This is a genomic window from Flavobacterium panici, assembly GCF_903819335.1.
GTDB classification, from domain to species: domain Bacteria; phylum Bacteroidota; class Bacteroidia; order Flavobacteriales; family Flavobacteriaceae; genus Flavobacterium; species Flavobacterium panici.
Genome location: NZ_CAIJDE010000028.1, coordinates 1 through 57671 on the forward strand (window position 1 = coordinate 1; position 57671 = coordinate 57671).

Sequence of the window (57671 nt, forward strand, 5' to 3'; positions counted from 1 at the left end):
ACTTCTTCTACACAACGAAGTTTAAATTCACAATTGTACTTGACTTTTCTTTCCATAAAAATGCCCCCAAATAGTGTCTAACTTTTTGGGGGCAGTTCAAATCGGCTAGTCTCTTTTTATTATCATATTGAATACATGAATTTAATTTTCTCTGGCAGACAGAGCACAATCTAATCGTACTTCTATCAGTTTCAGATAAACTGTTGGTTCCGTTCATTACACAATCAGCATTAATACAATGGTGTATTCCAAACATATGTCCAATTTCATGAGAACTCGTTTTGAGTAATCTTACTAAACACAAATCAAAATTTTCAGCAGTAAGTTTACCATCCTGAAATCTGTAAATAGAACTTACACCTACTTTATCTCTATAAGAAGCAAGTCCAAAAACATAATTCCATTCCGGTTTAGGATATAAATCCAATTCTGAAAGTCCCATTAATGCAATTCTATTCTCCGGTTTTTCTTCTTTTAATACATCATTTAAAAGATATCCTGCTAATAATTGTTCATGACCTTCCGTAGACATTCTTCTTGCTGAATTTGGAACTATATCATTAGAAATTGGTTCTAATGTTTTTGTTTTTAATTGAAAAAAGAGTTCTAAATATTCATTAACAAGTTGAATCTGTTTCTTTTGTAGAGAATTAAAATTTCCAATCGGTTTTATGTAAATAATATTCTCCTCTTTAGTTGGAACAATGTGCTTAGATCTAAAATATTGTTCAAAAGTCTGTCCATCTTCAGGATGAGAAAACAGCCAATCTCCATAAGTTGGTTTTGGTAATTTAACGTCATTAGTTTTGATATCCTTAAAATAGGACGCTTCTTCTGGAATTTGTTTTGGAGCTTCTTTTGTGGTTTCTTTAGCTTTTTCTTTGTTACAAGCGCATAATAATATAAGAATGAAGAAGGCTATTTTTTTCATTTACGTTTTGGATATAATTAAAAACCAATTTTAAATTAATTCCTTAAAAATAAACTTTTCATCATAATCAACTTCAAATTTTTCGAGAAAATTGATGTATTCTTCTTTAAAGGTTTTCTTTTTATGATGCTCTTCTTGATTTTCTATATAGTCAGCGACTGCACTTAATTGAGATTTACTATATGAAAATGCTCCATATCCTTCCTGCCATTCAAAATGAATTCTAGTGAATTTATTTTCGTTTATCCATTTTGATGAATTTTGCTTTATGCTTTTCATCAATTCAGATATTGATTGTGCGGGTCTTATTCCGATCAAAATATGAACATGGTCAGAAACACCATTGATGGCTAAAACCTTATGATTATTATTTTTAATAATTCCGGAAATGTATTTATATAAATCATTTTTCCAGTTTGTGTGTATAGCCGCTTGTCTATATTTTACAGCAAAAACAAAATGAATGTGGATTTGTGTGTATGTATTTGCCATGATTGTGTGTAGTCCCTACGGGACATTTTGTCTTAAATTTTATTTTTTCTACCGATATTTAATTCCTAGCGGAATATTTTTTGATTGTCTTCAAATATATAAAAAAGAAAGAATATTCTTTCTTTTTATTTCAATAGAAATGTATAGTCCCTAACGGGACATTTGAACGTATATCTAACATTATTTCTACCGATATTTTATCCCTAACGGGATATCTTTTGAACTTTAATATTTTTTTTCCACCAATATTTTCTCGCTAGAGGTAAATCTTATTGATTTTAATTGGAATTTATTAAAATGGAATTACAACAAATTGTTCCGTTAGGAACAAAATATCGGTAGAAAAATTTTGCATCGACATAATTTTTTGTCCCGTAGGGACTATACATTTTACATCTTCATTTTTAACTTCGTATCTTTGCAACAAATTATGAAGAAAAAATGAGAATTGACATTGTTACACTTTTACCTGAATTATTAAGAAGCCCTTTTGAGGCATCGATTATGAAACGTGCCATTGATAAAGGCTTGGTCGAAGTACATTTTCATAATCTTCGTGACTACAGCACTAATAAACAAAAAAGTGTAGACGATTATCCTTTTGGCGGCGGCGCCGGAATGGTTATGACAATTCAGCCTATTGATGATTGTATTACGCATCTTAAAAGTCAGCGTGAATATGACGAAGTAATTTATATGTCTCCTGACGGTGAAACTTTAAATCAAAAAATGGCCAACAAAATGTCGATGTACGAAAACATTATCATTTTATGCGGACATTATAAAGGTGTTGACCAGCGCGTGAGAGATCATTTTATTACTAAGGAAATTTCGATTGGTGATTACGTTTTATCTGGCGGAGAATTGGGCGCATTAGTTTTGTCAGATGCTTTAATTCGTTTAATTCCGGGTGTTTTAAGCGATGAAACCTCAGCATTGACCGATAGTTTTCAGGACAATTTACTTTCTGGACCAATATACACAAGACCTGCGGATTATAAAGGATGGAAAGTTCCGGAAGTTTTAACCAGCGGACATTTTGCCAAAATTGACAAATGGCGCGAAGATAAAGCCTACGAACATACAAAAAACAGACGTCCGGATTTACTTGAATAAATTCCAAATTTTTAAAATTTCAAATTCCAATTAATCAACTAGTTAAGAAATTGGAATTTGGAATTTATTTTATTTGGAATTTTATTTTTTTTAACTACATTTGCACCCGAATTAGACTAACCTCTGGCGAGATCCGTGAATGTTACTCTATTAAACTATAATAATAAAATTATCATGGCAGATTTATTAAAATTCGTTCAAACCGAATTCGTTGCTAAAAAAGATTTCCCTGAATTTGGAGCTGGAGATACTATCACAGTTTTCTACGAAATTAAAGAGGGTGAAAAAACAAGAACTCAGTTTTTTAAAGGAGTTGTTATTCAAAGAAGAGGTTCTGGTAACACAGAAACTTTCACGATTCGTAAAATGTCTGGAGCTATTGGAGTTGAGCGTATCTTCCCAGTAAACTTACCAGCTTTACAAAAAATCGAAATCAACAAAAAAGGTGCAGTTCGTAGAGCTAGAATTTTCTACTTCAGAGAACTTACTGGTAAAAAAGCTAAGATTAAAGATAAAAGAAGATAATCATTTATCAATCTGTTATAAAAAACTCGTTTCATGTTATTTGAAACGAGTTTTTTTTATGCCTTTATTTTAAGCAGTATCAAAACCGTAATTTTTTAATATCAAAATCATCGATTTAGCAATTTTACGAAATCGTATTAGCAATCTGATAATTTCAGCAATTATCAGGAAAACTAAACCGTTTTCGGACTGTTTTTATTATATTTGCTCCGCTCATTTTGAGCCAGCTCATACCTTTTACATCGCCATTCTTTGACGACACGATTATAAAAAAAAAAAAAATGACACAGAATTCAAAAATTTTTTACACCTTAACTGATGAGGCGCCTTTATTAGCGACTTATTCTTTATTACCTATTGTTCAGGCTTTTACTTCAACAGCTGGTATTGCTATTGAAACTAGAGACATCTCTTTGGCAGGAAGAATTTTATCTAATTTTCCTGAGTCTTTAACAGATGCTCAAAAAACAGTTGATGCTCTTGCTGAACTTGGGCAATTAGCAACAAAGCCAGAAGCTAACATCATCAAATTACCAAACATTTCAGCATCTGTGCCACAATTAAAAGCGGCTATTGCTGAATTACAATCTCACGGTTACAACGTTCCAAATTTCCCGGAAGATCCGCAAAACGATGCGGAAAAGGAAATTAAAGCAAAATATGCAAAAGTATTAGGCTCTGCTGTAAACCCTGTTTTACGTGAAGGAAACTCTGATCGTAGAGCGCCAAGAGCCGTTAAAAACTTTGCAAAAGCAAATCCACACTCAATGGGTGCATGGTCTGCTGATTCAAAAACTAAAGTGGCTTCAATGCCAAACGGTGATTTTTATGGAAGTGAGCAGTCACTTACTGTAGCTGAAGCTAACGATGTAAAAATCGAATTTGTTGCAAAAGACGGAACTACAACTGTTTTAAAGGCAAGTACACCGCTTAAAGCTGGAGAAATCATTGACAGCTCTGTTTTAAGTGTAAAAAAATTAAAAGCTTTTGCTGCTGATGCTATTGCAGAAGCTAAAAAAGAAGGTGTTTTACTTTCTGTGCATTTAAAGGCTACAATGATGAAAGTTTCAGATCCAATTATCTTTGGCGCTATCGTTGAAGTATATTTTGCTGATCTTTTCAAAAAATACGAAACTTTATTTGCAGAATTAAATATTGATACAAGAAATGGTTTAGGTGATATCTACGCAAAAATTGCCGGAAGACCTGAACAAGCTGAAGTTGAAGCTGACATTACGAAAGCTATCGAAAACGGACCAGCTTTAGCAATGGTTAATTCTGATAAAGGAATTACAAACTTACACGTTCCATCTGATGTTATTGTTGATGCTTCTATGCCGGCAATGATCCGTACTTCTGGACAAATGTGGAACAAAGATGGTAAGGCACAAGATACAATTGCAGTTATTCCAGACCGTTCTTATTCTGGTATTTATACAGCAACTATTGATTTCTGTAAAAAACACGGTGCTTTTGATCCTAAAACAATGGGAAGTGTTCCTAACGTTGGATTAATGGCTCAAAAAGCAGAAGAATACGGATCTCACGATAAAACTTTCCAAATACAAGGTGATGGTGTTGTTCGTGTTGTTGATGCAAATGGAACTGTTTTAATGGAACAAAACGTTGAAACAAACGATATCTTCAGAATGTGTCAGGCAAAAGATGCTCCTATTCAGGACTGGGTTAAACTTGCTGTAAACAGAGCTCGTTTATCTCACACTCCGGCTGTTTTCTGGTTAGATGAAAACAGAGCGCATGACAGAGAGTTGATCGTAAAAATTCAAAAATACCTTAAAGATTACGATACTACAAACTTAGATATCCGTATTTTAGACCCGGTTGCTGCGACTGAATTTACTTTAGACAGAATCATCAAAGGTTTAGATACTATTTCTGTAACAGGAAACGTTTTACGTGATTACCTAACAGATTTATTCCCAATTTTAGAACTTGGAACTTCTGCAAAAATGTTATCTATCGTTCCTTTAATGAACGGTGGTGGATTGTTTGAAACTGGTGCTGGAGGATCTGCTCCAAAACACGTTGAACAATTTACAGAAGAAGGATATTTACGTTGGGATTCATTAGGAGAATTTTTAGCTCTTGGTGCTTCATTAGAGCATTTAGGACAAACTTTAGACAATTCTAAATCTATTGTTTTAGCTGAAACTCTTGACGAAGCAAACGATAAATTCTTGGCAAACGATAAATCTCCAGCTCGTAAAGTAGGACAAATTGATAACCGTGGTTCTCACTTTTACCTTGCATTCTATTGGGCTCAGGCTTTAGCTGCTCAAAATAAAGATGCAGAATTAAAAGCGATCTTTACTCCAATTGCTGCAGAATTTGAAGCAAACGAAGCTAAAATTGATGCAGAATTAATTGGTGCTCAAGGAAAAGCTCAAAACATTGGCGGATACTATCAGCCAACTCCTGAGTTAGTAAGCAAAGCAATGCGTCCTAGTGAAACATTCAATGCAATTATTGCAAAAATAAAATAAGAAATGCACGTTGTGTATTTTTAAAATATAGACAAAAAGGGCAGCTTTTACAGGCTGCCTTTTTTATTCTTAACTAATGTTTAACAATAGTTGGACTCTAATATTTAGTAAGAATTGCTAACTATGTAACTCAAAACCAAAACGATGATTACAAAAAAGATTAGTTTCCTTCTTATCATTATTTTTACCACACTTCATTCTTTCTCTCAGGATAAATTTACGCTAAGCGGTACTATTAAAGATTCAAAAAATAACGAAACCTTAATTGGCGTCAATATTTATATTCCGGCTTTAAAAATAGGAACGACAACAAACGAATACGGATTTTATTCCATTACAGTTCCTCGAGGCGAACATGAAATCGAAATTAGTTATGTGGGTTATCAAACCATTCAGCAAACCATCACTTTAAATCAAAATACCAAAAACAATTTTTCCATAAGCGAAAGCGGCGAAGAACTTCAGGAAGTTGTAATTACAGATAACAAGAAGAAAATAAATATAAAATCTCCTGAAATGAGCGTTAACAAACTCTCCATTTCAACCATAAAAAAAATGCCTGTAGTTTTAGGTGAAGTCGATGTCTTAAAATCAATTTTATTACTTCCCGGAGTTACAAATGCAGGCGAAGGCGCTTCTGGATTTAATGTTCGCGGCGGCGGTGCAGATCAAAATTTAATTTTGCTGGATGAAGCAACAATTTTCAATTCCTCTCACGTTTTTGGTTTTTTCTCAGTTTTTAATCCCGATGCTATTAAAGATTTAAAATTGTATAAAGGCGGAATTCCGGCACGTTTTGGCGGAAGAGCTTCTTCTGTTTTAGATATTTATCAAAAAGACGGAAGCAGTAAAGATTTTCATATGAATGGTGGAATTGGTTTAGTTTCAAGCCGATTACTTTTAGAAGGTCCAATTGTAAAAGACAAAGGCTCTTTTTTAATTGGCGGAAGAGGATCTTACGCTCATTTATTTTTAAAACTTTCAGAAGACAATAAAGATAATTCTGCTTATTTCTACGACCTAAATGCGAAACTGAGTTATAAATTAAACGACAATAACAATTTATATTTATCGGGATATTTTGGCCGGGATGTTTTCAGCTTAAACAAAAGCTTTACTAATATTTACGGAAATTCAACTTTAAACCTGCGCTGGAATCATCTATATTCTGATAAATTATTCTCTAATTTATCTCTTATTTACAGCGATTATTATTACGGACTTGACTTGGATTATGTTGGCTTTAAATGGGATTCGGGAATTCAAAACTATAATATTAAATATGATTTCAAACATTATATTTCAGATAAATTCAAACTGAATTATGGTGTAAACGGCATTTACTACGAATTCAATCCGGGAACTATTATACCAAGTAATACTACTTCTGGAATTAATCCTGATCAATTAGATAAAAAATATGCATTTGAACCTTCGATTTATTTAGATGCCGAAAATCAGCTTTCAAAAAGAATAACACTGGCGTATGGATTACGTTACAGTTTATTTTATCGTTTAGGTTCTTCAACCATAAATTATTACGACAATAATAGTCCGGTAGTTTTCAATTCAGATACAGAAGTTTATGAAAAAGGAATTCCAACCTCAACAAAATATTTCGGCAAAAACAAAGTAATTCAGGATTATAATAATTTCGAACCAAGACTTTCAATATCGTATCAATTAAATGACGATCAGTCCATAAAAGCGAGTTACAATCGTATGGCGCAGTATCTTCAGTTAATTTCAAATACTTCATCTCCTACTCCGCTCGACGTCTGGATGCCAAGTGACAATTATATTAAACCGCAAATTGCAGATCAGGTTGCTTTAGGATATTTCCGAAATATTAAAGAAGGTGCTTATTCTCTGGAAGTTGAAACGTATTACAAAAAAATACAGAACAGATTAGATTATATTGACGGTGCCGATTTAATTGCCAATAATGTCATCGAACAAGTTATCCTGAACGGAAGAATGCGTGCCTACGGTTTAGAAATTATGGTTAAAAAAAACGAAGGCAAATTTAACGGCTGGGTTTCCTACACTTTATCAAAATCAGAACAGCAAACGCCCGGAAGAACTCCTGAAGAAATCGGGATCAACAACGGTCAATGGTACAGTTCTCCTTATGACAAAACACATAATTTGGCGATAACATCTGCTTATAATTTAAACGAAAAATGGTCTTTTGGCGCTAACTTCGCTTTGCAATCCGGGCAGCCGGTTACGTATCCAAATGCACAATATGAATATTTAGGAATTACAGTTCCAAGTTATGGCCTTCGAAATGAAAATCGTCTTCCGGCTTATCATCATTTAGATGTTTCGGCAACTTTAACGCCTCGAAGTAATAAAGGTAGAAACTGGAAAGGTGAATGGGTTTTCAGCATTTATAATTTATACAACCGAAGCAACGCAGCCTCAATCAACTTTAGACAAAATTCTGATACAGGTTTAAATGAAGCAGTACGATTATCTATCTTCGGAATTGTTCCGGCTGTTAGTTATAATTTCAAATTTTAAATTCATTTCTGCAAAGAAAATAAAAATATAGTATGAAAAAAGTAATCGCATTAATCGTCTTATTTACATCGGTTTTCTTCACAAGCTGTGAAGATGTTGTAGATGTTGAACTAGATACCGCGCCTCCAAAATTAGTAATCGAAGCGGCCATAAACTGGCAAAAAGGCACGATGGGAAAACAGCAGGTTGTAAAATTAACGACAACAACAGGTTATTTTGAATCGGTGATTCCTACGGTTTCCGGAGCAACTATTTATATTAGAAACAGTAAAAACGTGCAATTTAATTTTACTGAAGTTCCAAAAACGGGACGTTATGTATGTAATAATTTTGCACCTGAAATTAACGAAACTTACACACTAACCATTATTAGCGGAGGGAATACCTATACAGCATCTGAAACTTTAAAATCTGTTGCACCAATAACGCATATTGAACAAAATAATGAAGGTGGATTTACAGGAAAAGATATCGAAATAAGAGCCTATTTTAATGACCCTGCAGATGCAGACAATTTCTATTTATACAAATATGTATACTCTAATAAAGTCACTTCTAATTTTTATGTTGATGAAGATAAGTTTTTTCAGGGTAATGAATTCTTTAGTGTTTCTGATGATGATGAACTCAAAGCTGGAGATGAATTAGAAATAACACATTTCGGCATTTCAAAACAATACTATAATTACATGAATATTTTGGTAAGTATTGCCGGCAGTAATGTTGGCGGTCCTTTTCAATCGCCGCCCGCAACCGTAAAAGGAAACATCATCAATACAACCGACAAAGCAAATTATCCTTTAGGTTATTTTTCACTTAGCGAAAGTCAGACAAAAAAATTCAAAATAGAATAATAAACATGGAAGCCAGAATTGAAACTTTAACCGAGAAAAAACTGATCGGACAACATATTGAAATGTCATTTATCGAAAACAAAACATTTCAATTGTGGAGTAATTTTATGCCAAAACGAAAGCAAATCAAAAATACCATTAACGAGAATTTATATTCACTTGAAGTGTTTTCTCACGGTCATTTTGATAACTTTGATCCAGGCAAAACATTTCAAAAATGGGCTGCTGTAGAAGTCGGAAATTATGACGAAGTTCCATTAGAAATGGAAACTTTAATTATTCCTGATGGTTTATATGCCGTTTTTATACATTACGGCCCTGCTTCAGAAGGACATAAAACCTATCATACCATCTTTGCAGAATGGCTTCCGAATTCAAAATACACCGTTGACGACAGACCGCATTTTGCCGTTATGGACCATAAATACAAAAAAGAAGATCCAGAATCAGAAGAAGAAATCTGGATTCCCATAAAAAACAGAGATTAATCACTTGTCTATAAATTATTCTTTAAATTTTCAACTAAAAAAACATGTTAATCGAAACACTAAAAATACTTTTTAACAGGGATCTAAATAAACTCAAATTTGAAATTGAATCGTACGAATTCGAAAAACAAATTTGGGCAATTGATAAAAACATTTCTAATTCTGCCGGAAATCTAACACTTCATTTAATTGGAAACATCAATACTTATATTGGAGCCCAAATTGGAAAAACAGGATATATTCGAAATCGTCCTTTAGAGTTTTCCCTAAAAGATATTCCAAAATCAGAATTAATCGATAAAATCGAAAATACAATTATAGTTGTAAATGATGTGCTGGATATTTTAACCGAAGAAGATTTAAGTAAAATATATCCTGAAATCGTTTTTGAAAAAGAAATGACAACCGGATTTTTCTTAGTTCATCTTTCAACACATTTGGCCTATCATGTTGGGCAGATCAATTACCATCGACGATTACTTGATTTCTGATTTTAGATTGCAGATTTTAGATTATTTCAAAGCTGGAAAAAATCTAAAATCTAAAATCTGCAATCTAAAATTCTAACCGTATCTTTGTAGCACATTCAAAAAAACTCACATGTCATCACATCATATAGTTCGCGACGATCAGGAACCGGCCTTAATAATTGCAAACGGAGCGGCCTGCGATCCTGAATTATTAGGACAATTGCTAGAATGGTCTCCGCTCGTTATCGTTTTAGATTCGGCAATAGAAAGGGTTATTGAATTGGGTATTAAAGTTGATGTACTTTTAGGAGATTTTGACCGAGGTTTTGATCCCGAAATTTATAAAACTTCACAATATCCACTTGAAATTGTTCACACGCCAGATCAGGATAAAACCGATTTAGAAAAAGCTTTTGATTATTTAGTTAAAAGAAAAATTCCAGCCGTAAATGTAGTTTGGGCAACCGGAAGACGTGCAGATCACACAATTACCAACTTAACGAATATTGTTCGTTACAGAGATTTACTTAAAATTGTAATTCTCGACGATCATTCAAAAATCTTTTTGCTTCCAACAAAATTCGAAAAATGGTACACTGCTAAAACACCAATTTCCCTAATCCCAATTGGTGTTGTAAACGGCATTTATTCTACCAATTTAGAATATCCTCTGCAAAATGATACCTTAACAATGGGTTACAGAACCGGAAGCAGTAATTCTGTAGCAAAAGATGGTTTGGTAACCATTAACCACACAAACGGTGATTTGTTATTAATGGAGTGTTTTGATTAAAGAGTCGAAGGCTCGGTTTATATTGTAAGGCCGGATTTCAATCCGGTTTACACAAAGATGTACATTAAACAGATCATACCTATGGAATTTTTAATCCCAAAAAAGGAATGCGTACCTTTGCAGCGAAATAAATAAAAATGAAAGCAGAAAACAATTCCCAAAAAGACAATTTACATCCAAGAAATCTTCATCGTTCCCGATATGATTTTGAACTTCTTATTTCAAATTGTCCCGAATTAAAGGCTTTTATTTCCATTAATAAATACGGAATAGAAACTGTTGATTTCGCTAATCCAAATGCGGTAAAAACTTTAAACAAAGCTTTATTGCAAACTTATTACGATATTCAAAACTGGGATATTCCTAAAAATTATCTTTGCCCGCCAATTCCGGGCCGAGCCGATTATATTCATTATATAGCTGATTTATTAGCCGAAACAAACAACAATCAAATTCCTGAAGGAAATTCTGTTTTAGGACTAGATATCGGATCGGGTTCAAATTTAATCTATCCGATATTAGGAAATTCAATTTACAACTGGAGCTTTGTTGCGACTGATATTGATAAAAAAGCAATCGAAAACTGCAGCAAAATTATCGAAGCTAATCCAAAATTAATCGATGCAATCAGTTTACAACAACAGACTGAATCTCGATTTATCTTCAAAAATATTATAATTCCAGAAGACCGATTTACATTCACCATGTGTAATCCGCCTTTTCACGCATCGGCAGAAGAAGCCAATAAAAGTACTTCGAGAAAAGTTTCCAATCTAAATCCAAAAGAAAAAAGAAACACAAATCCAGTTTTAAATTTTGGAGGGCAAAATGCAGAATTGTGGTGCACCGGCGGTGAAATTGGTTTTGTAACACAAATGATTTACGAAAGCGCAAAATATGCTTCGCAATGTTTGTGGTTTACCACTTTGGTTTCTAAAAAAGAAAATCTTTCTTCGATTTATAAAACTTTGAAAAAAGTAAATGCTGTTGAAGTTAAAACAATTGAAATGTCGCAAGGGCAGAAAAATAGCCGTATTGTAGCGTGGAGTTTTTTAAATGATGCAGAGCAAAAGTCTTTTAAAATTTAAAATTAATCCTACAAAATAAAATTTATTAATTTTTTATTCTTATATTTGCATCGTTAAATAGGTAATTCCTGAGTCAACGTGGCGGTGAAACATCTACCATAAATGTATTCTAAATACATCGTTTTTAGGGTCTATTTTTAAAATACCAAAGGGCTTTTTAGCCCTTTTTTTTATGGCATGAAAATATACATTGATGAAAGTGGCGATTTAGGATGGAAGTTTGATAAACCGAATAGATATGGTGGGTCAAGTAAATTTATTACAATTACCGGTATAATTATACCTAGTGAGGAAGAAAAATACATTTCACGCTTTATTTCGGAAATTTATAAAAAATATAATTTAACTCCTAACATAGAGAAAAAAGGAGCTAATTTTCTTCCTGAACATTGTGCTTTTATTACTTCCCAAGTAACTAATAAGATAATTGCCAAGAGCAGTTCATTTAAAATTATTTCAATTACAGTAAATAAATCAAAAGTCTTTGAATCACTTCGAAAGGATAAAAATATCTTTTACAATTATGTACTTGGTTTGTTACTTAAACCTGAAATCATTAAATATGATAATGTAAAGATTGTTTTAGACAAAAGAACTATAAAAGTTAGTCACGGAGAGAGTTTTCCAGACTATATAAAGACAGAAATATGGGGAAATGGAATTAATATTGATATTTCGTGCGAATTCTTAGAAAGCACAAATAACAAAATGATCTGGTTTGCAGATTGGTATGCTAATTTTGTATGGAGAAGACATGAAGACAATGAATCAAGTGCTTATGATATTCTAACAAGTTTTTCAAAAGAAAGATTTTTAGAAAAGAAATTGTATTTCTAAAAAATATTAAGTGCAAAATTGAAACAAAAAACCTATCTATTTGATTTTCAATTAAATTATTAGTTTTGTATTATAGTTCAAATAATTAAATATCAGAATCATGGCAGAATATATTGGTTATCTCGCTTCCTTTTTTATTGTTGGAGGATTTTTGCTAAAAGATCTTAAAACAATCCGACTCATAAACTTATTTGGCTGTATTTGTTTTGTAATTTACGGCATCTTTTTAAAAGATCACAGAGATTTTAGTCAATGGCTTTTACCGATTATTATCCCAAATGCAATTTTATCATTTGTTCAAATCTATCATCTGACAGCTAAAAAAGTATAACAAGATTGTAATTATGATATTTTAAAACAAAATTCTGATACAATTCCTGTTTTCTATAATCGTAACTTTAAGTTCAAATTGAACTTATAACCATGTCAAAATTATACTCCAGATTAGCAATTCTCTTATTTTTAGTAACAAGTTGCGCTTCAACCAAAAAGGCAAAATTTGAGGATTATGTTTTTAAAACCAAAAGCGAAGAACAAAAATATGAAACCGCTTATAACAAGGCTTTAAAGCTTTGGGATATTGCGTATACCGAAGAAAATGTAAAAACAAGTTTTGGAAATGCGCATGTGATCATCGCCGGACCAAAAAACGGAAAAGATCTAGTTCTACTTCACGGAATGGATGCCAGTTCAACGATGTGGTATCCTAACATTAAATCTTTGGCTAAAAATCACCGCATTTATGCTATTGATTTTATAATGGAACCGAACAAATCCCACTTAACTGCAAAACCACTTTCATCAGAAGAAATTGTGGTTTGGTACAACGAAATTTTCGATCATTATAAATTAAAGAAATTTGATATTATTGGTGCTTCACGAGGCGGTTGGATTGCAACATTATTGGCAACGCAAAAATCAAATTCAATAGACAAAATTGTTTTATTGAGTCCGGCGCAGACTTTTAAATTTATTGACAAGCCCAGAAAAACATCATCGGCTTTAATGTTAAAACTTTTTCCTAGTGAAAAGAAATTCAGCAAAACATTAAAAGCATTTTCTACTCATCCCGAAAAAATTAGTCCTACATATAACAGACAATTTTACTTGGCTAATAAATACGCTAAATCAAATTCAAGTATGTTAAAAATGACGCCATTTTCAGATAAGGAATTAGAATCAATCAATAATCCTGTTTTGGTTTTAATTGGCGATAAAGATGTTATTAATTCTGAAGAAAGTTTAGAGCGTGCACAAAAACACTTAGCCAACAGTAAAACAAAAATCATAAAAGATGCCGGGCATTTTTTGACTATCGATCAACCAAAAATTATTAATGATGCTGTTATTAACTTTTTAGAATAAGATTATTTGCCACGAATTCCACAAATTTCCACTAATTTTTTAACTGGATTATGCAAAATCAATTCGTGGAAATTTGTGCAATTCGTGGCAAACTTAAAACAGTTTAATTTTATTCAAACTTTGTATCTTTACAAAACCAACTTTTCATCAGTAACAAATGAATTTCCAAGTATCTTCAGAATATAGTCCAAAAGGAGACCAGCCGCAAGCCATACAAAAACTCGCACAAGGTGTAGTTGATGGAGAAAAATACCAAACATTATTAGGAGTTACGGGATCTGGTAAAACATTTACAGTAGCCAATGTTATTCAGGAAGTACAGCGTCCTACCATCGTTTTGGCACACAACAAAACCTTGGCTGCACAGCTATATTCAGAATTCAAACAATTTTTCCCGAATAATGCGGTTGAATATTTCGTTTCTTACTACGACTATTATCAGCCGGAAGCTTTTATGCCCGTAACAGGAGTTTTTATTGAAAAAGATTTATCTATCAATGAAGAGCTTGAAAAAATGCGTTTAAGCACCACTTCTTCCCTGCTTTCAGGGCGACGTGATGTTTTGGTTGTAGCCTCAGTTTCGTGTTTATACGGTATTGGAAACCCTGTAGAATTTAAAAAGAACGTTATTGAGATCAGCAGAGATCAGGTTATTTCGAGAACTAAATTACTGCACAGTCTTGTACAAAGTTTATACGCCAGAACTGAAGCCGATTTTAATCCGGGAACTTTTAGGATTAAAGGCGATACGGTCGAAATTTATCCAAGTTATGCTGATGACGCTTACAGAGTTCATTTTTTTGGAGATGAAATTGAAGAAATAGAATCTTTTGATGCAAAGACTTCTCAGGTTATTGAAAAATTTAAAAGACTGACGATTTACCCTGCCAATATGTTTGTGACTTCGCCAGAAGTCCTTCAAGGCGCAATTTGGGAAATACAGCAGGATTTAGTCAAACAAGTAGATTATTTTAAAGAAATAGGCAAACATTTAGAAGCCAAACGATTAGAAGAAAGAACTAATTTCGATTTAGAAATGATTCGCGAATTGGGTTATTGCTCCGGAATTGAAAATTATTCCCGTTATCTTGACGGACGACAAGCGGGAACAAGACCTTTCTGTTTATTAGATTATTTCCCAAGTGATTTTTTAATGGTTGTTGACGAAAGCCACGTTACCGTTTCGCAGGTTCACGCTATGTACGGAGGCGACCGCAGCCGAAAAGAAAATCTGGTTGAATACGGTTTCCGTTTACCGGCTGCAATGGACAACAGACCTTTGAAATTTGAAGAGTTTGAAGCCTTGCAAAATCAGGTAATTTATGTTTCGGCAACTCCGGCCGATTATGAATTACAAAAATCGGATGGTATTTATGTGGAACAGATTATTCGTCCAACGGGATTATTAGATCCGGTTATTGAAGTGCGTCCAAGTTTAAATCAAATTGATGATTTAATTGAAGAAATTCAGGTGCGCTGTGAATTAGATGAAAGAGTTCTAGTGACAACTTTGACTAAAAGAATGGCCGAGGAATTAGCTAAATACTTAACTAAAGTCAGCATTCGATGCCGTTACATCCATTCTGAAGTGGATACTTTGGAGCGTATTGAAATCATGCAGGATTTACGAAAAGGTATTTTTGATGTTTTAATTGGTGTAAACTTACTTCGTGAAGGCTTAGATTTACCCGAAGTTTCGCTTGTAGCAATTTTGGATGCTGATAAAGAAGGTTTCTTAAGAAATCACCGTTCTTTAACTCAAACCATTGGACGTGCGGCAAGAAACTTAAACGGTAAAGCAATTATGTATGCCGATAAAATTACAGCGAGTATGCAACGAACAATTGACGAAACCAATTACAGAAGAACAAAACAAATCAATTTTAATGTCGAAAATAATATAACGCCACAGGCATTAAACAAAAAAATAGAAAGTGCTTTTACTAAAAATCCTTTGGTAGAATACGAATTAGGTCATACTTTATCAGTTGCTGCAGAACCAGAAACGGCTTATATGTCTAAAGCTGATCTTGAAAAAATGATTCGTGAGAAACGAAAATCTATGGAAAAAGCAGCAAAAGAATTAGATTTTATGCAGGCCGCCAAACTGCGTGATGATATTAAAAAACTACAGGAACAATTACCTTAATTGTGTTGTTCCTGAAAAACTCTTAATAAAACTTTAGGCTCTATCATTGCATTTGGAGCCTTTTTCATTAAATCTAAAATGCGTTTTACTGCACTTGGGTTTAATCCCATTTCAATTGCAATCTGCTGAATTCCTATTGCCTCTTTTTCATGTAAAATTCCATCGCAGTGCATGATTAAAGCCAATCTGTAAAACTGCTGAATGCGTTGAAATTCTGATTTTATAACTACAGGTTTTATTTCCTGATGAAATAAATCATGAAAAACATTCAAATCAATCTTTAATTCCTGAGCAACATGCCATATAAAATCATACTCTCTTTTATGCAATTGCCCGTCAACAGTAGAAAAGGCGATCAATTCTAAAAGTAAACTTTTCTTTTGTGCTTCGGTATTCATCAATTTGTTATTTTTAGCTAAATTATTGCTTTTAATTAAAAACACAAAATCTAATGATGAGGAGATTTTTCATATTTATGCTTCTTTGGATGATTTACGGGAATGCACAAAGTACGGCTTCAAAAAACGTATCAACATTTACGATTGAAGCACCTCAGCTAAAAACTACTAAAAAAATCTGGATTTATCTTCCTGAAAATTATTCGGCTTCAGCCAAAAAATACAGCGTCATTTATATGCACGACGCTCAGAACTTATTTGATGCTAAAACCTCTTACGTGGGGGAATGGAATGTCGACGAGAAATTAGACAGCTTAAAAGCACAGGTAATTGTTGTTGGAATCGAACACGGAAATGAAAAACGCATTGAAGAATTAACGCCTTTTAAAAACGAAAAATACGGTGGAGGAAATGCAGATAAGTATTTAGATTTTATCGTAAAAACATTAAAGCCGTATATTGATAAAAACTACAGAACCAAAACAAAAGCTAAGAATACAATCATTTTTGGAAGTTCACTGGGCGGTTTGGTTTCTTATTATGGAGCTTTAAAATATCCTGAAGTATTTGGCAAAGCCGGAGTTTTTTCACCTTCATTTTGGTACACAAACGACATTTTCACTTTTACTGAAAAGATACCCAAAATTAAAACCAAATTTTACTTTTTATGCGGCGATAAAGAAGATGAAAATATGGTGAAAGACATGACCAAAATGGAAAAATTATTGGATACAAAGCGTTGTTACTGTCTTCAGCTTACGAAATCTAAAGTGGTAAAAGGCGGTGAACATAATGAAAAATTATGGAGGGACGGTTTTGTAAAAGCGGTCCTTTGGCTTAATTATTGAGATAATATATAAAAAAAATAGCACAAAAATCATGAAACTAATTTTAAGAGAATATAACCTAAAACTAAAACATACTTTCACGATTTCAAGAGAATCTATTGATTTTCAGCCTTCGCTGATTGTTGAATTGCAGAGTGATGGTTTTTCTGGTTTTGGAGAAGCAACTTCAAATCCGTATTACAAAACAACAGTTCCAATGATGATGCAGGATTTAGAAAAAATCAGAAGCATTATTGAAAATACTGATAATGAAACTCCAGAAGCATTTTGGGCAAAAATTCATCCGTATTTAAAAGAGGATATGTTTGCACTTTGCGCTTTAGATTTGGCTTATAATGATTTGTACGCCCGTAAAAAAGGCAAAAAGTTATACGAATTATGGAATTATACAACCGAAAGAAATCCGCTTACGGATTATACAATCGGAATTGCTTCTATTGAAAAAATGGTTTCAAAAATACAGGAACTTCCCTGGCCTATTTATAAAATTAAATTAGGTACCAAAGAAGATATTGAAATCGTAAAAGAACTTAGAAAACATACCAATGCTATTTTTAGAATCGATGCCAATTGCGGCTGGGGCGTTGAGGAAACCATTAACAATGCCATTGAATTAAAAAAACTAGGTGTTGAATTTCTCGAACAACCTATGAAAGCAGATAATTGGGAAGCCCACAAAGAAGTTTTTAAACATTCTGTTCTTCCAATTATTGCCGATGAAAGCTGTATTATTGAAGAAGATGTTGCCAAATGCCACAATCATTTTCACGGAGTAAATGTAAAATTGGTAAAATGCGGTGGATTAACTCCCGGCAAAAGAATGATTGAAGAAGCTAAAAAATTAGGACTAAAAACAATGGTGGGCTGCATGACGGAATCAACAGTTGGAATTTCTGCGATTGCTCATTTATTACCTCAGCTTGATTATGTTGATATGGATGGCGCGTTACTTTTAGCACAAGATATTGCAACTGGAGTAACCATAAAAAATGGCGCTGTGAGTTATTCTGAACTTAACGGAACTGGAGTTACACTTCTATAAAAATGATAGTAGAAAAATTTCCCGACCGAATAATTGAAATTGACCAAGAACAGTATTTGTATTTTGGCGGAACCGCTTATTTAGGATTGCCAACAAACAAAAGTTTTCAGGATTTGGTAATTAAGAACATTCTTAATTGGGGAACTACTTACGGAAGTTCCAGAACAGCCAATATCAAATTAAAAGCGTACGATGAAGGAGAAAAGTTTCTGGCTTCTCATATAGGTTCAGATAGTACTGTTACGGTTTCTTCAGGAATGCTGGCGGGAAAATTGGTTATAGATTTAATGAAAAAGCAGACAGATTGTTTTTTTCGTTTTAATGATACGCACAATGCAATCAGCATTGAAAATAGTCTTCCTTTATTTGTTAATGACAAATTAAATGATCTTTTATTAGATTCAAAACGGGAGAAAATAACGATTCTTACTGACGGTGTTCCTACTTTTGAAACTAAGCCTGCTGATTTATCCTTTTTAAAACAAATTCCAAATCATAAAGAAGTTACTTTAATTTTAGATGAATCGCATTCTTTTGGGATTTTAGGCAAAAATGGTTCTGGAATATATTCCTCAATTCAATATCCAGTTAAAAGAAAAATCATGGTTTCGTCTTTAGGAAAAGCTTTCGGTTTAACTGGAGGGGTTATTGCCGGCGATTTTGGATTTATAAATGAAATAAAAGAAATGGAGACTTTTACAAGTGCAGCTGGGATGAACCCTGCTTTTGTACAAACTCTTTCTGATGCTGCAGAAATTTATACTTGGCAGCACATCAAACTGCTGGATAATTTAAAATATTTAGATTCAATTTTAATCAAAAACAACAATATTAAGTTTGATAAAAATTACCCTTTGATTTATCTTTTATCAAAAGAATTAGTTGAAAAATTAAAAAACGAAAAGATTATTATTGCGAGTTTTAAATATACCAAAGATGCTGAACCACTAAATCGAATTGTAATTACAGCAAATCATCTAAAAGAAGATTTAGATAAACTTGCTGCGGTTTTAAATTCTTAGCACTATTAAGGTTGCCACGAATTGCACTAATTTGCACGAATTAATTTTTATGTTTTTGCCACAGATTAAAAAGATTATCAGGATTTATAAAATTGCTTAAAAAATCATTAAAATCTTTTTAATCTGTGGCAAGAAAATTCGTGAATTCGTGGCAGAAAAAATAAATAGTCCGAATTGTTTTTAAACCGTACCTTTGCAAAAAATAAACGATGACAAATAACGATATACTTAAAAAACTTCGCGTGGCTTTGATGCTCCGTGATGACCAAATAGTTGAGATTTTAGAATTAGTAGATTTTAGAATTTCAAAATCAGAATTGGGTGCTTTTTTTAGAGCCGAAGATCATCCTAATTATATGGAATGCGGCGATCAGGTTTTAAGAAACTTCTTAAACGGATTGGTTATTCATTTAAGAGGAACGAAAGAAAATCCTAAAAACCCAACAGATGTTTTAGCAAAACATAAAGCAGAGATTCCGAAGAAAGAAACTTCTAAAGAAAGACCTGAGTTTAAAGCTGCTCCAAAAGATTCTGAAAAATACAGAGGTGATCAAAGTTCATCTAAGTCTGGTTCATCAGCTGGAAAACCTAAAAAGAAATCATTCCCAAAAGGAAATGGAAAATCATCTGTTGTAGAAAAAGTGGTTTACAAAAACGGTAAGAATAAGAAATAATCAATATTGAGATATCATTATTTCATAAAATCCCTTCAATATTCGAAGGGATTTTTTTATTACATATCATTTTATTGTAGAGACGCACCATAATGAAAAATACTTTGCGTAGACGCACTGCTGTGCGTCTCTACGATATACTTTGTCTTAAAAAATATTCTCAAAAGAAATGTTTTTGATATAATTACAAAAAAAAACTCCGAATATCTAAGGGATCTTTTATTACACATCATTGATCGTAGAGACGCACTGCTGTGCGTCTCTACGATATACTTTGTCTTAAAAAATATTCTCAAAAGGAATGTTTTTGATATAATTTCAAAAAAAAATCCCTCCGAATGTCGAAGGGATTTTCTATATAATTTGATTTCTTATTTAATTAAGAAAGAGCAGCTTTAACTTGATCAGCAGCTTCTTGGAATTGAACAGCTGATAAGATTGGCATACCAGAATTGTCAATTAATTCTTTTGCAATTTCAGCATTTGTTCCTTGTAAACGAACAATGATTGGCACTTTAATAGCATCACCCATGTTTTTGTAAGCATCAACAACACCTTGAGCAACACGGTCACAACGAACGATTCCTCCAAAGATATTAATTAAAATAGCTTTTACGTTTGGATCTTTCAAGATAATTCTGAAAGCAGTTTCAACACGTTTTGCATCAGCAGTTCCTCCTACGTCAAGGAAGTTAGCAGGCTCAAAACCAGCATATTTAATTAAATCCATAGTTGCCATTGCAAGACCAGCTCCGTTTACCATACATCCTACAGTACCGTCAAGATCTACATAGTTCAAACCTACTTCTTTAGCTTCAACTTCGATTGGATTCTCCTCACGGATATCTCTCATTTCAGCATATTTAGCTTGTCTATATAAAGCGTTATCGTCGATATTCACTTTAGCATCAACAGCTAAGATTTTGTTATCAGATGTTTTTAAAACTGGGTTGATTTCAAACATAGAAGCATCAGAACCAATGTAAGCGTTGTATAATGCATCGATGAATTTCACCATTTCTTTAAAAGCATTTCCAGAAAGACCTAAGTTAAAGGCAATTCTTCTTGCTTGAAAACCTTGTAATCCAACAGAAGGATCGATTTCTTCAGTAAAGATTAAGTGAGGAGTGTGCTCAGCAACTTCTTCGATATCCATTCCACCTTCAGTAGAATACATGATCATGTTGCGTCCTGTACCTCTATTCAATAAAACAGAAACATAAAACTCAGAAGTTTCACTTTCACCAGGATAGTAAACATCTTCAGCAACTAAAATTTTGTTTACTTTTTTACCTTCAGGCGGAGTCTGAGGTGTGATCAATTGCATTCCGATGATTTGTTCTGCTAACTCTTCAACTTGCTGTAAGTTTTTTGCCAGCTTAACTCCACCACCTTTTCCACGACCACCTGCGTGAATTTGTGCTTTTATTACGTGCCATCCTGTACCAGTTTCGGCAGTTAATTGTTTTGCAGCAGCTACAGCTTCAACCGCATTGTTAGCCACAATTCCGCGTTGAGTGCGTACTCCGTAACTTGCTAAAATTTCTTTTCCTTGATATTCGTGTATGTTCATAATATAGAATTTGTCTGGTTCTGAATTTAGTTCAGAATAAAAGTCGGACAAAAGTAACAAAATACAACTTAATAGTAAAATCTTTTTCTATTAAAAAATGACTCTTATAGGTATTAAACGTTTATTCTTTTTCAATGCAAAGAAATAGTTAACGAAACGATTTGTTAATATTAACTCAAAATCACTAAAACGTTTGATATTTAACAAAAACTTCACCGTATTTATTAGCCTTGAGACGATTTTTCTTAATATATTTTAATCTGGATTATCATTTTATCATTTCGCAATGGTTAATATAATATTATTATCAATTAAGAAGCCTTTTTCTAATATTACAACAAAAATGTAAGCGAAAGTATAATTTCACTACATTATGTTTAACGAAATCTTTATTTTTGTAGAAAAAATATCAAGAATGAAAGTTAAAGAACAAGGGCTTTATCTGCCTGAATTTGAACACGACAATTGTGGTGCAGGATTTATTTGTAATTTGAATGGTATTAAATCAAATGATATTATTCACAAAGCATTAGACATCTTAATTAAATTGGAACATCGTGGTGCCGTTAGTTCTGATGGAAGAACTGGAGACGGGGCGGGAATCTTATTTGATATTCCTCATGATTTTTTTAAGAAGGTTTGTGACTTTGAAATCCCGGAAACGCGTGAGTATGCAGTAGGAATGGTTTTTTTACCAAAAAGCAAAAACCAGGTATCTTTTTGTATCAATGCATTTGAAGCAACTATTAAAGATCAAAACTTAAAGATCTTAGGTTGGAGAGATGTACCTGTTGACGTTGAAAATTTAGGGCAGATCGCCGCAGAAAAAGAACCAACAATTAAACAAGTTTTCGTTTCTAAAAACGGACAGGATTTAACTGAACAAGAATTTAATGCAAAACTTTTTGCAGCTAGAAAAATTGCTGAACATGCCGTAAGAGGTTCAAAAACTTCTGAAAGTCACATGTTTTATTTTACTAGTTTATCGACAACTACTATAATATATAAAGGTCTATTGATGCCGGAAGACATCAGCCGTTATTATATAGATTTGAAAGATCCTGACTTAGTGACGCGTTTAGCGCTTGTACACCAGCGTTTCTCTACAAATACATTCCCATCTTGGGATTTAGCTCAACCGTTTAGATACATGTGTCATAATGGTGAGATCAACACACTTCGTGGAAACGTAAGCCGTATGCGTGCTCGTGAAGAGCTTATGCAGAGCAAAGTTTTTGGCGATGATATCAAAAAATTATTCCCAATTATCTTAGAAGGAAAATCAGATTCTGCTTCTATGGATATGGTTGTAGAACTTTTATTAATGACAGGTCGTTCATTGCCAGAAGCAATGATGATGGTTGTTCCTGAAGCTTGGGAAAAACACCAAACAATGTCTCCTGAAAAGAGAGCATTCTACGAGTTTAACGCTTGTATTATGGAGCCTTGGGATGGTCCAGCTTCTATTCCGTTTACAGATGGAAACGTAATTGGTGCTTTATTAGACAGAAACGGATTGCGTCCTTCTCGTTATACATTAACACATAGTGGTTTCGTAATCATGTCATCAGAAATTGGTGTACTAGATATCGATCCGGAAGATGTAATTCAGCACGGTCGTTTAGAGCCAGGAAAAATGTTCTTGGTTGATATGAACGAAGGCCGTATTATTGAAGACGAAGAAGTTAAAAAAGCAATCGTTACAAAACGTCCGTACCAGGAATGGCTGGATGCTAACTTATTGCCTTTAGCAAAAGTTCCTTATACGAATAACCCAACTCCGGTTGAGAAATTAGATTTCCAGACAAGACAGCGTTTATTTGGTTATACAATTGAAGATTTAAAAACAATCATCAACCCAATGGGAGGACAAGGAGCTGAAGCAATCAGTTCTATGGGTAACGATACGCCTTTAGCAGTATTGTCAGAGCAGCCTCAATTGTTGTACAACTATTTCAAACAATTATTTGCTCAGGTTACTAATCCGCCTTTGGATGGTATTCGTGAAGAAATCATTACTGATATTAGTTTAGCTGTTGGAGGAGATTTCAATATTTTTGAAATTGAATCTAAACAATGTAAAAAACTAAAAATCCAAAATCCAGTTATTTCTAATGAGGATTTAGATAAAATTAGAAACATTGATCACGTGGATTTCAAATCGGCTACAATTTCTACTTTATATAAAATAGAAAAAGGAGTTAACGGTTTAGAGCGTGCGCTTGAAAAATGTGTTCAGGCAACTTTCAAAGCTGTAAATGAAGGATGTAATGTTATTATTCTTTCTGATAGAGGCGTAAGTGAAGAATTAGCACCAATTCCTATGTTATTGGCTTGTTCTTACATTCATCACTCTTTGAACATTTTACAGGTTCGTTCTAAATTCGGAATCATCATCGAATCTGCAGAACCTCGTGAACCGCATCATTTTGCATTATTGTTTGGATACGGTGCAAGTGCCATCAATCCTTACATGGTAAACGAAATTATTCACGATCAGGTAGCTCAAGGTTTCATTACCGGAGTAAAAGCTGATTATGCTGTTGTAAACTACAACAAAGCGATTGCAAAAGGTATCGTTAAAATCATGAACAAAATTGGTATCTCTACATTACATTCATACAGAGCTGCTCAGATTTTCGAGATTTTAGGTTTAAACAAAACATTTACTTCTAAATACTTCCCTTACACGCCATCAAGAATCGAAGGAATTGGTTTAATGGAAGTGGAAAAAGAAGTTAAAAAACGTTTCCAAAAAGCTTTCCCTAATTCAAAAGTGGCAAGTTTGCTTTCTCTTGAAATTGGAGGTATTTACAGATGGAGACGCGGTGGTGAAAAACACATGTTTAACCCAACTACTATTTCTAAATTACAACAAGCGGTTCGTTTAAACAGCCCTGAAAGTTATAAAGAATACTCAAATGCCGTTAACGAGCAAAGCTCAAACTTAATGACTATTAGAGGTTTATTTGAATTCAACAATTTAGATCCAATTTCTATTGACGAAGTAGAACCTTGGACAGAAATTGTAAAAAAATTCAAAACGGGTGCAATGTCTTACGGTTCTATCAGCCAGGAAGCGCACGAGAATTTAGCGATTGCAATGAATAGAATTGGCGGAAAAAGTAATTCTGGAGAAGGTGGAGAAGATCCAAAACGTTTCCAGAAAGAAATTAATGGAGATTCCAGAAACAGTGCAATCAAACAAGTTGCTTCGGGACGTTTTGGTGTTTCGATCAACTATTTGACAAACGCTAAAGAAATCCAGATTAAAATGGCTCAAGGTGCGAAACCTGGTGAAGGTGGACAATTACCTGGAGAAAAAGTGGTGCCGTGGATTGCTGAAACTAGAAACTCTACACCTTATGTAGGTTTGATTTCACCTCCTCCTCACCACGATATTTATTCAATTGAGGATTTATCTCAGTTGATTTACGATTTGAAAAATGCAAACCGTGAAGCACGTGTAAACGTAAAATTAGTTTCTGAAGTTGGAGTTGGAACCATCGCTGCCGGTGTTGCCAAAGCTAAAGCTGACGTTATCTTAATTTCTGGTTACGACGGAGGAACGGGAGCTGCACCATTAACATCATTACAACACACAGGTATTCCGTGGGAACTTGGTTTAGCTGAAGCTCAGCAGACTTTGATCTTAAACGATTTAAGAAGCCGTGTAGTTTTAGAGTGTGACGGACAGTTAAAAACAGGTCGTGACGTTGCTATCGCAGCTTTATTAGGAGCTGAGGAATTTGGTTTTGCAACCGCTCCGCTTGTGGCTTCTGGATGTATCATGATGAGAGCTTGTCACTTAAATACTTGCCCTGTTGGTATTGCAACTCAGGATCCTGAATTGAGAAAAAATTTCAAAGGAACTCCAGAGCACGTAATCAACTTTATGTATTTTATTGCTGAGGAGTTAAGAGAAATCATGGCACAGTTAGGTTTCAGAACTTTAAAAGAAATGGTTGGTCAGTCACAAAAGTTAAATGTGAACAAAGCGATCAAACATTACAAAGCAAATGGTTTAGATTTATCACCAATTCTATACAAACCGGAAAAAGCGAAAACACAGCCAAATCACAATACAACACAACAAGATCACCAACTTGAAAACGTATTAGATTTTGACATTATCAAAGAAGCAATTCCGTCTATTTACAGAAAAGAGAAAACAAGAGTAACATTTAAAATTAAAAATACAGACCGTTCTGTAGGTGCGATTTTGAGTAACGAAATCTCAAAAATTTATGGCGCACAAGGATTACCTGATGACACTATTTTAGTTGATTTTGAAGGTTCTGCCGGACAAAGTTTTGGTGCTTTTGCAACAAACGGATTGTCGTTTAAAATTCACGGAAACTGTAATGATTACTTAGGAAAAGGTCTTTCTGGAGGAAAACTAATTGTAAAAGTACCTCCTACTGCAACTTTCAAACCTGAAGAAAATATCATTATCGGGAACGTTGCCCTTTACGGAGCTATTACCGGAGAGGCTTATATTAATGGAATGGCCGGAGAGCGTTTCTGTGTTAGAAATTCTGGAGCAACAGCAGTTGTTGAAGGAATTGGAGATCACGGTTGCGAGTACATGACCGGTGGTACAGTAGTAGTTTTAGGAAAAACAGGAAGAAACTTTGCAGCTGGAATGAGCGGTGGTGTAGCTTATGTTTACGATCCAAATAAGAAATTCGACTCAACAGTTTGTAACATGGAAATGGTTGCATTCGATCCTATGGAAGAAGAAGATCTTACTAAACTAAGACGATTGATCAAAAATCATTCATTGTACACAAGCAGTCCATTAGCAAAAAGAATTTTAGCAGACTGGGAAAATCAACAAAAGCACTTTGTAAAAGTAATGCCAACTGATTACAAAAAAGCATTACAAAGAATTGCAGAAGAGAAAAAAATAGAAGAATTAATAGCGGGATAAATGATTTTAGAATTCAGATTTTAGATTTTAGATTTATTTACAATGTCTTCCTGAGCGAAGTCGAAGGATGAAATTGGAATTTGGAATTTTAAGAATTGGAATTTTTAAACATTTACATTTAATTAAAATGTCATGGGTAAAATAGGCGGATTTAAAGAATATAACAGAGCCGACGAAAGTAATTTAGCAGTAGCAGAACGTGTTTCAAACTACAACGAATTTACTATTCCGTTAGCAAAAGATAAAGTAAAAGAACAAGGTTCAAGATGTATGGATTGTGGTATTCCTTTTTGCCACAGTGGTTGTCCGTTAGGAAATTTAATTCCCGACTTCAACGACATGGTACATCAGGAAGAATGGCAGAGCGCATTAGAGATTTTACAATCAACTAATAACTTTCCGGAATTCACAGGACGCTTATGCCCTGCTCCATGCGAAAAAGCATGTGTATTAGGAATCATTAAAGATCCTGTATCAATCGAAAACATCGAGAAAAACATTGTTGAAATTGGTTTTGCAGAAGGCTGGATTAAACCTCAGGCTCCAAAAACAAGAACTGGTAAAACAGTTGCTGTTATTGGTTCAGGACCTGCGGGACTTGCAGCAGCGCAGCAATTAAACAGAGCTGGTCACACAGTTACAGTTTTTGAAAGAGACAACGCAATTGGAGGTTTATTACGTTACGGAATTCCAAATTTCAAATTAGAAAAAGGAATTATCGACAGACGTGTAGCAATCCTTGAAGCTGAAGGAATCACTTTTAAAACTGATGTAAACGTTGGTGTAAACTTTAGCGTAGCAGAATTAAACACTTTCGATTCTATCGTTTTATGCGGAGGAGCAACAGAAAGAAGAAGTTTGCCAACTAAAGGAATCGAAAGCAAAGGTGTTGTTCAGGCAATGGATTTCCTTACACAACAAACAAAAGTTTTATACGGAGAATCAATTCCGGACCAAATTAAAGCAACTGGTAAAGATGTAATCGTTATTGGTGGTGGAGATACAGGTTCTGACTGTATTGGAACTTCAAACAGACACGGAGCAAAATCGGTAACTAACTTTGAGATTTTACCAAAACCTCCAGTTGGAAGAAGCGAATCAACTCCTTGGCCTTTCTGGCCGTTGCAGTTAAAAACTTCATCTTCTCACGAAGAAGGTTGTGACAGAAACTGGTTAATCAATACTAAAGAATTCATTTCTAATGATAAAGGTGAATTAACTGGATTAAAAACTGTTGAAGTACAATGGAAAATGACTCCGGGTCAACGTCCAGAATTAATCGAAAAAGAAGGTTCTGAGAAAATCTGGCCTTGCGATTTAGCTTTATTAGCTCTTGGATTTACTGGTCCTGAGAAAACATTAAGCGAGCAGTTAGGAATCGAAACTGATTTTAGAAGCAATTACAAAGCGCATAATTATCAAACAAACGTTCCTCACATTTTCACTGCGGGTGATATGAGAAGAGGACAATCATTAATCGTGTGGGCTATTTCAGAAGGTCGCGAAGCAGCAAGAGAGGTAGATTTGTTCTTAATGGGCTCTACCAACCTGCCTACTAAAGGAAGAGGAGATTTACCTAGTTTATAATTTTTTATAGACTCTAAGATGCTAAGGTTCTAAGATACTGAGTTTTTCTCTTAGAATTTTATTTACTTTTATTCCAATAAACAACATAACTACTAACAAACCCTTGAATTTATATTCAGGGGTTTTGTTTTTTAGCCACAGATTGCACAGATTAAAAGGATTTTTTGTTTGCCCATGAATTACACGAATTCTCACAAATTTTTAATTGTAGATTTTTCGCAAAATACTCGAAACATAGCCCGTGGTTTCAACCACGGGAACGCAATATCTGATTACGTCCAATCTTTAACGTTTCCCGTGGTTGAAACCACGGGCTATGTTTGAAATTGAAATCGGCAAGAAATTAAAAATTAGTGTAATTCGTGGCAAAAAACCTTTGTATCTTTGTATCTCTGCCCCTTTGAACCTCCTACAACGTTACAAAATTTGAAAACAAGCAACTTTTTGTTTAAAAACAAACAATTTGTTACAATTTGTTATTTTTCTACAAATAATTTGCAGTTAGTTAAAAGTGTAATAACTTTGCTCAAAATGATTTAAAAAATGCAAGCAAAAGATTTACTGCAGTTAGCAGACCAATTTGGAAGTCCATTATATGTTTATGATGCCGAAAAAATCCAATCTCAGTACAATAGGTTAACTAAAGCTTTCTCTAAGGTAGAAAACTTAAGAGTTAATTACGCCATGAAGGCATTGTCAAACGTTGCGATTCTTCAGTTATTAAAGAACATGGGGTCTGGCTTAGATACTGTATCAATTCAGGAAGTTCAGTTAGGACTTCATGCTGGCTATGAACCCGAAAGAATTTTCTTTACACCAAACGGAGTTTCTCTTGAAGAAATCGAAGAAGTTGCCGCAATGGGTGTACAAATCAATATCGACAATTTATCTATTTTAGAGCAATTCGGAACAAAACATCCTCATATTCCGGTATGTATTCGTATTAATCCACACGTAATGGCGGGCGGAAATGCTAATATTTCTGTTGGACATATCGATAGTAAATTCGGGATTTCTGTTCACCAAATTCCGCATATATTGCGAATTGTTGAAAATACAAAAATGAGCATTGTTGGAATTCACATGCACACAGGATCCGATATTTTAGATATTGAAGTATTCTTGTATGCAGCCGAAATTTTATTCGATACTGCAAAACACTTCAAAGATTTACAATTCTTAGATTTTGGAAGCGGATTCAAAGTGCCTTACAAAAAAGACGATATCGAAACCGACATCGAAGAATTAGGTAAAAAATTATCAAAAAGATTTAATTCTTTCTGTGCAGAATATGGCAGAGATTTAACCTTGATTTTCGAACCAGGAAAATTCCTGGTGAGCGAAGCAGGTTTCTTCTTAGCAAAAGTAAACGTAGTAAAACAAACAACTTCAACAGTTTTCGCCGGAATCGATAGTGGTTTCAACCACTTAATCCGTCCAATGTTTTATGGATCGCAGCATTATATCGAAAACATCTCAAATCCAAAAGGAAAAGAACGTTTTTACTCTGTTGTAGGATACATTTGCGAAACTGATACTTTTGCCAATAACCGCAGAATCTCTGAAATTACCGAAGGTGATATTCTTGCTTTCAGAAACGCCGGAGCATATTGTTTCTCAATGTCATCCAACTACAATTCAAGATACAAACCAGCCGAAGTTCTTTGGATGAACGGACAAGGAATCTTGATTCGTGCACACGAAACTTTCGAAGATTTACTTAAAAATCAAATTCCGTTACCGCAAGAAGTTGCTGCAACAGTTTAAAATAAAAAAAAAGAGAATATCACCGAAGTCCCGTTTCTTATTTGAGGCGGGATTTTTTTTATTACATATTTTTATTAATTATTCCATACTGTTTTTTAATATTCTCAAAAATGAGGTTTCAGAAAGGTAATCACATAAGAATCTAAAAATCTTCTATTTATAGAAAACATAATTTTAATTTTACAAGAAAAATATTATTTTTGAAACGACAATTTTGTAAAATAAAACTTAAATAAATTCTATGAAACAAATCTACTTATTCTATTTATTTCTTATTGCAAATGCAGTTTTGGCACAAAATACCTGGAAACCTAAATACACTTTTCAGGATAATTTTTCAACAAGCGAAGTGTTTTTCGTAACTTCAGAAAAAGGCTTTGTAGGCGGTTTTAGCAATGATGCAAAAGCTTCTCTTTATTACACTGCTAACGGAGGGACTACATGGACTGAAATCTTTAAAAAGAACAATGTAAAATTTCAATTAACAAGTCTTTTTTTTATTAACGAAAACCTCGGATGGGCAATTCAGGGTTCTGATCTCTACAAAACCGTAAACAATGGCGGTGTATGGTCAAAAATAACCATAAACTTCACCCAAAATGGTTCTTTAAAAAAGCTTTTCTTCAAAGACCAAAACAATGGTATATTAACAACTTCAAAAGGTATATTGGTTACTACAGATGGAGGAGCAACATGGTCATTAGAGCAATTTTTTGACAATAGCAATAATCTGTTAGTATTTGGCAATTATAGCATTGACCGTGCTACAGGTAAAGGATACGCTATTGTAAATGATAAATTCATTTATGAAACAGCAAATTACGGAATAAACTGGACTCAGGTATTTACAATGCCAGCGACGGCGATTACTCCAAAAGCATATAAGTTCACTAAAATTGATTACAGAGGTGTAGCTGTCGGAGACTATTTATATAATATTTTTGGTACAGATGAATATGACGGAACTACTTTTGTAAAAACAGATGACGTTTGGCAGAAAGTACCCAATAACTTCCTTCGCTTTAATCCGGCAGCATCCTTTTCAAATGATTTATTCTTTGGTTATACCGAAGGTAAAATATATAATGCTGTAACAAAAGAAGTTTCTTATACCCTCCCAAGCGATTTTATTGCAGATTTTAGTTTTATCGATAATATTGGCTACGCTATTGGTGTACAGTCAATTTATAAATACGATGCAAGTGTTTTATCAACAGAAAAATTCGACTACAATAAAAACTTAATTATCAGAAATACAGATAACAAAACAATAGTTTTTAATACTACTATTTCAGAACCGGTTTCTTATTCTATTTATGACATTTCGGGAAAACTAATCTCGAAAGAAAACAATATCCTTTTGGATAATAAAACTGTAAATTTTAAAAATACTGGAGTTTATCTTGTAAAAATAACTCACAGCCAAAATGTTATAAGTAGAAAGGTTCTTATAAACTAAGAAATCCAAATATGAAATTAAATCCCGCTCCTTAATTAAGGCGGGATTTTTTTATTGCAGGTTTTAGATTTGTAAACGCCTGTCAGGCTGAGCGAAGTCGAAGCCTACACAAAGTAACCGCCAAGTTTGTCATTTCGACGAAGGAGAAATCTCCGCAAGTAACTCTACAAAGCAGATAAAACATAAAGAAAGAAAATTCTTAAAATTATTTTTATCTTTAGCAAAAAAAAATGCATTTACAAGACGGTTATCATACTTATTACCTCTACATAATAACAAACAAATCAAAAACCGTTTTCTACACTGGAATTACAAATAATTTGAGAATTCGTTTAAGTCAACATACAGATAATAGTACAAAGGGAAACAAAACCTTTGCATCAAAATACAATGTTACATTCTTATTATATTACGAAAAATTCACTTGGATTCAAGAAGCAATTGCTCGTGAAAAAGAAGTAAAAGACTGGCGCAGGGAAAAGAAAATTGATTTGATAAAAACTATTAATCCAAATCTCGATTTTTTGAATTATTTATTTACATGATTTTATAAGTAAATCTCTGCATAGGATTTCCATGCTTTGTAGAGTTACTTGCGAAGATTTCTCCTTCGTCGAAATGACATAATACTTTGTGGTTAACCTTTAACAAATTTCTACGCAATCTTGTCAATAATTAATGCTTAAAATAGAAATTCAATAGTTTTTATTATCACCCAAAAACATAATTATGTTTGTTGATTATAAAAAGTAAAAGTATGTTCTTTGTATAATCTTGAAATGAATCAATTATGAAGAAAAAACTTTTTATTCTTATCTCTATTTTGGCAATAAGCTGTAACAATGATGAAACTAATACTCAAACTGACAAAACTTCTATAAATTTAATCACAGGAATTAATCTTAGAGAAACCTCTGACGATTCAGAGTTACAGTTACAATTCGGGAACCCGAATGTTTTAACAAATAACAAGTTTTTAATTTATCCTAATCCCGCAAGTGAATCAGTTTACATTTTAGCACAAGAAAATGTTACAGATGTATGGTTGGTATCAGCAAATCCGGAAAAAATTTATCAAGATGTAAACTTCAACAACATTTTGAATACAAATTTATATAGCGAACAATCAATTATCTCGCATTCAAATTTTTCTCTTAACAAACAATCTTCAAAGAATTTTAGCGTGAATATCAGTACTCTTGCAAAAGGATATTACAAAGTATTCATTAAAATTGGAGGAATAATTTATTGGGATAACTTATATAAATATGAAAATGGAGGTGATAATGAAGAACAATTTAATACAATAAAAAATTTTTGGAAATAAATTACTCTTGCTAACCAGAGGAAAAAAACAAGAGTATAATTTTAACTTTTAAATAATCATTTTGAATTATAAAAACTTATGGGAATATTTGACTTCTTAAAAACGAAAAAAGTAAACGACGAAACATTCAATTCATCACAATTCCAAAATGAAATTTTAGCTTTTGCTTTATGGAAATTTAATGAAACCAATGATTATTATAAAGTTGAAAAAGAATTATGGGGAATACAAGATTTTGATTTAAGTGAAAAACAGATTAAAATTATTATTGAAAAACTAAAAGTTTTCAATGAAAAAAAGAATTAAATCATCAAAATGTAAATTCAAATATCAGAAAAAACATATTTTCATTTCATTCAAATAAAGAAAAAATTAAATACCTTTGAATTATGAGCACAGCGACAAAACCAAAACACATTGGCAGAAACATTAGCCGAATCAGAGAACTTAAAGGTATGAAGCAGGAAGCACTTGCACAGGCAATTGGTTCAAACCAACAGGCAATATCCATTATTGAAAACAGTGAAACTGTAGATGAAGAAAGACTTGCAAATATTGCAAAAGCACTTGGCGTTACAGTAGAAGCGATTGAAAGTTTTTCGGAAGAAAATGTATTTAACTATTTTAATACTTTTAATGAATCAGTTTCAAATAGCAATTTTGGTCATAATAATATTTGTAATTTCAATCCTCTTGATAAAGTTGTTGAACTTTACGAACGTTTAGTTCAGGCTGAAAAAGACAAAAACGAATATTTAGAAAAATTACTAAAAGGAAAATAATTCCTCAACAATAAAATTCTACAAAAGCACAACTATCTTATGATTTTGTGCTTTTTTTGTAAACGAAAAACAAACTATCAAAAACAAACAAAATGAAACCACAAATACGAATCCTACTTTATTCAATTCTCTTCTTTTTATATCTTACAGCAACTTCCCCTTTGTTATTGCTGGGCGAAAAATTGAAAACAGATCCTTATTTAACTTTAGGTTGCGGGTTTGCCGTTCTTAATCTTATATATGCGTTTTTAGCTTTAAAATGGAAACCTTTATTAAATATACTTTTCGCTGTTGGGATTGCTGCTTTGGCTTTATTTCTGGCCTTGAAGTTTACAAATTTACATTTGCTTTTAAATTACGATCCGTATCAGGTTAAAACGGCAATATTTGCTAATGCTGTGTTTTCAATTATTTTTTGGGAAATTGTTTATCAAGTGAAAATTAGAAGAGGATAAAAAAATATGAAAAACCTACTTTTCTTAGTACTCTTTTTATTCTTTTTCCAAACATCTTACTGCGATGTTGTTCCCGAAAATACACATTATTATGGAAAATGCGTCAAAATAATAAACATAGATGAGTTTCCGGATTATTCTTTTATTGGCTATATAAAGCAAGTATCAGGAGACCACTCTACTGAATCGTATATTATAAATTCTAAAGATTGTATTCACAAAGGATATAAATTCAACATGTTTTATATCGTGGCTGCCAAGAAAAGTTATCTTTTAAATAAAAATTTAGATAATCTTAATTGGTTAGAGGATAAAAATGTTCTGAAAGCTAATATTTCTATCGGCAGCGAGGGCGGATACACTGATAATGACGACCCTATGTCTTTTCTCGAAGAACAGTATAAAATTGTAAAACTTACCAAGACAAGAATTATATTATATAAATGCAAAGAATTATTTGAATATAGTAATGGAGAACCGTTTTCGGTAAAAGAATATGCTTATGAAGAACAAAGCAAAAGTGATGTTTATCCTTTTAAAAATGATGACAGAGTAATTGAAATTTATGCAAACACTAAAATATTTCATTTTTTACTTGCATTGCTGGTTACCATTTTCATCGAAACTCTTATTTTATTTCTTCTATTTAAAACCAAATACAAGAAACTAAGCATAACAAATAAGCTGTTATTAATTACAGGATTCATAACTTCATTTTCAACTTTGCCTTATGTTTGGTTTGTTTTTCCGGCCTTTATAACATCAAGATTTCCTTATATCGTATTTAGCGAATGTTTTGCAATCATAATTGAATCAGTTATAATTTATAAATTACTAAAAGTAGATTATAAAAAAGCGATTTTAGTTTCTATAATTTGTAATGTAATTTCATTTTCAATTGGACTGCTTATTAATTGGAATAGTGTTTATGATATTATTCTGAACTTTATAAACTCCTAAATTAATATCAAATTAAAACTATAAAAACTTAACCTAAACCAAAAACCTATGAAAATTACGATTCCCCTATCGACATTATTCTTATTATTTACGGCAAACCTATTCAGCCAAACTCTCGCAGATTTAAAACTAAAAGCCAAAGAAATTCCAAAAGGCTACGCACCTAACGACGGTCAGATTTGTGTTACTCCGCAGGCTTGTAATTTTTATACAGATATCGAAACCTACAGCAACATTGTTGGAACTGTAAAAAGCAAACAAATACAAAGTTTTAAAAACAGAGCAGACAGCGGATCTATCATGTATTTTGAATTTGATCACGTTTTTAAAGGCGACCGATTTCTGCAGGGATTATTATGGGGAAAAGACGGTCAGCCAACAGATGAACATCCGGAAGAATATCTGGCAAAAGGAAAATTTCTAATCATTTGGAGTTTTCATCCCGACAGTCCAATCAAAGAAAAATCTGAAGCCAAAATAGAGGCGATTTTGAATAAGATATAAAACCTAACCTGAGTTATTCTAAATGGGCAATTTTAATTGCTTTAGAGCCCGAAAATAAAAATTTATGATGCCTTAAATTTCGATTATTTTTTATCGGGAATACTTTTACAAAAAATCATTAGATTTACTTTTAAGTATTTAAAAATCAAAATCATGAAACGACATCCATCAATCGACATTGTTCGCGGAATTGTAATGATTATTATGGCTCTTGATCATGTGCGTGATTTGATGCATATCAATTCGATCACGCAAAGTCCCACCGATTTAGCGACTACTTCAACTTTATTATTTTTTACCCGTTTTATTACACATTTATGCGCACCCACTTTTGTTTTCCTGGCAGGAACTTCGGTTTATCTTTCACTTCAAAACACAAATAATTTTACCGAAACCAGACAGCTTTTATTAAAAAGAGGTATTTGGCTCATTCTGCTTGAATTTACAATCGTCAATTTTGGATTGTTCTTCGATATTGGTTTTCACACACTTTTATTTGAAGTAATAGCTGCAATAGGTTTTGGGTTTATAGCTTTAAGTTTATTACTCAAAATCCGCTCTAAAACACTTGGAATAATAGGATTGCTGATTCTCGTTTTTCACAATGTTTTACCGCTTATTCCATTTGCAGAAAATTCAGTTATAAAAACTGTTTTAGCACCTTTTTTTAGTCCGGTTGTGTTTCCGTTTTCAGGAAGAGCTTTCATCATGGGATATCCGCCGATTCCTTGGCTTGGAATTATGCTTGTTGGTTTTGCAACAGGAAAATTCTTTGAATTGGCAGAAGAGAAAAGGAAAAAACTATTCACAAAAATTGGTTTAAGTACTTTAGTCCTATTTACAATAATTCGCTTTATAAATATTTATGGCGACCCCGCTTTATGGACAATACAAAAAAATGCTGTTTTTACATTTTTGTCTTTTATTAATGTGACCAAATATCCGCCTTCACTCCTATTCTGTTTGGTTACTTTGGGCATTACTTTTTTACTTCTTGCTTTTGCAGATCAATTTCACAGCAAAGTTAAAAAGGTAACTTTAGTTTACGGAAAAGTACCTTTATTTTATTTTGTCATTCATTTTTATGTTATTCATATTTTAACCTTAGGCATGCTTATTATACAAGGGTTTGATTGGTCACAATTTGAATTTGCTTCTGGAACTTTCGGAAGACCTAAAGGCGTAGAAAGCGGCTTACCACTTTGGGCTATTTATTTGATTTGGATTTTTGTTGTTGGATTGCTTTACAAACCTAGTCAATGGTTTGGAAAATATAAGGCCGAAAATATTTTTTGGTGGCTGAAATATATTTAAATAATTAATGAAAAAATAACATCTTAAAGGACTTAAGAACTCAAAAAAACAACGGTAAATACGAATGGGTTCAGCAGGAATAAATCAATTCTTATTATAGATTCTAAAATATTGAAATATGAAAAACACTGTAGAAATTGCCAATCGTTTTAGAGAAACTATTTTAAACGGAACCTGGATTGCCAATACCAATTACAAACACCAGCTCGAAAATTTAGACTGGAAAATTGCTGTAACTCCTGTAAAAAACCTCAATACCATTTCAATTTTGGCGCAGCACATTCATTATTACATCAACGGAATTAATAATGTTTTTAAAGGCGGGCCGCTGGATATAAAAGACAAATTTAGTTTTGACTTCCCTCCCATTACTTCGCAGGAAGATTGGCAGACCTTTTTAAATAAATTCTGGAATGCTGCCGAAGAATTTGCTTCTTTTACAGAACAAATGCCCGACGAAAAATTAGATCAGGTTTTTGTAGATGAAAAATACGGAACCTACAAAAGAAATATCGAAGCCATGATTGAACATAGTTATTACCATTTAGGACAGATTGTTTTGATCAGGAAATTATTGACAGAATAAAATTAAAAAACATAAAAATGAAAACAAAACTATTAGTCTTAATAACCATTCTTTGTTTGGTAAGCTGTAAAGAATCAAATAAAATTGAAAGAGAAAATGAACCTGCAATTTATGGCGTCGAAAGTGAAGATAAAGAAATGAATGCTGCAATTGAAAAAGCCAATCAAACCTTGAATGATTTTAATATTGGATTATCAAATCCTAAAGCACAAAGTCAGGCTTTAAAAGTTGCGTTTACAGATTCAAACGGAACCGAACATATGTGGGTTGGTAATGTTGAATTTAATAATGGTAAGTATTCAGGAATTTTAAACAACGACCCGGAGTTCGTTACAGAATACAAAGCCGGTGACAAAATAGATATTGATTCTTCGAAAATTAGTGATTGGATGTATCTCGAAAACGGAAAACTATTTGGTGGTTATACCATAAAAGTTTTACGAAATAGAATGACCGATGAAGAACGCAAACAATTTGATGCTGAAAGTGGTATGCAAATCGATTAAATTTAAGTAAGTATTGATTATCGATTAAAATACTTTACTTCATTTCTTATGAAAAACTATTGTTTTGGCTTAGCCCCGATAGAGCCGATATCCTCGCAATGAAATGGAGAGATAAAGGCGAAAGCGGGAGAAAAGGTTATGATGAAAAACGAAATTCCCTGCTCCTAAAAAATTTAAAAAAGGCATAGTTGTTGAAAGTTAAAAAAGATATATTTACACCTTCAAAATGAATATCATGCAAAAAATTACTTTTTTATTTTCTATATTATTTTTAGCCTTTTCTTCATGCGGCGTTAAAACAACCCAAGCTTTAATAAGCGATGGTAATTACGACGGCGCAATTGATCGCGCTGTAGAAGCCTTGAGAACCAATAAAGATTCTAAAGGAAAACAAGATTATGTGTATTTGCTTGAAGAAGCGTATGCAAAGGCAAAAGACAGAGATTTGCGTGATCTTGATATGATGTCAAAAGAAGCCAATCCGGCAAATGCAGAACGTATTTACAATACTTATTTACAGTTAAATAACCGTCAGGAAAAAATTCGTCCTTTATTACCTCTTCGTTTATTGAAACAAGGAAAAAATGCCAGTTTTCCGTTTGATAATTATTCAGATCAAATTGTGAGCAGCAGAAATGCGCTTTCAAAATATTTATACGAAAATGCTTCGGCACTTTTAAAATCAAAAAATAAACTGGATTTTAGAAAAGCATATGATGATTTTTTCTATTTGGAAAGCATAAATCCGAATTACAAAAACACCAAAAAACTGATGGACGACGCTCAGTTTAAAGGAACTGATTTTGTGGATGTTTATGCAAAAAACGAAACCAATATGGTGATTCCGAAACTGCTTCAGGATGATTTACTGGATTTTAAAACATACGGACTTAACGACAAATGGACGGTTTACCACAATGCGAGACAAAAAAATGTAAATTATGATTACAGTTTAATCATCAGTTTTAAGGAGATTTTTATTTCGCCAGAGCAGATTAAAGAGAAGGAATTCATTAAAGAAAGACAAATTAAGGACGGTGTAAAAACACTTCTTGACAGCCGCGGAAGACCTGTAAAAGACAGTTTAGGAAAAGAAATAAAAGTAGATAATTACAGAACGCTTCGGGCTAATATTTACGAATTCAGGCAATTTAAATCTTGTCAGGTAACGGCAAAAGTAGATTATGTTGATTTAAAAACGAATCAGTTACTGCAGACTTTCCCCGTAAGCAGTGAGTTTATTTTTGAGAATATTTATTCGACTTACAAAGGCGACCGAAATGCCTGCGACGACAACTACGTTTCCTATTTTAATAAACGTGCCGTTCCGTTCCCGAATAACGAACAAATGGTTTATGATACGGGCGAAGATCTAAAAGCAAGACTAAAAGATATTATTGTTCGAAATAAATTTAGAGGATAATTTACTACTACACAAAAGGCGCATTTTATGCGTCTTTTTTCTTTTATAAATCTTTCACATTAAAAAAATTGCAAAAAAATAATTGCGCAACCAAAAAGTTGCCTATATTTGCAACTGATTAGTTGCGTAAATTATATTTAAAATGAAACGAGATATATTTCAGGCCATTGCCGATCCTACACGAAGAGCAATTTTAGTTTTGGTTTCTGCCAATGCATTAACACCAAATGCTATTGCAGATCAATTTAATACGACAAGACAAGCGGTTTCGAAACACATTAAAATTTTAAATGAATGTGAATTACTCGACGAAAAAAAAGTGGGCAGAGAAATTTATTATCAGCTCAAAATTGAAAAAATGAAAGAAGTTGATCAATGGCTGGAACAATTCAAAAAGATTTGGGAAAGCCGATTTAGTCAATTAGATCAAGTATTAATTAATCTAAAATCTAAAAAAAATGAAATCTAATCTAGTAATGAATTTTGAAGTTGATAAAGAAAATAAAACCGTAAATATAAAACGTGAATTCGATGCATCGCTTTCAGATGTTTGGTCTGCCTGGACAGAAGCTGAAATTTTAGACCAATGGTGGGCACCGGCGCCGTATAAATCTAAAACAACAATTATGGATTTTAAAGAAGGTGGAAAAAGATTATACGCCATGGTTGGTCCGGAAGGTTATGAACGCTGGAGTATTTTTGAATATAGTTCGATTTCTCCAAAAACAAACTTTAAACATGCTACCACTTTTTGCGATGCCGAAGGAAATCCAAATTCAGCTTTTGGAAGTTCATATTGGGATTTAACATTTTCTGAGCAAGGCGATTTGACAGTTGTTGATATTGCAATTAACCGAGACAGCTTTGAAGAATTAGAAAAAATAATCGAAATGGGTTTCAAAGAAGGTATTACAGCTACTATGCAAAGTCTGGATAAAATCTTTGAAGCACGAAAATAAAATAGTTTCAATAAGTAAGAATGAATTTAAAATCTAGAGAATTATGAAATCAAATCTTTTAATGAATTTTACTGTAGACAAAGAAAATAGTACTGTAAATGTAAAACGTGAGTTTGACGCATCATTAGCAAACGTTTGGTCTGCATGGACAGAACCTGAAATTTTAGATCAATGGTGGGCACCGGCTCCGTGGAAATCTAAAACTAAAAGTATGGATTTTAAAGAAGGCGGACGCAGAATATATGCTATGGTTGGCCCGCAAGGCGAAGAACATTGGGCAATTGCCGATTTTACTTCGATTTCTCCGAAAACTAATTTTAAATATCTGGACGCTTTTAGCGACAGCGAAGGAAACTTAAATACTGATTTTCCGAGATCAAACTGGAATGTAAATTTTTCTGAAGAAGGAAATTCAACTATTGTTGATATTGCCATCAAACATGAAAATTTATCTGATTTGGAGAAAATCATCGAAATGGGTTTCAAAGAAGGATTTACCATTGCAATGGAAGGGTTAGACAAAATTTTTGCAGAGAAAGCAAAATAAATCTGTTCAAATGGTATGAAAGACGAAAGCTGCAAAAAATAAAAATTGTAACTTTCGTCTTTTAAATCATTTTTACTTCCATAATGAACAAGTTTTTTATCCTCACTTTTTTACTTCTTTCTTCAACTCTAATTTTCGGCCAAAACAGTAAATCTAAAACTACAGAAACGACTAAACCTTTTGTTTTAGGTGTTATAGATGAAATTCAATCTAAAGAATTAGGCGAAAATAGAATTCTAAACATTTATCTTCCTGAAGGTTATAATCCTAAAGATCAGGAAAAATATCCCGTGATTTATTTATTAGACGGTTCTGCCAATGAAGATTTTATTCATATTTCGGGTTTAGTGCAGTTTAATAGTTTTGAATGGATCAATCAGGTTCCAAAATCGATTGTCGTGGGTATTGCAACTGTCGACAGAAGAAGGGATTTTACTTTCCCAACAACTGTTGAAAAGGATAAAAGCCGATTTCCAACAACCGGACATTCAGATAAATTTATTGCTTTTATCGAAAAAGAATTACAGCCTTTTATTGATAAAAAATACAAAACAAACAATTCTAAAACAATTATCGGTCAATCTTTAGGCGGATTGCTGGAAACCGAAATCTTATTTAAAAAACCATCTCTTTTTAATAAATATGTAATAGTAAGCCCGAGTTTATGGTGGGATAATGGTTCTATTTTAAATCTGGATTCTGAAATTTTTCAGGAAAACTTCAATCAGCAAATAGAGATTTATATTGCTGTAGGTAAAGAAGGACTTGCGCCAACCCAAATGCCGAGAGTTATGGAAGTTGATGCTAATTTATTGGCCGAAAAAATAAAGGCATCAAAAAACAAAAACATCAAAAGTTATTTTGACTATTTCCCTGCAGAGAATCACGGTACGATTTTACATCCGGCAGTTTCGAATTCTTTTAAATTCTTTTACCCGCAAAGCAAAGAATAAAATGAACAATACAGAAGAAAATAAATTAGATAATCCCGTTTGGAATTCGTTGTCTGAAAGCCATGCTAAATTTGCTTTTGACTATAACGGAACCAAATTTTATAATCCGGATTATTGTCCGTTTGGAGGATTTTTAGACCTTGAGAGCACTTTAGAATCAGCAGAAAAATATGCTTCGTTATGTGAAAATTTCTTTATTGTTGGCGAAAAACCTAAAATAGCTGACACTTTAAAATTAAAATTGGTAAAAGAACTAGTTTGTCTTCAAATGATTATCCATCAAAAAATTCAAATAACTTTTGATAATGAAATTATTAAACTGACTGAAGAGCATTCAGCAGAATTATTTGATTTAGTAAATTTAGTTCAGCCTGGATATTTTAAAACCAAAACATCTTTATTAGGTAATTATTACGGAATTTTCAATGATGGAAAATTAGCTGCAATTGCTGGTGAACGCATGAAAATGAACAATTTTACAGAAGTCAGCGCCATTATTACGCATCCGGATCACACCGGAAAAGGTTACGCTAAACAGCTGACTTCGCATGTTGTAAACAATATTTTTGATGAAGGTAAAATTCCGTTTTTGCATGTTGTTGAAAGTAATATTGGAGCTGTAAAACTCTATGAAAAATTAGGTTTTGTTACCCGAAGAAAAATGAGTTTTTGGAATATTTCTAAAAAAATCTAAAATTTACTTTCATTTAAGAACAGATTAAAGTCTAAAAAATAATAAGAAATTTCACTTAAAAAGAAATAGCAGATTATTAAAAAGTTCTATATTTATCCAAAATTAAACATTACCAAAAACCACAATTTTGAAACAAATGAAACTACTTAAATTTTTATTTCTTGCATTGTTTATAATTTCTTGCTCTAATGATGATGAACCTGTAAATAATCCAGATAATGAATCTTTACTTAAAGAAATAAACCCAGATTTATTTTACTCTGACTTTGTACCTGTTAATCCGGGAGTAATGAAGTTTACTTTAGAATATGATTCAAACCAAAAACTTACGAAAAAAAATGGTGGCTTTTTTGCTGTTGCAGGTTCAACTGGTTACAACAGAGTGTACACAAAAGATGTTTATACTTCTTTCGTTTATTCAAACAATACGGTAACTATCGAAGATTTTTCGAGTTCTCCAGATTTTCAAGTAGGGAAAAACACCAAACTAATTACTTTAAGTTCTGCAAATCAAATTATTGCGAAAGAAATTCCAAATACATCCAGTCCTTATTTGGCTAAAAAACAGATTTTTACATATAGCGAAAATAAGCTTGTAAAAATAACTACAACTTATCCTAATGTCCCTTATGATGCTTCAGATCCAAATGATTATGTTAGATCTTATGAGGAGAATTTTTATTATGATGCAACTGGTAATTTGACAAAAACCGAATATCTTGAATTGCATAATGGAGTAAGTAAGGGAGAAAAAATCATCAGAACTTTTGAAGATTATGACAACTCAACAAATCCTTTCAGAAAATTACAATTATTAGAAGAATGTTTCTATCGTTCTCTTTCAAAAAATAATTACAGAAAATATACAGAAACCAAATACTATGATGCTGCTTTGAGCTATGAAAGCAGCAGAATCTGGGTTTTTACTTATGAATCAAACGGGCAAATAAAGATCAAATAATACGATTGAAAAATTATTAATTTAGTTTAAAATTTTAATCATGACACCAAATAAACAAACCGTAAACGAATACATGGCTGCTTTTATGGTAAGCGATCATGAAAGAATTCTTGCTTGCCTTACTGATGATGTAATTTGGGAAATGCCCGGAATTTATCAGCATGTGGGAAAAGAAGCATTTGATAAAGAAATTGAAAATGACAATTTTGTAGGCAGTCCAACGATTCAGATTATAAAATTAATTGAAGAAAATGATATCGTAATTGCCGAAGGCGCTGTTCAGGGAAACATGAAAAACGGAAATAAACTGGATGCCGTTTTTTGCGATGTTTTTGAAATGGAAAATGGAAAAATTAAAAAGCTTACCTCCTATTTAATGTCAAAAAATGCCAATTTAAAGTTTGAATAATCTGCTATTCAAATCTTAAAAAATATTTTTTATATCTTTGCAACACTAATAAACCGCACAAACTCTATGTGAATAAAAATTTCTTTCGGACAATTTTAAGGTAAGCTACAAAACGGCTTGCTCATTTGTTTATTCCTTAAAGAAAGAAATTATGGTTATTTTACAGAATATCTTATACCTACATTCAAACAAAGATTTGTTGTTTGATACAATTACTTTTACAGTTAACCGTCATGAAAAGATTGCTTTAATTGGCAATAACGGCGTTGGAAAATCAACATTATTAAAAATTATTGCCGGCGAATTACAGCCTGCCGACGGTTTATTAAAAACAGATTCAAAACCGTATTATCTGCCGCAGATATTTGGGCAATTTAATCATCTTACAATTGCACAAGCCTTGCAGGTTGAAGATAAGTTGAATGCGCTTCAGGAAATTCTTAACGGAAATGTTTCTGAAGAAAATCTCAACATTTTAAACGACGACTGGACAATTGAAGATCGCTGTAATGAAGCATTGCAATATTGGCAATTACAAGATTTAAGTTTAGATCAGAAACTAGAAACGTTAAGCGGAGGACAAAAAACAAAAGTTTTCCTTGCCGGAATTTCAATTCATGAACCAGAATTGGTTTTGCTTGATGAACCGAGTAATCATTTGGACATTTCGGGAAGAGAATTATTATATGGATTTATAAAAAACACTTCTTCAACTTTGATTATCGTAAGTCACGATCGAAAATTACTGAATTTGCTAAATTCTGTTTACGAATTATCAAAACACGGAATTACGGTTTACGGCGGTAATTATGATTTTTACGCTGAACAAAAGCAAATTGAAAATAATGCTTTGAGTCAGGATATTCAGAGTAAAGAAAAAGCTTTACGCAAAGCAAAAGAAAAAGAACGCGAAACGTTGGAACGTCAAAACAAACTGGATTCCCGCGGCGAAAAAAAGCAAAAGAAAGCCGGAGTTTCGAGAATCATGATGAATACTTTACGAAACAATGCCGAAAACAGCACAGCAAAAACGAAAGGTGTTCATGCAGAAAAAATTGGAGGAATCTCAAAAGATTTACAGGAATTGCGTTCGGCTTTACCAGATATTGATCAAATGAAATTTGGCTTTGATAAAACCAATCTTCATAAAGGGAAAATTCTTTTTACTGCGACCGAAATTAATCATGGTTACGAAAATCAATTGTTATGGAAAAATCCACTCAATTTTCAAATTTTAAGCGGACAGCGTATGGCGCTGAAAGGTTTAAACGGCTCCGGAAAAACGACTTTGATTAAAATAATCATGGGCGAATTACAACCCAAAATAGGAACTGTCTACAAAGCTGATTCTAAAATAATTTACATTGATCAGGATTATTCACTTATTGAAAATGAAATTTCGGTTTATGAACAAGCTCAGAAGTTTAATGTTTCGGGTTTACAGGAACATGATATAAAAATGAAACTGAATAAATTTCTGTTTTCGCAAAATGACTGGAACAAACCTTGTTTCGCTTTAAGCGGAGGAGAAAAAATGCGCTTGATGCTTTGTTGTTTAACAATCAATAATCAAGCACCGGATATTATTATTCTGGATGAACCAACAAATAATCTTGACATTCAGAATATCGAAATCCTGACGGCTGCCATCAATGAATACAAAGGGACTTTAATTGTGGTTTCGCATGATGTTCATTTTTTGGAAGAAATAAATATTGAGGATTTTATTGAGTTAAATTGATTGAGTTAAAAGTACAGTTTGTCATTCCGAGGAACGAGGAATGACAAGACTGCGCAGAACTTTGTCAAAGTTTGAAACTTTGACAAAGTTTTCACCTCAAAGCCTTACAATCTAAAATCAATTATCCCAGCCATCCCTCACGATCCAAACTTCGATATTGAATCGCTTCGGCGATATGCTGCGAAATTACAACCGGAGCATTATCTAAATCAGCAATCGTTCTGGCAACTTTTAAAATTCTGTCATACGCTCTTGCAGAAAGGTTTAAACGTTCCATGGCATTTTTTAAAAGTTCTTTTGATTTTTCGTCTAAAGCGCAAAACTCACGAATTAATTTACTACTCATTTGAGCATTGTAATGGATATTTTCTATGTCTGTAAAACGTATCGTCTGGATTTCGCGTGCGGCGGTTACACGTTTACGAATTTCTACACTGCTTTCGGCTTTTCGGTCGTCTGCCAGTTTATCAAATGGAACCGGAGTAACTTCAATATGAATATCGATTCGGTCTAAAAGCGGACCAGAAATTTTACTCATGTAACGCTGCATTTCGTGTGGCGAAGAAGTATTAGGCATACTTGGATCGTTGAAAAATCCACTCGGACTTGGATTCATACTTGCCACAAGCATAAACGATGACGGATAAGTTACCGTAAATTTAGCTCTCGAAATAGTAACTTCACGATCTTCAAGCGGCTGACGCATAACTTCTAAAACATCTCGTTTAAATTCCGGCAATTCATCTAAAAACAAAACGCCGTTGTGCGCCATCGAAATTTCTCCCGGCTGCGGATAACTTCCGCCACCAACTAAAGCAACATTTCTTGTTTTATTAAAATAGGTGGTCTATATTTGTATATCTAAACAACTGACTCAATGGGAAAAGTAGCTATTTATGCAAGGGTATCGACTATAGAGAAACAAGATTATAAACGCCAAATAAGTGACTGCAAAACTGCAATTGGAAATCTATATACCGAAGATAACATAGAAATCTTTGCCGAACAAATATCAGGTTATAAAGAAAACGAAGCACGACCACAATTAAGCAAATTACTTTCAATCATTGAAAATGATGCTACCTATTTTTCAAAAATCTATTGTACTGAAATTTCACGCCTTGGTCGTGACCCTAGAGCAACACGAAGCCTTATAGATAATCTAACAGATAAGAAAATCCCAATTTTCATTACTTCAATAAACAAGCAAACGCTTGACGAAAATGGCGAGCGTGATTCAACTATGAATATCATTTTGCAGGTATTAATGGAGTTTGCAGATTCTGAAAGCAAGACAATGAAGAAACGAAGCAAATCGGGATTGCTACAAAGCGTTATCAATGGAAATGCTGGCGGTTCTAAAAACCTGCCTTACGGATATACCAAAGACGAAAACAAAAAGCTAATAATTGATGATGAAGAAGCAGAAATCATAAAAGAAATTTTCAACCTTTACAAGCAAGGAAACGGATTTAAGGCAATTGCAAATATTTTAAACTTCAAAGAAGTTCCAACAAGGACACAAAAGGCTTTTGGTAACCAGTTAATGAAATATAAAACGGAAAAAACAGCAGATAAAGTAACTTGGACAGACGTTGCAATCGACAAGATAATTAAAAATTCAATCTATTACGGGCAACGAAGATTTAAAGGAAACCTTTACCCAGCCCCTGCAATAATTGAAGAACAGCTTTTTAGAGAATGCAACGAAATTACAGCAACAAAAACACATCGAAACTATCTCACGACTTATACTTATTTACTGAAAGATTTATTAATTTGCGGGTGTTGTGGTCGCAATTACTTTGCAAAATTTAAGCCAGTTGAAGGTGGCGATAAAGTTTATATATGTTCTTCAAGACTTATCAAAGGTGGCAATTGTGGTAATATTGGTGTTAATATTTCTCTGCTGGAATCTGCAATATATGAAGAGTTTATAAGCAGCGGCAGGTTAGCTAATTATATACAAATGAATAAGGTTGATATTTTTGAGGAATTAAAAACAAAAATAAGCACTCTTGAAATTGATTTAAAAATTGCTCAATCTGATGTAGCAAAAAAAGAAAACGAGAAGAAACGTTTACTTGACCTGTATCTTGCTGATAAAATCGATTCTAATGCATTTGAAAAAAAACAGTCTGAAATTAATCAAAGTGAATTTGAACTTACTACCAAGATTGATTTATTAAAAGAGGAAATATTTCAAAATAAGAAGATATTGGACAAACAAAGCGACAAGCAAACAACAACACAAATGCTTATCGATGCGAAAGACAATAGAACTGAGCTTAAAACTCTCTTTAATCAATTTATATCGAGGATTATTATAAACAAGTTAGATGCTAAAACAGTTCTCGCAAGCGTCTTTATAACTTATGGTGGCAAAGAAATTGGACACCCAATTAAATTATTTTTAAACATTAGAGGATTAATTTCAAGACCAATGAAATATGAATATATATCAGCTATTGGAATAGACTACAGACCAATATATAGAAGAAATATTTTGCTTAATAATCCAGCTAAATTACTATTAGAAGTTGAAGAGAAAAAAATTGTTTATGACCCATTAGGCGAAATCGATGATTTTTTAATTATAAATATTCCATCTGAAAATTTAATAATCATTGAAAACACATATCCAATAAGTAAAAAAAGTTAAGATAATTACCTTCTTTAGTCCGAATATACACTTTCAATAATCTTCATAGCTTCTCTACTAACTATCTTTTCATTCTTATATTCTCTTTCATAGAAGTAAAAAAATATTTTATTGTACTGTGGAATTTCTAGGAAAATGAAATCACCTGACGTATGGAAATAATGAAAAGAAGTATTCTTAGTGGTGCCAACAATCAAATGTGAAATTCTTTTCGACTTATCTTTTGTCGCAATCCTTTTTAGCGCTTTTCTTGTTTGCGTAGTTACTGTTCGCACTGAAAAATCTCTCATATATGCAATAGATAAATCAGCAAGCATTGGAATATAGTGTGAATCTTTGTGCTTTTTAAATTCACTGCGTAAGTCCCATACTTGTATTTTAAAATCTATAATCTCCAACCATCTTATTATTGTCAACCAATCATCAGGGCTGTAGTACGATTTTTTCAAATCAACAACTGATAAAATTTTTTGCACCTTTCTTTCAATAGAATTAAACAATTCAGAATTGCATTTAGCACATAATGGAATAGTTGCTTTAATGTATGATTGGTCTAGTTTGTTTACATCTGAGACAAAAAACTTTTTTGGATTGCTTTCAAATACCCATTTTGGAATAACGTGTTCCTTGGTAAGATTTTTTTCAGTTCCGCAAAATGAGCAAGACGGTATTTTCTTTTTTGTTATTAGACCAGTCAAGTAATCATCAAACAATTTATTCATTACATATTTGCCTTGTCCCCTAGCAGTTTTTCTAATTTCAAGCAATTTGGATTCAATGTTCATAAGTCTAAAATTACATATAACCGAAGATAAGTTTTTTAATAACGATGTAAAATCTCAAAGGATAATAACTATAAAAATCAGGTATTTATACTCATTATTAACAAGAATTACTTGCATAATTTAGCATTAACCAAAAACCTAAAAAATTAATATTATGAAAAAGAGATTTCTTATTTTAATCGTGTTTATTTTTTGTCAAAATCTGTTTTCGCAAGAACTTACATTAACTTGTAAAGTTGTTGATGAAACAGGTAGAGCTATTCCAGGTGCAAGTGTTATCAATCTGAAAGATAAAAAAAAACCCGTTAGCACTGATTTTGAAGGTATGTTTACAATTCCATATACAACAGATAGCGAAATAATTAAAATTAACTATCTAGGTTATGACTCAAAAACGTATCAAGTTAAGGATTTACTAAAAACAAAAGTAATTGATTTGGAAGTTTCAGATGCACAAATGCAAGAAGTTGTTGTATCTGCTTCTACTGTATCTTTTACCAATTACTGGCTAGGAGCAAAAATTGGTTACAATTTTGTTTCTGATTCTGATGAAGATAATTTTATTGGTTCTGCAATTGTTTCTTTAAATATGTTGGAAAGTGAATCTACACGTAATACTTTTTCAGTTATTGGTAATATTGGTGATTTTAAATTTACTAAAGATACTGCTGAAGTAGCTAAAATTGAAAAGCTAGCCCAATCAATTAATGGTATTTCAATAGGTCTTGGATATGAATATAATAATAGAGGCTTTTTTGGGAGGGATATAGGTATCGAGAAATTTAATTCGAAATTATTTCTAACTTCAGTAGCAAGATTTACTACATATAAGAATATAGGTGTTGAAAATGAATCCGTAAATTTTGTTCAAAATGTTAATACATTAGGTACGGAATTTGCTCTAGCAGGTTTCAAAGAAGGTGGTCAATTAACATTAACCTTATGCTCCTCATTGATGTTATTTGACCCTAACAAATATGAATTAATTTTTGATAAAAGAAGAGATTATTTGGTTACTTATGAAGCAACCTTAATAATACCCATACAAAAGAAAATCGGTTTCTTTGTTAATGGTACATTCTCAGATAAATCTTCTGCTTTGTTTTCTTTTGGTATCGCACTTAAGTAAATTAAAAAGCTACAATAAAATTATTGTAGCTTTTTTCTAATTACTTTAATTATTCATTTAATATATAAGTTAGAGAAACAAATTGTTTTTTTGGTTACTTGGCGGGAAAGATGTACGATATTAAAATGCTATTAGCCAATCTGTGCATTTACTTGTTCCGATGGTATTTTATGACCCGCAAATTGCAAAAGTTTAACAATTGCATCCTCACAATCAAAATCATCATTAATTGAAAACATTAAATTTAGTATGGCGATAAATTCTTTATCATTTGAATCAATTATTACCTCTTCTAAATTACTGTCATCTGAGGTGGTATTTTTAATTTTAATTGAAAAATTCTTCAAGTCAGTATCAAATTTAAAGTATAGATTTTTTTCTACGTGCCAACGAGATTTGCCAAAGTTTTTTCCATCTGTTATGAAAAATTCACTATTAATCATATCTGTTTTACCATCAACACATCTAATAAATAAGTCTGCGATATCAACCGCCTCTTTTACTTCATCTTCCTTAGGCTGCTGATATAAATGTTCGAGCTTGTTTCTTAGTGACCTTGTTTTAAAAATAATTAAACTAGGTGCTAAATTTATACTATGTATAATTTTAAGTTTAATAGGTATATTATCATCTTCAAAATCAAACAATTTAACATAATCTGCAAATTCTTTGTTGAAATTATCTGACTTTATACCTAACGCCTCAAATACACTATCAATCTGACAATCAATTGCCCTTTTGGAATTTGTCAAGCTATTAATGTGCCCCATCAGATTACCACCTTTTAGGTCAATTTTTGCCCACCTCAAAAAATCCTTTGGGCATAAATCAAATACTGATTTATCTAATTCTGTACCCATATCAGCACATACAATTAAATCAGTTAAATCAAGTCTTGATGATTTTAAAATGCTTAAAAATTTATCTTTCATACTAAAATTTAAAAAGCTAATCTACAATTTTATTTTTTTTCAATGATGCAAAATGTTTTTTGGTTGCTTGGTGAGTGTGGTGTATGTCAGCGTTCCAAAAAGCCCAAAAACACCGAAACCACCAACTCCTTGAAGTAAAATAAGCCCCGCTAAGGACTTATCTTTTTATTTTGATTTCAGTATGCTAGTTAAGCGAACGGGTCAACCAGTTTGTTATAATAGAACTTACCACCTAACTCTTGGAACGCTTTAGATACTCTTTGAACTGTGCTTGGGTTCTTCTTGGTGATGCTGGCAATCTCTCGAACACTATAAGATTTACCTTTCTGTTTGGCTCTACGTTGAAGGTATTTGATAATATCGGGATGCTTACCGCACAACTCAGCTGGTGTAAACTTGCTACCTGCTTCCCTGCCTTTATAAACACCTTTCTCCTTAGCCAATCTCACACCTTCTGCTTGTCGCTCCCTGAGTGTATTAAGTTCCTGCTCTGCGATATTAGCTAAGATTGTAACAACCATCTTAAACGCTCCCGATTCTTTACCATCAATCAATGAATGCATTCCAATATTATGAACATAGACATTAACACCTTTGCTGGTCATATACTCTAGTGTTTCGAGTATGTCCAGCAGATTACGCCCAAGCCTCGATACCTCGTGCACCGTCACCTGAGTAACCAAACTTGCCTCAATATCTTGCATTAACTGCTGGGCTTTTGGTCTGTCTGTAAACTTAGTTTTACCACTTATAACGTCAATATACAACTTGTCGGTATCATTGGCTTGTCGCTCTATATTTTGGCTCTTATCTGAGATTCTAATGTATTTGGCAATCATAACTTTTTCATTTGTTGACTGGATTGAAACAAAGTTATAAATAACTTCTATATCGTGTTAGGGTTTACCCTAAAAAACAAACAATTATTTCCTTTGTAAATCCTTATTGTCAGCGGTTTTACTGGCATTTAAATTGTATGCTTTGTATTTATCCTGCATAGCATACATAAAAAGCATAAAAAAATGCACCGTATTGTGGCACATCATTCTATAAATCTTTTTTTTAAAGCGGTTTACAAATCAAAACTCTACTTCAACTGTAGAAATTATAGTTTACAAAGCCAAAAAAGTAAATATTTGGGTGAAGAAAAAAAAAGATTACCGACTTACCTTACAAATAGAATACAATTTTACTATATTAGCAAATCATAAATCAGTTAACAGATGAGACCTCTAAGTATCGTTGAACTTGAAAGCAAGATAACTTCATATAGTGATGATATAATATTCAGTGACCACCAGTATAATGAAGAAAAAATTACACAATTCTTTAACTTCTTACATAACCAACCGATATCACGAAGAATTTTAGAAAGAATATACGAGGATTTTCCTAATATACATACTGATTTGCCAAAAAGTGGTTCAAATGTACGTTTGCAACCCAACATCAAAAAGCAAATTAAATCACTTCTTAAAACAAGAGAAGACCAAGGAGCATTTGGTTTTTTTACCATTCAAAATCTTTATGAGATTGAGCGTAAATTTCCGCACCAATACATTGATATCACTGATATTTGGTATGATAGAACTGGCACAAAACACAGTGAAATCTGCGACTATTTCCTTGAAAAATTCTTTAAACCGTTCATTGAACTATTAGACTGGTATATTTATGAAGGTCAAGTTAGAAATGAAAGAGACTACTTTTCTAAAAAAGAAATTACCGAACTTAATGAAAAATTAGATAAAATAATGACAAAACAAGACGGTATTGGTGAACTTCTTTTTGAAGAAATAGAAAATATAAAAGAACTCATTCTATTTTTAAATAAAAAGAACTTACTGGAGGTTATTAAAGGTAAAGTTACCGATACCGCACTAGGATTACTTATAAATGATGAGAATGTAACTTCTTTTATCAATCATATTACAAAAAGCACGTCTTTACTTGGATGAGTAAGTTTCTACTTTTTATTGCACCAATTAGGCATTAATCATTCAATAATCTCCGCTCCGTTTCACCCGTTGGTTGCAGCGAGTTGAAATTGCCTTCTGTTTTTAACTGTAACTTTCTTAAACGTTTTTAGGGTTAGTCATTTTTCCGATAATCAACTATTACTTTCAATAAAAACTGAACTACAAAAAAAACTCCCAGTACTCCGTATGCATAGCGTAAAAAACAAGTAAAACTTACTGAATAGTAATAACTGATTAAAATTGATATATTAAGCAAGATTATAGAAAATATAGTTAGTAATGGTGTGGGATTCGTTTCTTCAGGTAGGATTACTTCCATAAGATGTAGCGAGGCAAAGAATGTCGAAATGTGCCAAATAAATCCTAAAGCAAAAATTAAAGCTAACTGAGCATAAACAGGGAAAACAAAAAAATCAGGCTTAAATAACATAAAAGGAATCACCCAAAAACTAACCACTATCGCCAATGAAACTAGTGTCGATTTAACATTACTGTTTAAATCTTTGAAAAGCCCTGCAAATTCACTCATCTTAATTTTTATTTATTATCTTGGTTTAGAATGACGAATGTAATAAAATTTAATCGTTGATGTAGTTTTTTATTCGCTTGACTTATTTCATCTTCTTTTGGGTTTTCTGTCATACTCAATAATTTTTAATTAATACTAATTAATTGCCTGGCTTGCTTTTCTATTAAGTCTTGAGATGGTTCATTTTCGTTTTGGTTAATGCATTAGCTTGCTAATCTAACCTGTTCTGATTCATCGGTTTCTTGAACTTCAAAACTTTTCGGAAATTCTCGAATCATTAAATCGTCAGGAATCGGCAATACTTTGTCAATCTGTTTAAAGAAATATGGAACTCCTTTTGTTTTACAGTCGTCTCGCAAAATTCTGCCCCAGTCTGTATTAAACGTTCTTCTCTTATTTCCGCTCTCACCTCCACAGATTACCCAGTCCACCAAATCAAGCAACACTCTATCTGTCCCATCATTAACTTTTGTCATTAAATCGACTTTATCCAATTGAGGTTCAACAGACAAAAATCTCTGACCATTTACCTTTGATAATTGAACAATCAGCTTATCAGCAGTTTCCTGATTTACTGGTGACGTTCCAAACATTACATTTTTCGGTGGATTCTGCTTCCAGTTCTCAGGAATGTACTTATTGATGTTTGACGGTCTTTTGGTCAATAACAAGAACATCAAGTTTGGCGAATTAGGAACAACTTCATTAAAGAACTTATCTCTTAACTGACCTGTATTCCAAAATTCTGCCTCACCTTCCACATAAGGATTGCCTTTGTGGTCTACCAATGACATCGATTTTTCGAAAATATCCATCATTGACCCAACGAAAACTTTATGTATTTCGTTTTTCTTTTCAGCTTCTTTCTGAAATCTCTCAAATTCAGTCCAAACGCTTTTAATCATTCGTCTAGGTTTATCATTTCCCCAAACGTCGCTACCTACTCGCTTTGCGATTTTACCCGCATAGCAATTTGTACACCCTTCGTGTACTTCTGTGCATCCCCACCAAAGGTTTGCAGTGTGGTTTGTCCACTCAATCTTACTGTTTTCTGCCATTTATCTAATTTTAATTAATAATACTTGCTTTGCAGTTTTACTGCCCTTGCAACCAGCAAGGCTTTTAGACCTTGCAAATTGATTTAATCTTTAAAAAGAAATTGACTTATCAAATTTCCCAAGTAAACACTTTCTTCTTTATCATCGTTGGTTATAACGATATGATTGTCCTTCGCCATATCTTCACCTTTCAAATGATAACTACCACCATATACCGCACTAACCATTTCTTCAACACGACTCTTCGTAATTCTTGAAAAATCAGATTTAACCTTCACAATTGGACTATTGAAATTGATAATCATTGAAGTTACTTTATCCTCAAAGTTTTGGTTTACAATCGGCTTACCACCATAATTCCTAATAGTTTCGTAAAATGACAAATCATTTAATTCTGCTTGTTCCATATAATGCTTAACATTTGGAATTTCAAATGTTTTTCCTTTTCGCAAATTTGCGATAAACATCTCTTGATGTTTGTTCAATTTAATTTCACTCATACTTTATTTTTGGTTTAAAATGTTAAAATTTTATTTTTTATATAAATTTATATGAATTTCTTTTGGTAACTCAATTAAGTTATATATCTTTGTCTCGGACTTATAGTGCGCTTTCTATAAATTTTTAATTCGAATACAACAAAGGTACGTATTTTATCTGAAATACGCAACTTTTTCCTATATTATTTTACCAACCCCTGTAAAATATGGGCTATCACATCGATTGTCCAGCCGTTTCCTAACATATTGTAACGCTGGGTATCGCTGACCCCTGACGTGTAACCCTCGGGTACGTTCTGCAGTCTCTCATACTCCAACGGTGTCAATTTCCTTGGTTTTCCGTCCTGCAATACTTTCTTTTGGTGATTTCCGCCTTTTAAGCACGTAAGCGTTCCACATTTGCCTTTGAGGTTATAAACACGTTTTAAGATGTCGTGACCTTTGATATGCAATGTAGCTTGTACCTTTTCGTTGTCTCCAAGATAATCAAAGCTTTGAGCGTACCAATACTTGGATGCTGGGTTTTGCTCCACAATATCCGCTAAAACAATCCCTTTGTCTATTGGCTGGGCCGCAACTGGTATGTTTGTCCAATAATAGCGGTCACGGTCTTGGGCAGTTGTCAGATTGCTGTTAATCCTGATTGGTTCGCACTCTAGCGCTTGGCTGATTACGTCACGGTTTGCGTTCGTCATACTAGCAACATTCTCAAAGAGAAAATACTTGGGCTTGGTCTCGTTGAGGATTCGCAGATACTCATAGAACAACCTAGACTTGTCGCCTTGCAGTCCTTGATTGTGCTTTATGTTGTTGATGGTGGTTTGGCTCAGATTCTGACAAGGTGAGCCGCCAAGCAGTAAGTTGATGTGAGGTAAGTCATTTGCTTTGATGTTATGAACATTACCAAGCTGTACAGTATTTGGATAGTTGGATTGTGTTATCCGCATTGCGTATTTGTCAATTTCGCTTGCAAAGTAGTTGAAGTTAGTTATACCTGCTTTGTGCAATGCTAGTTGTCCGCAACTCATACCGTCGAATAGGCTCAGTACGTTGAAGTGTGTTTTTGTCATAATACTTTATGATAAGTATCGACCAGCTTTGCGTTGAAGTAAAGATTATTGTTGAAGTATATTCTTTCCTTTATCCATAAAATAACTTGAACTTTCTCGAATCACTTTATATTTATCTTATATAGTATTTTATTATTTCTTATTATTTTATCTTATTATGACGTACTCAAATGAGTACCGAGAAGTACTCAAACAAGTACCAACCAGTACCTAAATGAGTACTAAGCTGTACTCAAATAAGTACCGAGATTAATACAATAAGTACTCAAATGAGTATCTCGAAATGCTTATAGATATTGTAAGACAAGAAACAAAAACAACTTCAACCACAACTATATATTATGATATCATAATAAAATATTATAGATGAAAAATATTGACTTATTGAAATTTAAGAAGTACCATTGTAAAAATCAGTAAAGATTTCAAAACCTTGGTGCTGGTGGGTAGCTCCCGCCAGCTTCTAGTCCAAGTAAAAAACTAGACTATAACACAAATACTAGAATAAAAATGAATGACAACACAAAAACAACTAACCAAGTTAGAACAGCTTCAACAACAACATAACGGAATACGTTTTATTAGAAGCTATCCAATATTAAACTACATAAAAACTCTTTCACCTACCGATAGGCAATTAATTGAGTTGATATTATCCTACCAAGATAACGGCAAACCTTTTCAAATGAAATACGAAACTATAGCCGATATTCTAAACATAAGCTATCAAACCGTAAAAAACAGAGTTACCAAACTAAGCAAAGAAAAAATAATCATCACCAACCACAAATCAAACTTTAACGGTGTTGATGGTGGTAGCTCTACAAAATTAAGTGTCGATTTAGATGTATTGATAGCTATGATTAAAACCCCAGCTGAAAGTAAACCTGCTTCAACGACTGAGCATACCCAAGAAGCTGATTCGATACCAATAGTTGTAATAGAACAATCAACACCTGCCGAAACAGAAGAACTAACCAAAGAGCCTGAGAAAGTTGAGATAGCACAGACCGACCCAAAAAAGACTTTAATGTTCGAACGCTACAAATCTAAGTTTTACTATTCTAAAGCTGGCGATACAATGACACCAGCCGATTTTCACAGCCTAACCGATAGGCGGTTTATGGACTTGCCCAAAGTAACATCTAGGGTTATGGGCTTGCCAGCTGATAACTTTGACGTGTTTTGGTCAAAGGTTCAAGAGTTAAAAAAAGACCTGCTAGCAACCGAGCAGGCACATCAATAACGAAAAATAATAAAAGGTATGAATGAAAAGAAAATTCAACAAGAACAAGCTCGTAACCTATGTGTTAAATGAGCACAACAAAACAATTAGAATAAGATACTACAAAAGTATGATTGCAATGTATTTCGAAACTGGAATCGTTTACAAGTACATCTTTAAAAACAATAACTGCTTAGAATACAAATACATCAACGGTACGCTAATTGGGTGTACGGTGTG

The 57671-nt window shown here is 32.9% G+C and carries 56 protein-coding genes and 1 pseudogene (1 of these 57 running past the window's edge); 45 read left to right on the forward strand and 12 right to left on the reverse strand.

Annotated elements, in window-relative coordinates; all coding sequences use genetic code 11:
• Positions 1 to 7: 7 nt before the first annotated feature.
• Both FLAPXU55_RS02665 and tnpA read right to left on the reverse strand, forming a co-directional pair.
• Positions 8 to 931 (reverse strand): archaemetzincin, encoded by a 924-nt coding sequence (locus tag FLAPXU55_RS02665; protein WP_180856448.1) that lies wholly within the window; start codon positions 929 to 931, stop codon positions 8 to 10.
• A 30-nt stretch (positions 932 to 961) separates the two neighbouring features.
• Positions 962 to 1423: an IS200/IS605 family transposase gene (gene tnpA, locus FLAPXU55_RS02670; protein ID WP_180856449.1), complete on the reverse strand. Its 462-nt coding sequence runs from the start codon at positions 1421 to 1423 to the stop codon at positions 962 to 964.
• Positions 1424 to 1864: 441 nt separating this feature from the next.
• On the opposite strand from tnpA, the gene trmD reads away from it, so the two are divergent.
• From trmD to uvrB, 13 genes are all read left to right on the forward strand, one after another.
• Positions 1865 to 2539: a tRNA (guanosine(37)-N1)-methyltransferase TrmD gene (gene trmD / locus FLAPXU55_RS02675; RefSeq protein WP_053471053.1), complete on the forward strand. Its 675-nt coding sequence runs from the start codon at positions 1865 to 1867 to the stop codon at positions 2537 to 2539.
• A gap of 174 nt (positions 2540 to 2713) precedes the next feature.
• Positions 2714 to 3064 (forward strand): 50S ribosomal protein L19, encoded by a 351-nt coding sequence (gene rplS, locus FLAPXU55_RS02680; protein WP_053471187.1) that lies wholly within the window; start codon positions 2714 to 2716, stop codon positions 3062 to 3064.
• Positions 3065 to 3345: 281 nt separating this feature from the next.
• Positions 3346 to 5568: an NADP-dependent isocitrate dehydrogenase gene (locus tag FLAPXU55_RS02685; RefSeq protein ID WP_180856450.1), complete on the forward strand. Its 2223-nt coding sequence runs from the start codon at positions 3346 to 3348 to the stop codon at positions 5566 to 5568.
• 144 nt (positions 5569 to 5712) lie between these two features.
• Positions 5713 to 8094 (forward strand): TonB-dependent receptor, encoded by a 2382-nt coding sequence (locus FLAPXU55_RS02690; RefSeq protein WP_180856451.1) that lies wholly within the window; start codon positions 5713 to 5715, stop codon positions 8092 to 8094.
• Between the two features lie 32 nt (positions 8095 to 8126).
• On the forward strand, positions 8127 to 8948 hold the full coding sequence (locus FLAPXU55_RS02695) for a DUF4249 domain-containing protein (RefSeq protein ID WP_180856452.1): 822 nt from the start codon (positions 8127 to 8129) through the stop codon (positions 8946 to 8948).
• Between the two features lie 5 nt (positions 8949 to 8953).
• The gene (locus FLAPXU55_RS02700; RefSeq protein ID WP_180856453.1) at positions 8954 to 9436 is read left to right on the forward strand and encodes a GyrI-like domain-containing protein; all 483 of its coding nucleotides are present in this window, start codon (positions 8954 to 8956) and stop codon (positions 9434 to 9436) included.
• A gap of 44 nt (positions 9437 to 9480) precedes the next feature.
• Entirely contained in the window at positions 9481 to 9927 is a 447-nt protein-coding gene (locus tag FLAPXU55_RS02705; RefSeq protein WP_180856454.1) for a DinB family protein, read from the forward strand.
• Between the two features lie 109 nt (positions 9928 to 10036).
• Positions 10037 to 10699 (forward strand): thiamine diphosphokinase, encoded by a 663-nt coding sequence (locus FLAPXU55_RS02710; protein ID WP_073487316.1) that lies wholly within the window; start codon positions 10037 to 10039, stop codon positions 10697 to 10699.
• Positions 10700 to 10836: 137 nt separating this feature from the next.
• On the forward strand, positions 10837 to 11787 hold the full coding sequence (rlmF, locus tag FLAPXU55_RS02715) for a 23S rRNA (adenine(1618)-N(6))-methyltransferase RlmF (RefSeq protein ID WP_180856455.1): 951 nt from the start codon (positions 10837 to 10839) through the stop codon (positions 11785 to 11787).
• Positions 11788 to 11964: 177 nt separating this feature from the next.
• The gene (locus tag FLAPXU55_RS02720) at positions 11965 to 12624 is read left to right on the forward strand and encodes a DUF3800 domain-containing protein (RefSeq protein WP_180856456.1); all 660 of its coding nucleotides are present in this window, start codon (positions 11965 to 11967) and stop codon (positions 12622 to 12624) included.
• A 100-nt stretch (positions 12625 to 12724) separates the two neighbouring features.
• Positions 12725 to 12955 carry a uroporphyrinogen decarboxylase gene (locus tag FLAPXU55_RS02725; RefSeq protein WP_180856457.1) on the forward strand — a complete coding sequence of 77 codons (231 nt, stop codon included), beginning with the start codon at positions 12725 to 12727 and terminating at the stop codon, positions 12953 to 12955.
• 92 nt (positions 12956 to 13047) lie between these two features.
• Complete coding sequence (locus FLAPXU55_RS02730) at positions 13048 to 13989, forward strand: alpha/beta fold hydrolase (protein WP_180856458.1); 942 nt, start codon at positions 13048 to 13050, stop codon at positions 13987 to 13989.
• A 157-nt stretch (positions 13990 to 14146) separates the two neighbouring features.
• On the forward strand, positions 14147 to 16138 hold the full coding sequence (gene uvrB, locus FLAPXU55_RS02735) for an excinuclease ABC subunit UvrB (protein WP_053471062.1): 1992 nt from the start codon (positions 14147 to 14149) through the stop codon (positions 16136 to 16138).
• Here uvrB and FLAPXU55_RS02740 read toward each other — a convergent pair.
• Entirely contained in the window at positions 16135 to 16536 is a 402-nt protein-coding gene (locus tag FLAPXU55_RS02740; RefSeq protein ID WP_053471063.1) for a hypothetical protein, read from the reverse strand. The two genes, uvrB and FLAPXU55_RS02740, sit on opposite strands and share 4 nt — an antisense overlap.
• Before the next feature lie 53 nt (positions 16537 to 16589).
• On the opposite strand from FLAPXU55_RS02740, the gene FLAPXU55_RS02745 reads away from it, so the two are divergent.
• From FLAPXU55_RS02745 to FLAPXU55_RS02760, 4 genes are all read left to right on the forward strand, one after another.
• Positions 16590 to 17384 (forward strand): alpha/beta hydrolase, encoded by a 795-nt coding sequence (locus tag FLAPXU55_RS02745; RefSeq protein ID WP_180856459.1) that lies wholly within the window; start codon positions 16590 to 16592, stop codon positions 17382 to 17384.
• A gap of 31 nt (positions 17385 to 17415) precedes the next feature.
• Positions 17416 to 18426 carry a dipeptide epimerase gene (locus FLAPXU55_RS02750; protein ID WP_180856460.1) on the forward strand — a complete coding sequence of 337 codons (1011 nt, stop codon included), beginning with the start codon at positions 17416 to 17418 and terminating at the stop codon, positions 18424 to 18426.
• A 2-nt stretch (positions 18427 to 18428) separates the two neighbouring features.
• Entirely contained in the window at positions 18429 to 19448 is a 1020-nt protein-coding gene (locus FLAPXU55_RS02755; RefSeq protein WP_180856461.1) for an aminotransferase class I/II-fold pyridoxal phosphate-dependent enzyme, read from the forward strand.
• A 209-nt stretch (positions 19449 to 19657) separates the two neighbouring features.
• Complete coding sequence (locus FLAPXU55_RS02760; RefSeq protein WP_180856462.1) at positions 19658 to 20122, forward strand: DUF1456 family protein; 465 nt, start codon at positions 19658 to 19660, stop codon at positions 20120 to 20122.
• A 379-nt stretch (positions 20123 to 20501) separates the two neighbouring features.
• Here FLAPXU55_RS02760 and sucC read toward each other — a convergent pair whose 3' ends face one another.
• Entirely contained in the window at positions 20502 to 21695 is a 1194-nt protein-coding gene (gene sucC / locus FLAPXU55_RS02765; protein WP_053471068.1) for an ADP-forming succinate--CoA ligase subunit beta, read from the reverse strand.
• Between the two features lie 415 nt (positions 21696 to 22110).
• Between sucC and gltB the strand changes: the two genes are divergently transcribed.
• From gltB to abc-f, 23 genes are all read left to right on the forward strand, one after another.
• Positions 22111 to 26628 carry a glutamate synthase large subunit gene (gene gltB, locus FLAPXU55_RS02770; RefSeq protein ID WP_180856463.1) on the forward strand — a complete coding sequence of 1506 codons (4518 nt, stop codon included), beginning with the start codon at positions 22111 to 22113 and terminating at the stop codon, positions 26626 to 26628.
• Positions 26629 to 26760: 132 nt separating this feature from the next.
• Positions 26761 to 28215, forward strand: coding sequence for a glutamate synthase subunit beta (locus FLAPXU55_RS02775; protein WP_180856464.1), 1455 nt, complete (start codon positions 26761 to 26763; stop codon positions 28213 to 28215).
• Between the two features lie 543 nt (positions 28216 to 28758).
• Complete coding sequence (gene lysA, locus FLAPXU55_RS02780) at positions 28759 to 29982, forward strand: diaminopimelate decarboxylase (RefSeq protein ID WP_053471072.1); 1224 nt, start codon at positions 28759 to 28761, stop codon at positions 29980 to 29982.
• Positions 29983 to 30223: 241 nt separating this feature from the next.
• Positions 30224 to 31441 carry a T9SS type A sorting domain-containing protein gene (locus FLAPXU55_RS02785; RefSeq protein ID WP_180856465.1) on the forward strand — a complete coding sequence of 406 codons (1218 nt, stop codon included), beginning with the start codon at positions 30224 to 30226 and terminating at the stop codon, positions 31439 to 31441.
• A 230-nt stretch (positions 31442 to 31671) separates the two neighbouring features.
• Positions 31672 to 31986, forward strand: a complete 315-nt coding sequence (locus tag FLAPXU55_RS02790) for a GIY-YIG nuclease family protein (RefSeq protein WP_180856466.1) — start codon at positions 31672 to 31674, stop codon at positions 31984 to 31986.
• A gap of 245 nt (positions 31987 to 32231) precedes the next feature.
• Positions 32232 to 32768, forward strand: a complete 537-nt coding sequence (locus FLAPXU55_RS02795) for a hypothetical protein (RefSeq protein ID WP_180856467.1) — start codon at positions 32232 to 32234, stop codon at positions 32766 to 32768.
• A gap of 78 nt (positions 32769 to 32846) precedes the next feature.
• Complete coding sequence (locus FLAPXU55_RS02800; RefSeq protein ID WP_053471076.1) at positions 32847 to 33074, forward strand: hypothetical protein; 228 nt, start codon at positions 32847 to 32849, stop codon at positions 33072 to 33074.
• Positions 33075 to 33157: 83 nt separating this feature from the next.
• Positions 33158 to 33550 carry a helix-turn-helix domain-containing protein gene (locus FLAPXU55_RS02805; RefSeq protein WP_180856468.1) on the forward strand — a complete coding sequence of 131 codons (393 nt, stop codon included), beginning with the start codon at positions 33158 to 33160 and terminating at the stop codon, positions 33548 to 33550.
• 92 nt (positions 33551 to 33642) lie between these two features.
• On the forward strand, positions 33643 to 34005 hold the full coding sequence (locus FLAPXU55_RS02810) for a hypothetical protein (RefSeq protein WP_180856469.1): 363 nt from the start codon (positions 33643 to 33645) through the stop codon (positions 34003 to 34005).
• Between the two features lie 6 nt (positions 34006 to 34011).
• Positions 34012 to 34965 carry a hypothetical protein gene (locus FLAPXU55_RS02815; RefSeq protein ID WP_180856470.1) on the forward strand — a complete coding sequence of 318 codons (954 nt, stop codon included), beginning with the start codon at positions 34012 to 34014 and terminating at the stop codon, positions 34963 to 34965.
• A gap of 48 nt (positions 34966 to 35013) precedes the next feature.
• Positions 35014 to 35469 (forward strand): hypothetical protein, encoded by a 456-nt coding sequence (locus FLAPXU55_RS02820; protein ID WP_180856471.1) that lies wholly within the window; start codon positions 35014 to 35016, stop codon positions 35467 to 35469.
• 153 nt (positions 35470 to 35622) lie between these two features.
• The gene (locus FLAPXU55_RS02825) at positions 35623 to 36783 is read left to right on the forward strand and encodes a DUF1624 domain-containing protein (RefSeq protein ID WP_180856472.1); all 1161 of its coding nucleotides are present in this window, start codon (positions 35623 to 35625) and stop codon (positions 36781 to 36783) included.
• A 118-nt stretch (positions 36784 to 36901) separates the two neighbouring features.
• The gene (locus FLAPXU55_RS02830) at positions 36902 to 37369 is read left to right on the forward strand and encodes a DUF1572 family protein (protein WP_180856473.1); all 468 of its coding nucleotides are present in this window, start codon (positions 36902 to 36904) and stop codon (positions 37367 to 37369) included.
• 17 nt (positions 37370 to 37386) lie between these two features.
• Positions 37387 to 37875, forward strand: a complete 489-nt coding sequence (locus tag FLAPXU55_RS02835) for a YegJ family protein (protein ID WP_180856474.1) — start codon at positions 37387 to 37389, stop codon at positions 37873 to 37875.
• A gap of 235 nt (positions 37876 to 38110) precedes the next feature.
• Positions 38111 to 39298: a hypothetical protein gene (locus tag FLAPXU55_RS02840; protein WP_180856475.1), complete on the forward strand. Its 1188-nt coding sequence runs from the start codon at positions 38111 to 38113 to the stop codon at positions 39296 to 39298.
• A gap of 142 nt (positions 39299 to 39440) precedes the next feature.
• Positions 39441 to 39767: an ArsR/SmtB family transcription factor gene (locus FLAPXU55_RS02845; protein WP_053471085.1), complete on the forward strand. Its 327-nt coding sequence runs from the start codon at positions 39441 to 39443 to the stop codon at positions 39765 to 39767.
• Entirely contained in the window at positions 39757 to 40257 is a 501-nt protein-coding gene (locus FLAPXU55_RS02850) for an SRPBCC family protein (RefSeq protein ID WP_180856476.1), read from the forward strand. Before FLAPXU55_RS02845 ends, FLAPXU55_RS02850 begins: the two co-directional genes overlap by 11 nt.
• Before the next feature lie 43 nt (positions 40258 to 40300).
• Complete coding sequence (locus FLAPXU55_RS02855; RefSeq protein ID WP_053471087.1) at positions 40301 to 40804, forward strand: SRPBCC family protein; 504 nt, start codon at positions 40301 to 40303, stop codon at positions 40802 to 40804.
• Between the two features lie 83 nt (positions 40805 to 40887).
• A complete protein-coding gene (locus FLAPXU55_RS02860) occupies positions 40888 to 41757 on the forward strand; it encodes an alpha/beta hydrolase (protein ID WP_180856477.1) in 870 nt (289 codons plus the stop codon).
• A gap of 1 nt (position 41758) precedes the next feature.
• Positions 41759 to 42451 (forward strand): GNAT family N-acetyltransferase, encoded by a 693-nt coding sequence (locus FLAPXU55_RS02865; RefSeq protein ID WP_180856478.1) that lies wholly within the window; start codon positions 41759 to 41761, stop codon positions 42449 to 42451.
• A gap of 136 nt (positions 42452 to 42587) precedes the next feature.
• Positions 42588 to 43412 (forward strand): hypothetical protein, encoded by an 825-nt coding sequence (locus tag FLAPXU55_RS02870; RefSeq protein ID WP_180856479.1) that lies wholly within the window; start codon positions 42588 to 42590, stop codon positions 43410 to 43412.
• A gap of 40 nt (positions 43413 to 43452) precedes the next feature.
• Positions 43453 to 43821: a nuclear transport factor 2 family protein gene (locus tag FLAPXU55_RS02875; RefSeq protein WP_053471091.1), complete on the forward strand. Its 369-nt coding sequence runs from the start codon at positions 43453 to 43455 to the stop codon at positions 43819 to 43821.
• Positions 43822 to 43972: 151 nt separating this feature from the next.
• Complete coding sequence (abc-f, locus tag FLAPXU55_RS02880) at positions 43973 to 45562, forward strand: ribosomal protection-like ABC-F family protein (RefSeq protein ID WP_180856480.1); 1590 nt, start codon at positions 43973 to 43975, stop codon at positions 45560 to 45562.
• Between the two features lie 121 nt (positions 45563 to 45683).
• Here abc-f and FLAPXU55_RS02885 read toward each other — a convergent pair.
• Positions 45684 to 46385, reverse strand: a pseudogene (locus tag FLAPXU55_RS02885) (YifB family Mg chelatase-like AAA ATPase); the annotation flags it as partial.
• Between the two features lie 54 nt (positions 46386 to 46439).
• On the opposite strand from FLAPXU55_RS02885, the gene FLAPXU55_RS02890 reads away from it, so the two are divergent.
• Positions 46440 to 48224, forward strand: coding sequence for a recombinase family protein (locus FLAPXU55_RS02890; RefSeq protein WP_180856481.1), 1785 nt, complete (start codon positions 46440 to 46442; stop codon positions 48222 to 48224).
• Between the two features lie 14 nt (positions 48225 to 48238).
• Here the strand turns inward: FLAPXU55_RS02890 and FLAPXU55_RS02895 are convergent, their stop codons facing one another.
• On the reverse strand, positions 48239 to 49009 hold the full coding sequence (locus tag FLAPXU55_RS02895; protein WP_180856482.1) for a hypothetical protein: 771 nt from the start codon (positions 49007 to 49009) through the stop codon (positions 48239 to 48241).
• A gap of 154 nt (positions 49010 to 49163) precedes the next feature.
• Between FLAPXU55_RS02895 and FLAPXU55_RS02900 the strand changes: the two genes are divergently transcribed.
• Positions 49164 to 50138: a carboxypeptidase-like regulatory domain-containing protein gene (locus tag FLAPXU55_RS02900; RefSeq protein WP_180856483.1), complete on the forward strand. Its 975-nt coding sequence runs from the start codon at positions 49164 to 49166 to the stop codon at positions 50136 to 50138.
• A gap of 131 nt (positions 50139 to 50269) precedes the next feature.
• Here FLAPXU55_RS02900 and FLAPXU55_RS02905 read toward each other — a convergent pair whose 3' ends face one another.
• Entirely contained in the window at positions 50270 to 51070 is an 801-nt protein-coding gene (locus FLAPXU55_RS02905) for a hypothetical protein (RefSeq protein ID WP_180856484.1), read from the reverse strand.
• 188 nt (positions 51071 to 51258) lie between these two features.
• Complete coding sequence (locus FLAPXU55_RS02910; protein WP_180856485.1) at positions 51259 to 51909, reverse strand: recombinase family protein; 651 nt, start codon at positions 51907 to 51909, stop codon at positions 51259 to 51261.
• A 384-nt stretch (positions 51910 to 52293) separates the two neighbouring features.
• Here FLAPXU55_RS02910 and FLAPXU55_RS02915 point away from each other — a divergent pair, with 384 nt between their 5' ends.
• Positions 52294 to 53028 (forward strand): hypothetical protein, encoded by a 735-nt coding sequence (locus FLAPXU55_RS02915; RefSeq protein ID WP_180856486.1) that lies wholly within the window; start codon positions 52294 to 52296, stop codon positions 53026 to 53028.
• Between the two features lie 133 nt (positions 53029 to 53161).
• Here the strand turns inward: FLAPXU55_RS02915 and FLAPXU55_RS02920 are convergent, their stop codons facing one another.
• The 4 genes from FLAPXU55_RS02920 to dcm form a co-directional block, all read right to left on the reverse strand.
• Positions 53162 to 53578 (reverse strand): hypothetical protein, encoded by a 417-nt coding sequence (locus tag FLAPXU55_RS02920; protein ID WP_180856487.1) that lies wholly within the window; start codon positions 53576 to 53578, stop codon positions 53162 to 53164.
• Between the two features lie 203 nt (positions 53579 to 53781).
• Positions 53782 to 54636, reverse strand: coding sequence for a DUF5131 family protein (locus tag FLAPXU55_RS02925; RefSeq protein WP_180856488.1), 855 nt, complete (start codon positions 54634 to 54636; stop codon positions 53782 to 53784).
• Between the two features lie 83 nt (positions 54637 to 54719).
• The gene (locus tag FLAPXU55_RS02930; RefSeq protein ID WP_180856489.1) at positions 54720 to 55136 is read right to left on the reverse strand and encodes a hypothetical protein; all 417 of its coding nucleotides are present in this window, start codon (positions 55134 to 55136) and stop codon (positions 54720 to 54722) included.
• A 182-nt stretch (positions 55137 to 55318) separates the two neighbouring features.
• Positions 55319 to 56206, reverse strand: coding sequence for a DNA (cytosine-5-)-methyltransferase (gene dcm / locus FLAPXU55_RS02935; RefSeq protein ID WP_180856490.1), 888 nt, complete (start codon positions 56204 to 56206; stop codon positions 55319 to 55321).
• 514 nt (positions 56207 to 56720) lie between these two features.
• Between dcm and FLAPXU55_RS02940 the strand changes: the two genes are divergently transcribed.
• Together FLAPXU55_RS02940 and FLAPXU55_RS02945 are read left to right on the forward strand one after the other, a co-directional pair.
• Complete coding sequence (locus FLAPXU55_RS02940; RefSeq protein WP_180856491.1) at positions 56721 to 57452, forward strand: sigma-70 family RNA polymerase sigma factor; 732 nt, start codon at positions 56721 to 56723, stop codon at positions 57450 to 57452.
• 22 nt (positions 57453 to 57474) lie between these two features.
• On the forward strand, positions 57475 to 57671 hold the 5' portion of the coding sequence (locus tag FLAPXU55_RS02945; protein ID WP_180856492.1) for a hypothetical protein. It continues 247 nt past the right edge of the window; only the first 197 of its 444 coding nucleotides appear in the window; its start codon is at positions 57475 to 57477; its stop codon lies off the right edge, out of view.

Bases quoted from the DNA above. Each gene is read 5' to 3' on its own strand.
- FLAPXU55_RS02665 (WP_180856448.1), bottom strand. From the start codon at position 931: ATGAAAAAAATAGCCTTCTTCATTCTTATATTATTATGCGCTTGTAAC.
- tnpA (WP_180856449.1), bottom strand. From the start codon at position 1,423: ATGGCAAATACATACACACAAATCCACATTCATTTTGTTTTTGCTGTA.
- trmD (WP_053471053.1), top strand. From the start codon at position 1,865: ATGAGAATTGACATTGTTACACTTTTACCTGAATTATTAAGAAGCCCT.
- rplS (WP_053471187.1), top strand. From the start codon at position 2,714: ATGGCAGATTTATTAAAATTCGTTCAAACCGAATTCGTTGCTAAAAAA.
- FLAPXU55_RS02685 (WP_180856450.1), top strand. From the start codon at position 3,346: ATGACACAGAATTCAAAAATTTTTTACACCTTAACTGATGAGGCGCCT.
- FLAPXU55_RS02690 (WP_180856451.1), top strand. From the start codon at position 5,713: ATGATTACAAAAAAGATTAGTTTCCTTCTTATCATTATTTTTACCACA.
- FLAPXU55_RS02695 (WP_180856452.1), top strand. From the start codon at position 8,127: ATGAAAAAAGTAATCGCATTAATCGTCTTATTTACATCGGTTTTCTTC.
- FLAPXU55_RS02700 (WP_180856453.1), top strand. From the start codon at position 8,954: ATGGAAGCCAGAATTGAAACTTTAACCGAGAAAAAACTGATCGGACAA.
- FLAPXU55_RS02705 (WP_180856454.1), top strand. From the start codon at position 9,481: ATGTTAATCGAAACACTAAAAATACTTTTTAACAGGGATCTAAATAAA.
- FLAPXU55_RS02710 (WP_073487316.1), top strand. From the start codon at position 10,037: ATGTCATCACATCATATAGTTCGCGACGATCAGGAACCGGCCTTAATA.
- rlmF (WP_180856455.1), top strand. From the start codon at position 10,837: ATGAAAGCAGAAAACAATTCCCAAAAAGACAATTTACATCCAAGAAAT.
- FLAPXU55_RS02720 (WP_180856456.1), top strand. From the start codon at position 11,965: ATGAAAATATACATTGATGAAAGTGGCGATTTAGGATGGAAGTTTGAT.
- FLAPXU55_RS02725 (WP_180856457.1), top strand. From the start codon at position 12,725: ATGGCAGAATATATTGGTTATCTCGCTTCCTTTTTTATTGTTGGAGGA.
- FLAPXU55_RS02730 (WP_180856458.1), top strand. From the start codon at position 13,048: ATGTCAAAATTATACTCCAGATTAGCAATTCTCTTATTTTTAGTAACA.
- uvrB (WP_053471062.1), top strand. From the start codon at position 14,147: ATGAATTTCCAAGTATCTTCAGAATATAGTCCAAAAGGAGACCAGCCG.
- FLAPXU55_RS02740 (WP_053471063.1), bottom strand. From the start codon at position 16,536: ATGAATACCGAAGCACAAAAGAAAAGTTTACTTTTAGAATTGATCGCC.
- FLAPXU55_RS02745 (WP_180856459.1), top strand. From the start codon at position 16,590: ATGATGAGGAGATTTTTCATATTTATGCTTCTTTGGATGATTTACGGG.
- FLAPXU55_RS02750 (WP_180856460.1), top strand. From the start codon at position 17,416: ATGAAACTAATTTTAAGAGAATATAACCTAAAACTAAAACATACTTTC.
- FLAPXU55_RS02755 (WP_180856461.1), top strand. From the start codon at position 18,429: ATGATAGTAGAAAAATTTCCCGACCGAATAATTGAAATTGACCAAGAA.
- FLAPXU55_RS02760 (WP_180856462.1), top strand. From the start codon at position 19,658: ATGACAAATAACGATATACTTAAAAAACTTCGCGTGGCTTTGATGCTC.
- sucC (WP_053471068.1), bottom strand. From the start codon at position 21,695: ATGAACATACACGAATATCAAGGAAAAGAAATTTTAGCAAGTTACGGA.
- gltB (WP_180856463.1), top strand. From the start codon at position 22,111: ATGAAAGTTAAAGAACAAGGGCTTTATCTGCCTGAATTTGAACACGAC.
- FLAPXU55_RS02775 (WP_180856464.1), top strand. From the start codon at position 26,761: ATGGGTAAAATAGGCGGATTTAAAGAATATAACAGAGCCGACGAAAGT.
- lysA (WP_053471072.1), top strand. From the start codon at position 28,759: ATGCAAGCAAAAGATTTACTGCAGTTAGCAGACCAATTTGGAAGTCCA.
- FLAPXU55_RS02785 (WP_180856465.1), top strand. From the start codon at position 30,224: ATGAAACAAATCTACTTATTCTATTTATTTCTTATTGCAAATGCAGTT.
- FLAPXU55_RS02790 (WP_180856466.1), top strand. From the start codon at position 31,672: ATGCATTTACAAGACGGTTATCATACTTATTACCTCTACATAATAACA.
- FLAPXU55_RS02795 (WP_180856467.1), top strand. From the start codon at position 32,232: ATGAAGAAAAAACTTTTTATTCTTATCTCTATTTTGGCAATAAGCTGT.
- FLAPXU55_RS02800 (WP_053471076.1), top strand. From the start codon at position 32,847: ATGGGAATATTTGACTTCTTAAAAACGAAAAAAGTAAACGACGAAACA.
- FLAPXU55_RS02805 (WP_180856468.1), top strand. From the start codon at position 33,158: ATGAGCACAGCGACAAAACCAAAACACATTGGCAGAAACATTAGCCGA.
- FLAPXU55_RS02810 (WP_180856469.1), top strand. From the start codon at position 33,643: ATGAAACCACAAATACGAATCCTACTTTATTCAATTCTCTTCTTTTTA.
- FLAPXU55_RS02815 (WP_180856470.1), top strand. From the start codon at position 34,012: ATGAAAAACCTACTTTTCTTAGTACTCTTTTTATTCTTTTTCCAAACA.
- FLAPXU55_RS02820 (WP_180856471.1), top strand. From the start codon at position 35,014: ATGAAAATTACGATTCCCCTATCGACATTATTCTTATTATTTACGGCA.
- FLAPXU55_RS02825 (WP_180856472.1), top strand. From the start codon at position 35,623: ATGAAACGACATCCATCAATCGACATTGTTCGCGGAATTGTAATGATT.
- FLAPXU55_RS02830 (WP_180856473.1), top strand. From the start codon at position 36,902: ATGAAAAACACTGTAGAAATTGCCAATCGTTTTAGAGAAACTATTTTA.
- FLAPXU55_RS02835 (WP_180856474.1), top strand. From the start codon at position 37,387: ATGAAAACAAAACTATTAGTCTTAATAACCATTCTTTGTTTGGTAAGC.
- FLAPXU55_RS02840 (WP_180856475.1), top strand. From the start codon at position 38,111: ATGCAAAAAATTACTTTTTTATTTTCTATATTATTTTTAGCCTTTTCT.
- FLAPXU55_RS02845 (WP_053471085.1), top strand. From the start codon at position 39,441: ATGAAACGAGATATATTTCAGGCCATTGCCGATCCTACACGAAGAGCA.
- FLAPXU55_RS02850 (WP_180856476.1), top strand. From the start codon at position 39,757: ATGAAATCTAATCTAGTAATGAATTTTGAAGTTGATAAAGAAAATAAA.
- FLAPXU55_RS02855 (WP_053471087.1), top strand. From the start codon at position 40,301: ATGAAATCAAATCTTTTAATGAATTTTACTGTAGACAAAGAAAATAGT.
- FLAPXU55_RS02860 (WP_180856477.1), top strand. From the start codon at position 40,888: ATGAACAAGTTTTTTATCCTCACTTTTTTACTTCTTTCTTCAACTCTA.
- FLAPXU55_RS02865 (WP_180856478.1), top strand. From the start codon at position 41,759: ATGAACAATACAGAAGAAAATAAATTAGATAATCCCGTTTGGAATTCG.
- FLAPXU55_RS02870 (WP_180856479.1), top strand. From the start codon at position 42,588: ATGAAACTACTTAAATTTTTATTTCTTGCATTGTTTATAATTTCTTGC.
- FLAPXU55_RS02875 (WP_053471091.1), top strand. From the start codon at position 43,453: ATGACACCAAATAAACAAACCGTAAACGAATACATGGCTGCTTTTATG.
- abc-f (WP_180856480.1), top strand. From the start codon at position 43,973: ATGGTTATTTTACAGAATATCTTATACCTACATTCAAACAAAGATTTG.
- FLAPXU55_RS02890 (WP_180856481.1), top strand. From the start codon at position 46,440: ATGGGAAAAGTAGCTATTTATGCAAGGGTATCGACTATAGAGAAACAA.
- FLAPXU55_RS02895 (WP_180856482.1), bottom strand. From the start codon at position 49,009: ATGAACATTGAATCCAAATTGCTTGAAATTAGAAAAACTGCTAGGGGA.
- FLAPXU55_RS02900 (WP_180856483.1), top strand. From the start codon at position 49,164: ATGAAAAAGAGATTTCTTATTTTAATCGTGTTTATTTTTTGTCAAAAT.
- FLAPXU55_RS02905 (WP_180856484.1), bottom strand. From the start codon at position 51,070: ATGAAAGATAAATTTTTAAGCATTTTAAAATCATCAAGACTTGATTTA.
- FLAPXU55_RS02910 (WP_180856485.1), bottom strand. From the start codon at position 51,909: ATGATTGCCAAATACATTAGAATCTCAGATAAGAGCCAAAATATAGAG.
- FLAPXU55_RS02915 (WP_180856486.1), top strand. From the start codon at position 52,294: ATGAGACCTCTAAGTATCGTTGAACTTGAAAGCAAGATAACTTCATAT.
- FLAPXU55_RS02920 (WP_180856487.1), bottom strand. From the start codon at position 53,578: ATGAGTGAATTTGCAGGGCTTTTCAAAGATTTAAACAGTAATGTTAAA.
- FLAPXU55_RS02925 (WP_180856488.1), bottom strand. From the start codon at position 54,636: ATGGCAGAAAACAGTAAGATTGAGTGGACAAACCACACTGCAAACCTT.
- FLAPXU55_RS02930 (WP_180856489.1), bottom strand. From the start codon at position 55,136: ATGAGTGAAATTAAATTGAACAAACATCAAGAGATGTTTATCGCAAAT.
- dcm (WP_180856490.1), bottom strand. From the start codon at position 56,206: ATGACAAAAACACACTTCAACGTACTGAGCCTATTCGACGGTATGAGT.
- FLAPXU55_RS02940 (WP_180856491.1), top strand. From the start codon at position 56,721: ATGACAACACAAAAACAACTAACCAAGTTAGAACAGCTTCAACAACAA.